The 50,312-nt window shown below is 43.7% G+C and carries 39 protein-coding genes and 1 tRNA gene; 15 read left to right on the top strand and 25 right to left on the bottom strand.

Annotation, left to right across the window (positions count from 1 at the left end):
* Positions 1-186 (top strand): hypothetical protein (locus HAT2_RS03940; RefSeq protein ID WP_220253891.1); only part of this gene is annotated, 186 nt, incomplete at its 5' end.
* 41 nt (positions 187-227) lie between these two features.
* Here HAT2_RS03940 and HAT2_RS03555 read toward each other — a convergent pair.
* A complete protein-coding gene (locus HAT2_RS03555) occupies positions 228-803 on the bottom strand; it encodes an RsmD family RNA methyltransferase (RefSeq protein WP_181860369.1) in 576 nt (191 codons plus the stop codon).
* Between the two features lie 206 nt (positions 804-1,009).
* Here HAT2_RS03555 and HAT2_RS03560 point away from each other — a divergent pair, with 206 nt between their 5' ends.
* Genes HAT2_RS03560 through HAT2_RS03570 form a run of 3 tightly spaced genes read left to right on the top strand, consistent with a single transcriptional unit; the run spans position 1,010 to position 3,725 of the window.
* The gene (locus HAT2_RS03560; protein ID WP_114544635.1) at positions 1,010-1,831 is read left to right on the top strand and encodes a hypothetical protein; all 822 of its coding nucleotides are present in this window, start codon (positions 1,010-1,012) and stop codon (positions 1,829-1,831) included.
* The gene (locus HAT2_RS03565; RefSeq protein ID WP_181860370.1) at positions 1,831-2,958 is read left to right on the top strand and encodes a cysteine desulfurase family protein; all 1,128 of its coding nucleotides are present in this window, start codon (positions 1,831-1,833) and stop codon (positions 2,956-2,958) included. Before HAT2_RS03560 ends, HAT2_RS03565 begins: the two co-directional genes overlap by 1 nt.
* Positions 2,952-3,725 carry a NifU family protein gene (locus tag HAT2_RS03570; protein ID WP_114544637.1) on the top strand — a complete coding sequence of 258 codons (774 nt, stop codon included), beginning with the start codon at positions 2,952-2,954 and terminating at the stop codon, positions 3,723-3,725. Before HAT2_RS03565 ends, HAT2_RS03570 begins: the two co-directional genes overlap by 7 nt.
* Here HAT2_RS03570 and HAT2_RS03575 read toward each other — a convergent pair.
* Together HAT2_RS03575 and HAT2_RS03580 are read right to left on the bottom strand one after the other, a co-directional pair.
* Entirely contained in the window at positions 3,650-4,237 is a 588-nt protein-coding gene (locus tag HAT2_RS03575) for a histidine phosphatase family protein (RefSeq protein WP_181860371.1), read from the bottom strand. The two genes, HAT2_RS03570 and HAT2_RS03575, sit on opposite strands and share 76 nt — an antisense overlap.
* Positions 4,230-4,862 (bottom strand): 2,3-bisphosphoglycerate-dependent phosphoglycerate mutase, encoded by a 633-nt coding sequence (locus HAT2_RS03580; protein ID WP_220253892.1) that lies wholly within the window; start codon positions 4,860-4,862, stop codon positions 4,230-4,232. The genes HAT2_RS03575 and HAT2_RS03580 overlap by 8 nt, the downstream gene beginning before the upstream one ends.
* 297 nt (positions 4,863-5,159) lie before the next feature.
* Between HAT2_RS03580 and HAT2_RS03585 the strand changes: the two genes are divergently transcribed.
* Complete coding sequence (locus tag HAT2_RS03585; RefSeq protein ID WP_181860372.1) at positions 5,160-6,506, top strand: inorganic phosphate transporter; 1,347 nt, start codon at positions 5,160-5,162, stop codon at positions 6,504-6,506.
* An 8-nt stretch (positions 6,507-6,514) separates the two neighbouring features.
* Here the strand turns inward: HAT2_RS03585 and groL are convergent, their stop codons facing one another.
* Together groL and HAT2_RS03595 are read right to left on the bottom strand one after the other, a co-directional pair.
* Positions 6,515-8,137, bottom strand: coding sequence for a chaperonin GroEL (groL, locus tag HAT2_RS03590; RefSeq protein ID WP_420885377.1), 1,623 nt, complete (start codon positions 8,135-8,137; stop codon positions 6,515-6,517).
* A 23-nt stretch (positions 8,138-8,160) separates the two neighbouring features.
* Complete coding sequence (locus HAT2_RS03595) at positions 8,161-8,448, bottom strand: co-chaperone GroES (RefSeq protein WP_114544642.1); 288 nt, start codon at positions 8,446-8,448, stop codon at positions 8,161-8,163.
* Between the two features lie 212 nt (positions 8,449-8,660).
* On the opposite strand from HAT2_RS03595, the gene HAT2_RS03600 reads away from it, so the two are divergent.
* A complete protein-coding gene (locus HAT2_RS03600; protein WP_147267526.1) occupies positions 8,661-10,550 on the top strand; it encodes an ATP-dependent helicase in 1,890 nt (629 codons plus the stop codon).
* Here HAT2_RS03600 and HAT2_RS03605 read toward each other — a convergent pair.
* Positions 10,522-11,307: a hypothetical protein gene (locus tag HAT2_RS03605; RefSeq protein WP_114544644.1), complete on the bottom strand. Its 786-nt coding sequence runs from the start codon at positions 11,305-11,307 to the stop codon at positions 10,522-10,524. The genes HAT2_RS03600 and HAT2_RS03605 overlap by 29 nt on opposite strands.
* 149 nt (positions 11,308-11,456) lie before the next feature.
* Here HAT2_RS03605 and rpsT point away from each other — a divergent pair, with 149 nt between their 5' ends.
* On the top strand, positions 11,457-11,756 hold the full coding sequence (gene rpsT, locus HAT2_RS03610) for a 30S ribosomal protein S20 (RefSeq protein WP_114544645.1): 300 nt from the start codon (positions 11,457-11,459) through the stop codon (positions 11,754-11,756).
* Positions 11,757-11,785: 29 nt separating this feature from the next.
* Positions 11,786-13,246 carry a CocE/NonD family hydrolase gene (locus HAT2_RS03615; protein WP_147267527.1) on the top strand — a complete coding sequence of 487 codons (1,461 nt, stop codon included), beginning with the start codon at positions 11,786-11,788 and terminating at the stop codon, positions 13,244-13,246.
* Here the strand turns inward: HAT2_RS03615 and HAT2_RS03620 are convergent.
* Genes HAT2_RS03620 through HAT2_RS03630 form a run of 3 tightly spaced genes read right to left on the bottom strand, consistent with a single transcriptional unit; the run spans position 13,213 to position 21,110 of the window.
* Positions 13,213-14,922, bottom strand: a complete 1,710-nt coding sequence (locus tag HAT2_RS03620) for an ATP-dependent DNA helicase (protein WP_114544647.1) — start codon at positions 14,920-14,922, stop codon at positions 13,213-13,215. The two genes, HAT2_RS03615 and HAT2_RS03620, sit on opposite strands and share 34 nt — an antisense overlap.
* Positions 14,912-18,235, bottom strand: coding sequence for a UvrD-helicase domain-containing protein (locus tag HAT2_RS03625; protein ID WP_114544648.1), 3,324 nt, complete (start codon positions 18,233-18,235; stop codon positions 14,912-14,914). The genes HAT2_RS03620 and HAT2_RS03625 overlap by 11 nt, the downstream gene beginning before the upstream one ends.
* Positions 18,138-21,110, bottom strand: a complete 2,973-nt coding sequence (locus HAT2_RS03630) for an exodeoxyribonuclease V subunit gamma (RefSeq protein ID WP_181860373.1) — start codon at positions 21,108-21,110, stop codon at positions 18,138-18,140. Before HAT2_RS03630 ends, HAT2_RS03625 begins: the two co-directional genes overlap by 98 nt.
* Before the next feature lie 278 nt (positions 21,111-21,388).
* Here HAT2_RS03630 and HAT2_RS03635 point away from each other — a divergent pair, with 278 nt between their 5' ends.
* Together HAT2_RS03635 and HAT2_RS03640 are read left to right on the top strand one after the other, a co-directional pair.
* The gene (locus HAT2_RS03635; RefSeq protein ID WP_114544650.1) at positions 21,389-22,606 is read left to right on the top strand and encodes an MFS transporter; all 1,218 of its coding nucleotides are present in this window, start codon (positions 21,389-21,391) and stop codon (positions 22,604-22,606) included.
* Positions 22,607-22,728: 122 nt separating this feature from the next.
* Positions 22,729-23,781, top strand: coding sequence for a hypothetical protein (locus HAT2_RS03640; protein WP_114544651.1), 1,053 nt, complete (start codon positions 22,729-22,731; stop codon positions 23,779-23,781).
* 139 nt (positions 23,782-23,920) lie between these two features.
* Here HAT2_RS03640 and HAT2_RS03645 read toward each other — a convergent pair whose 3' ends face one another.
* Both HAT2_RS03645 and HAT2_RS03650 read right to left on the bottom strand, forming a co-directional pair.
* Positions 23,921-25,264 (bottom strand): hypothetical protein, encoded by a 1,344-nt coding sequence (locus HAT2_RS03645; protein WP_114544652.1) that lies wholly within the window; start codon positions 25,262-25,264, stop codon positions 23,921-23,923.
* 9 nt (positions 25,265-25,273) lie between these two features.
* Positions 25,274-28,012 (bottom strand): hypothetical protein, encoded by a 2,739-nt coding sequence (locus HAT2_RS03650; RefSeq protein ID WP_114544653.1) that lies wholly within the window; start codon positions 28,010-28,012, stop codon positions 25,274-25,276.
* 351 nt (positions 28,013-28,363) lie between these two features.
* On the opposite strand from HAT2_RS03650, the gene HAT2_RS03655 reads away from it, so the two are divergent.
* Positions 28,364-29,095 (top strand): uracil-DNA glycosylase, encoded by a 732-nt coding sequence (locus HAT2_RS03655; protein WP_114544654.1) that lies wholly within the window; start codon positions 28,364-28,366, stop codon positions 29,093-29,095.
* Between the two features lie 209 nt (positions 29,096-29,304).
* Here HAT2_RS03655 and HAT2_RS03660 read toward each other — a convergent pair whose 3' ends face one another.
* From HAT2_RS03660 to HAT2_RS03680, 5 genes are read right to left on the bottom strand one after another with little or no spacing between them, the layout of a single operon-like run.
* Entirely contained in the window at positions 29,305-29,610 is a 306-nt protein-coding gene (locus tag HAT2_RS03660) for a hypothetical protein (protein ID WP_114544655.1), read from the bottom strand.
* Between the two features lie 24 nt (positions 29,611-29,634).
* Complete coding sequence (recA, locus tag HAT2_RS03665; RefSeq protein ID WP_114544656.1) at positions 29,635-30,666, bottom strand: recombinase RecA; 1,032 nt, start codon at positions 30,664-30,666, stop codon at positions 29,635-29,637.
* A gap of 43 nt (positions 30,667-30,709) precedes the next feature.
* Complete coding sequence (locus HAT2_RS03670) at positions 30,710-32,023, bottom strand: toxin-antitoxin system YwqK family antitoxin (protein ID WP_114544657.1); 1,314 nt, start codon at positions 32,021-32,023, stop codon at positions 30,710-30,712.
* Positions 32,020-32,508, bottom strand: a complete 489-nt coding sequence (locus HAT2_RS03675) for a hypothetical protein (protein WP_114544658.1) — start codon at positions 32,506-32,508, stop codon at positions 32,020-32,022. The genes HAT2_RS03670 and HAT2_RS03675 overlap by 4 nt, the downstream gene beginning before the upstream one ends.
* Positions 32,505-33,998, bottom strand: a complete 1,494-nt coding sequence (locus HAT2_RS03680) for a hypothetical protein (protein WP_114544659.1) — start codon at positions 33,996-33,998, stop codon at positions 32,505-32,507. Before HAT2_RS03680 ends, HAT2_RS03675 begins: the two co-directional genes overlap by 4 nt.
* Before the next feature lie 85 nt (positions 33,999-34,083).
* Here HAT2_RS03680 and HAT2_RS03685 point away from each other — a divergent pair.
* Positions 34,084-34,157, top strand: a tRNA-Pro gene (locus HAT2_RS03685).
* Here HAT2_RS03685 and HAT2_RS03690 read toward each other — a convergent pair.
* Genes HAT2_RS03690 through HAT2_RS03710 form a run of 5 tightly spaced genes read right to left on the bottom strand, consistent with a single transcriptional unit; the run spans position 34,149 to position 40,317 of the window.
* Positions 34,149-34,961, bottom strand: coding sequence for a CT583 family protein (locus HAT2_RS03690; RefSeq protein ID WP_114544660.1), 813 nt, complete (start codon positions 34,959-34,961; stop codon positions 34,149-34,151). The two genes, HAT2_RS03685 and HAT2_RS03690, sit on opposite strands and share 9 nt — an antisense overlap.
* Complete coding sequence (locus HAT2_RS03695; protein ID WP_114544661.1) at positions 34,949-35,734, bottom strand: ParA family protein; 786 nt, start codon at positions 35,732-35,734, stop codon at positions 34,949-34,951. Before HAT2_RS03695 ends, HAT2_RS03690 begins: the two co-directional genes overlap by 13 nt.
* Positions 35,735-35,743: 9 nt before the next feature.
* Positions 35,744-37,630, bottom strand: a complete 1,887-nt coding sequence (gene thrS, locus HAT2_RS03700; protein WP_114544662.1) for a threonine--tRNA ligase — start codon at positions 37,628-37,630, stop codon at positions 35,744-35,746.
* 11 nt (positions 37,631-37,641) lie between these two features.
* On the bottom strand, positions 37,642-38,136 hold the full coding sequence (locus HAT2_RS03705; RefSeq protein WP_114544663.1) for an NYN domain-containing protein: 495 nt from the start codon (positions 38,134-38,136) through the stop codon (positions 37,642-37,644).
* 12 nt (positions 38,137-38,148) lie between these two features.
* Positions 38,149-40,317, bottom strand: coding sequence for a GreA/GreB family elongation factor (locus HAT2_RS03710; protein WP_114544664.1), 2,169 nt, complete (start codon positions 40,315-40,317; stop codon positions 38,149-38,151).
* Between the two features lie 177 nt (positions 40,318-40,494).
* Here HAT2_RS03710 and HAT2_RS03715 point away from each other — a divergent pair, with 177 nt between their 5' ends.
* Positions 40,495-40,884 carry a hypothetical protein gene (locus HAT2_RS03715; RefSeq protein WP_147267531.1) on the top strand — a complete coding sequence of 130 codons (390 nt, stop codon included), beginning with the start codon at positions 40,495-40,497 and terminating at the stop codon, positions 40,882-40,884.
* On the opposite strand, the gene HAT2_RS03720 is transcribed toward HAT2_RS03715, so the two are convergent.
* Positions 40,881-42,938 carry a hypothetical protein gene (locus HAT2_RS03720; protein WP_114544666.1) on the bottom strand — a complete coding sequence of 686 codons (2,058 nt, stop codon included), beginning with the start codon at positions 42,936-42,938 and terminating at the stop codon, positions 40,881-40,883. The two genes, HAT2_RS03715 and HAT2_RS03720, sit on opposite strands and share 4 nt — an antisense overlap.
* 33 nt (positions 42,939-42,971) lie before the next feature.
* Here HAT2_RS03720 and HAT2_RS03725 point away from each other — a divergent pair, with 33 nt between their 5' ends.
* Positions 42,972-44,294, top strand: a complete 1,323-nt coding sequence (locus HAT2_RS03725) for a hypothetical protein (RefSeq protein ID WP_181860374.1) — start codon at positions 42,972-42,974, stop codon at positions 44,292-44,294.
* A gap of 160 nt (positions 44,295-44,454) precedes the next feature.
* The gene (locus HAT2_RS03730) at positions 44,455-45,750 is read left to right on the top strand and encodes a hypothetical protein (RefSeq protein WP_114544668.1); all 1,296 of its coding nucleotides are present in this window, start codon (positions 44,455-44,457) and stop codon (positions 45,748-45,750) included.
* Here HAT2_RS03730 and HAT2_RS04020 read toward each other — a convergent pair.
* From HAT2_RS04020 to HAT2_RS03745, 3 genes are read right to left on the bottom strand one after another with little or no spacing between them, the layout of a single operon-like run.
* Complete coding sequence (locus HAT2_RS04020) at positions 45,721-47,214, bottom strand: GspE/PulE family protein (protein ID WP_114544669.1); 1,494 nt, start codon at positions 47,212-47,214, stop codon at positions 45,721-45,723. The genes HAT2_RS03730 and HAT2_RS04020 overlap by 30 nt on opposite strands.
* Positions 47,215-49,578 carry a type II secretion system protein GspD gene (locus HAT2_RS03740; protein WP_114544670.1) on the bottom strand — a complete coding sequence of 788 codons (2,364 nt, stop codon included), beginning with the start codon at positions 49,576-49,578 and terminating at the stop codon, positions 47,215-47,217.
* A gap of 58 nt (positions 49,579-49,636) precedes the next feature.
* Positions 49,637-49,972, bottom strand: a complete 336-nt coding sequence (locus HAT2_RS03745; protein ID WP_114544671.1) for a hypothetical protein — start codon at positions 49,970-49,972, stop codon at positions 49,637-49,639.
* Positions 49,973-50,312: the final 340 nt, after the last annotated feature.

Raw genomic sequence — 50,312 nt, forward strand, 5'->3', positions numbered from 1 at the left:
ATTGAATTCTACGCCTCCAAAATTCTTATCTCTTTAAGGAGATTGGAGCTATCGTGTCTCTACCTCATACAAATTGCTGAAGAACACGGACTAAAAGGCAATAAGATAAAGGATTTGCTCAGACAAGCCTTAAAAGAAACCCCATTTGAGACTGAAGACGTCTTGACTGCCTTATTAGGGGAATAGTCATAACCGGTTTCCTTTAACAGATTTTCCTCCTAAACCGATCAGATGGGTTCACCCCCCTCTGATCGGTTTTTTTGTATTGAGAAAAAAGAAAGAACCGTCTTCCCGTAAAGGCGTCTCTTGTAAGTGCCCTTCCACTCCGAAAAAGGGATAGACGAACGCAAAGCGTGCTCTAAAACAAAACATCCTCCAGGAAGAAGCAAACGAGTCATCCCCTGAAACAGATCTTTAGACTTAAACCACCTCTCGACATAATCGTAAGGAGGATCTGCAAAAATCCAGTTAAACTGCTTACGTCCTACTAATCTTTTCATTGCTGTCTCTACAGCTACAGGAAAAATAAAAAAATTCATTTCAAATGCTAATTTCTTCTTGTTTGTAGCCATGATCTTACGTGAATTTGGACAGCGATCCACTGCAATCACTTGCTCTGCTCCACGACTCAAGGCCTCAAGACCCAAAACTCCAGAACCAGCGAACAGATCGAGGACGGAATCTCCTGCAACACAAGGCAAAATCTCAAATAAAGCCTGACGAACAAGAGATGAAGTCGGTCGTCCACAAGCAGCTTGAATCTGCTTTCCTTTCCACTTTCCACCTGTCAACTTTAAAACCAAAATATCCCTCTCTGTTTATCGAGGCTTCGAGACAAATAAAGATTTTGAAATAATTTGTATAAAAGCAAAAGGGTTTATGCAAAAATGTTGTTGTTTTTCTTCTCGTTCTCTAAAGGGAGCCGGAAAGATTGTGTATGGGGTTGTGCTAAATCAGAGGAAAGCAAGACACTCCTCCTCGATCGCATCCCCACTAGGGAGAATTTCGGATGTTGCTTTTTCATTTTAAGACTCTTGGGTCTACGCATCGTTGGTTGCAGCAACACTTTTTTGAAATCGTTGACGGTGCCTCTAATACGTCCATTCCTTGTGCAGGAGTGACAGCTGACAAACAAACTGAGGCAATGGAGGGGGTAGAGTGGCTCTCTTTCCCAGGGAATCTTTGCTGTTCTTTACTCATCCCTATTTCAGAGCACATCTCAAGAAAAGACTGGGGTTTATTCTCTTTAATCGGAGCAAGTAGCCTCTGTACAACCCTCAAAGGGTTAACAGGGCTTGAAACGACTGCAGAAGAGATTTGGACGAGTTGGCCTGGCAGCGTGAAGAGCAAAAAGGGGAAGTTGGGGGCTCTTTTAGTAGATACCATGGAAAATCCTTTAGAAAATCGTTGGTTTGCACTCCTCAGCTTTTCTGTTAACCTCAACCATTCCTTGGCTACTGGTTGTTCAAAGGAAACCATTAGTGAGACATGCATTCTAGAGAAGTTGAACGAGAGACATATTTCTACAGAAAAGTGTTTTCTTGCTCTCTATAAGCAAATTTCGAAAGACTTCAAGCTGCTGTTCTCTGGGAAAGTAACCCCTCTCTTGAGCTCTATTAGAAAATGGGTCAACCAAGAGCCATGTATTCGCTTCAAATACGAAGATGAATTTTTCTCTGGAAAGCTCTTGGACATTTTAGATGATGGTTCTGGGGTTGTAGAGCTATCTGATGGCAAACAAGCTATTTTCCACGCTGGAAGTGTGAGTAAACTCGAATGCTTGAACCTATCAAAAGAAGAGTCCATTGTAGAACATTACTCAAGAGCGTAATGTCTTATTTCGATCATCATCTCGCAACATTTGTCTCTTCTGCTGTGATACAAGAAATGCGCAAGATATGGGCCTTTGAATATGCCTCTCCTTTATCTGCTCATTCCAAGGGACAAGCCCTTATCCGAGAGATGGAAAATGCATGTCAGCGCATTTATGCTTTTTGCGGAGCCAATCCCAGGGATTGGTCTCTTTTTGTTTTCCCTTCTCATGCAGAAGCGATCCAGCAAGCTTTCTGGTCCGTTTATTTTGAAATCTCTCGTTATTCAGGGCGCAACCATTTCCTTGTCTCTCGCTTTGGAGAACCATCTGCACAATGTTTTGCTCATAAATTACACGACTTAGGTGCTCATGTCACGCCACTCACTCCGTCTGCCGAAACCGGAGTGGTTGACCCTGCTGCGTTACAGGAGCATTACACTATTAAGACATCTCTCCTGTCTGTAAGTTGGGCACATGGCATAACAGGGTTAATTCAACCTCTTGAATCGCTTGCTCAATTTTGCAAAGAGAAGGGGATCCTGTTCCATGTAGACGGCTCTTACATCGCTGGAAAAATTCCTCTTCAACTACAAGAACGTGATATCGATTTCTTTTCTCTAAACGGCGAGCAGATCCATGGTCCTAAAAGTGGGCTTCTCTTGGTTCGCAAACCTCTTCGACTTGATCCTCTTGTCCTGCACCAAAAAAACGACATGCCTTCTGATGCTGCCCTGTTAATCGGCATGGGAGAAGCAGCTCATGAAGCCTCTTCACATCGTCTAGAATGGAGCACAGAAGTGGCTCGCTTGAGAACTCGATTTGAGAAACAACTCGAAAGTCACTTGTGTAAGACACTCTTAACAGAACGTAAACGACTCCCTAACTGTTCCGTTGTCCTTTTTCCTCATGTACATAGTGAACTGCTGGCCTATGAACTTAACCAGCGCGGTATTTTTATCTCTCCTTCCCCCTTATTATCTGACTTTTTGAAAACACAACGACTGCTTATCCAGGAGCCTCCAGGAACTGTTTACTCGACGCTTTCCTTCTCTTTTGCATATAACCAAACACGTTCAGAAATAGATGAGAGTTGCTCCATTCTTAATCAAGTCGTCGCCCAACTACGCTGTCTTGCTTCATGCTAGAACGTTCTATTTGGTCTCTCTACTCTAAAACCGCGAGACAAATGATCCGAGAAAAGCGACATGCCAATGTTATGCTTCAAGAATCGTCTGATACACTTCTTGTTCTTGGCCAAGGAGGCTCCCTATTACAAGGTTCTTTTGTTAACTTATCCTTTCTTTTCTCAAAAAAAAATGGACAAGTTGAGGCATGCTCTTATTCTCTTTTTGGTAATGAGCGTTTAGTTCTTCTTTGTGAAAGTGGCTGTTCTTTTTGCGTCCAAAAAACATATCGCCAGCTTGAAACATTGACGGGGGAAAATCTTCTATACCACTTGCAAAAGGTTTTGGGACCACTTACAGCAACAGCTTTAAGTGGATATATTAATATCTTTTTAGACGGACTCGTCCAAGCGTGCGAATGTTGTTCTCATTTGCCCTGTCAGGTCGTAACCCCTTGCTCTTCACTCTCTCCACCAGAACGGTATATAGAAGATTGGGATCAGCTACCTCAAGAAGACCGTCTACATATTTTGGAAGACATTCTAGAAACACAGATTAGGCCTTTCTTAAAACTGGATTCAGGCAACATTCGAATCATTTCTTTAGACACACCCTTCCATCTTCGCATTGCTTATGAAGGCTCCTGTGTCGGTTGTCTGGCAGCGTACGGATCGACTCTTGGCACTATTCAAACAATTCTAAAAAAAGGCATTCACCCTTCTTTAGGCGTGAGTGTCGAAGAGACCAAAGAGCCCTTCCAACTCCATCCTGAATCTTCTCGGGCATAGGAATAACAACTCAGAACAGGTAAATCCCAACCATGACAAGCATCTGTCTCTCCTAAAAGCCTTTCATGCAGGATTTGAAGAACGAATGGCTCCGCAACCAGAAGCGTGCCCTCTTCTCCCTCTATACTCGGAAGAATATCCTTTTCTAAAAGATGTAAACTGTCCTTTTTCAAAAGCTCTTGCTCACTATTCCTTTCTAGAGTTAAGGCCGCTTCAGGGTAAATCCAGAGACAGCGTGATAAGGATGCAGCAAGATTAGGTTGATACCAATCCGAATATTCTGACTCTCTGTGTGAAAACAATACACAAGCATCAGGCTGTCCCTGAGCAAGGATTTGAGATGTATGTAGGGCCCGAATGGAACGCGAAGAAAAAATTCTCCCTAAACGAAAACGAGACAAGTTTTGTCCCAGCTCCCAAACAGAGACACGCTCTTCTTCGTTAAGGGGAAGATCATAAGCCATGGCGTCACCTTCTGATTCCCCATAACGTACCAAAAATAGATTACCCACGTGAGATCCTCCCCTCTGAAGAGTAGTCATAGAACCTCGGAATACCTGTCCCTAACTCCAGATGATTGACAGCGTCTTCCTTAATTTGTTCCAAATGAATGATGAGGGAACGCAGAGAATTAGCATGTGCGACAACCAAAACATTCCACCCTAAAACAAGACATGGAACAACATATTTTTCAAAAAAAGGAATCACCCTCAAAGAAGTATCAAAAAGGCTCTCCCCACCAGGAGGCTGATCGTATAATCCTCTCCTCCAGCAATGAACTTGATGCTCACCATAACGTTTCATGACATCCTTCTTGACTAATCCTTGTAAATCTCCATAAAACCTCTCATTAAGAGATTCATGACAGAAGATGTCGAGATGACCCTTCTGAGGTGTGCGAGAAGAAAGAGAATGATGGACGGAAAGAGTTGGACGATCTCGACGTTTTGAACAAACAAAGAGGGCTGTCATCACAGCACGAAACAAAACCGAGGTAAAAACAAGATCTATTCTATCCTCAGCTAAATCGTCTCCAGCCTGAAACGCCTCTTGCATGCCTTTCTCTGTTAGGGGGACATCAACCCAACCCGTAAATCTACCACTCTCATTCCAGGCGGATTGACCATGCCTTAACAAGATTAATCTCCCCATAAACCTAGTCTCTGAATAAAACTTTGTGCACTTCTCTGCCAGGAAATGCTCTCCTGACACACTACGTTACAGAACCAGAGTAAGACAAAAAAGGGAATCTCTCTTTAAAAGTAGAAGAAAGATTTACCAGGAAAAATATCTATGCATTACATGCGATAAAATACCCATCCACGATGCTCACAAAGGGCATCCAAAATAGGGAAACGAATCTGAATCAAAAAATTAATGGAGCAGTCCGCTGTGATCTTTTTGTTTTTTTTCTCTCTCTGTATTGGTTTTTACATGGCTTGGAACATAGGTGCTAGTGACGTGGCCAATGCTATGGGGACGTCCGTTGGATCAGGAGCTCTCTCTCTTCGTCAAGCCGTTCTCCTTGCAGCTTTCTTTGAATTTCTAGGAGCCTCTCTGTGTGGAAACGAAGTTATTTATACATTGCACCAAAACATCATTGATCTTTCTGCTTTTCAATCTCAAGCAGCTCTGATTGCAATTGGAATGAATGCTTCTCTGCTCGCAGCAGGCATCTGGTTACAAACAGCCTCCTACTTTGGATGGCCTGTTTCCACAACACATACCATCGTTGGAGCTATGGCAGGATTTGGCTTTCTTCTCCAAGGCACAAAAATCATTCAGTGGAAAACTCTTTTGGCAATCAGCTCGACTTGGATCCTCTCTCCTCTAGTCGGGGCATTCTTGTCTTTTCTCCTTTTCTATTTTTTGCGTACCTATGTGCTCAGTGCAGAACACCCCCTGAAACAAGCTAAAAAATGGATTCCACGGCTCTTCGCTCTCTTTGTCTTATGCATTTATCTGATCTTCAGCTTACGTTATCCTATCTCTCTCGCCTCCATGATAGGAGGATCTGGAGGAGCAGCCTGCTTAGCCTACATCGGTTGTCTCTTTTTTTTGAAAAGGCAAAGTCACTTTTCCAGTCATGAAAAGGATCACAACAAAGAACTGTGTGAACAAATCAACCTACACCTTGAAAATGCACTTGCCTCTCTACAACTGGCCAAAGAAATAGCTCCCTCTAGACAATGGATCCACGCCCTACATCCGAAAATAGAAGCGCTAGAACGAATCAGAAAAGAATTGAAAAAGGAAAAGCCCCTAGAAGAACACGCCTTAGTCGAGAAAGCCTTTTCCTATATGCAAATTGCTTCGGCTTCCCTTATGGCTTTCTCCCACGGAGCAAATGATGTCGCTAATGCCGCTGGTCCACTTCTGATCAGCCTCCGTGTTATGGAGGGACATACCAACCGCTCACTCTCCGTTAAGTGGGTACTTATCTGGTGTGCGACTGGTATCGTTTTCGGATTGGCTCTTTGGGGATGGAGGGTGATTCATACTGTAGGGAAGAAGATTACAGAACTCACACCAAGCAGGGGATTCTCTGCCGAATTTGGATGCGCTCTAACCGTTATGCTCGCCTCTCAACTCAGGATGCCTATCTCAACAACACACACCCTCATTGGCAGCCTCCTTGGCATAGGCCTGGCTAGAGGATCAGGAAACCTAAACCTGAAAACCCTGAAAGGAATCTTCTTGTCTTGGTCCATCACAGTTCCGGCTGGGACAATCCTTTGCTGGATTATCTTCTACGCTATTAAGCCTTTCTTTCTTGGATAAGAAAAAATCTAGTAGGCTGTTTCTTCCATTTCCTCCTCTTCCTCCTCTTCCGAATCAGTCACAACACAACCACTCGTTAACATGAGACTCGCGACGGAGACAGCCTTGCTTAAAGAAACAACAACGACAGCAACAGGATCAATAACAGCTAGCTCAAACAGATCGCCAAAAGAACCTGTCAATCCATTATAACCCCAGTTAGGATTCGAATTCTCGTAGATCTTTCCTGCAATCAACGAACCATTCTCACCACAATTAGAAGCAATTTGTGTAGCAGGGGCAAAGCAAGCCTGTCGAATAATGCGCACACCTACAGCTATTTCCGGAGAAACCTCCTTTTCAAGCTTCTCTAGAACAGGCACAGCACGCAAAAGGGCAACACCACCTCCAGGAACAACCCCGTCTGTCAGAGCCGCCCGTGTAGCATGTAAGGCATCCTCAATGCGATCCTTACGCTCACGCGCTTCCGCTTCAGTAGCAGCTCCTACATAAATAACAGCTACACCATCCTGCATTTTGGACAGACGCTCAGCTAACGCCTCACGCTCATAAGCAGCATCCGTCTTTGACAAAAGAAGACGAATTTGCTCACACCTCTCCTCGATCTGAGCTTTATCTCCACGACCCTCCACAACAACTGTTTCTTCTTTTGAGACGCGAATCTTTCCAGCTCGACCTAGAACAGAAAGGTCCGCATTCTCCAGAGAAAGCCCAGACTCAGAAGAAATCAACTGAGCACCTGTCAAAATAGCCAGATCCTCTAGCTTCTGCTTTCTACGGTCCCCAAAGTCGGGTGCCTTAACGGCACACAGAGGCATACCTCCCTTGATTTTATTGAGCACAAGCATAGCTATAGCTTCTGACTCAATCTCTTCTGCAACAATTAGGAGAGGTCGACTGCCTTTCTCTTCTGAAAAACGCTCTAAAAACTTTACCAGCCCTGTCACACCTGAAATCTTCTTCTCTACAAGAAGAAGAAAGGCATCTCCAAACTCACAAATCGACTTTTCTAGATCCGTAACAAAATAAGGTGAGACGTACCCCTTAGAAAATTGCATGCCCTTGACAACTTCTAACTTCGTCTCAATGGACTTGCTCTCCCCAATCGAGATGACACCTTCTTTTCCAACTTCTTGAATGGCTTCCGCAATAATCGACCCAATTTCAGAATCATTGTTGGAAGAAATCGTGGCTACTTGCGCAATTCGCTCGCTCGTCTCTACTTTAGAGCCCATCTCACGTACAACGCGACAAACACGCTCAGTAGCCAATTCTAACCCCATCCTCAAAGAAGAAACATCTGCTCCAGAAACTACAGCCTTCATACCTAAACGCAAAATCTCATTGCCCAGAACAACGGCTGTAGTTGTACCGTCCCCGGCCAAATCGGCTGTTTGAGATGCAATTTCTTTCAGTAACTGAGCACCCACATTCTGTAAAGAATCCTTTAGCACGATCTCTTTCGCTACAGAAACACCATCTTTCGTAGTAACGACAGACTGTCCTCGCCCCAGCATGACAGTCCTGCCTTTAGGACCCAAGGTAACGGAAACAATCTTTGCTAAAGTTTGAGCACCCTCAGCTATCGACTGACGCGCTTCGTCTCCCAACGTCACGATCTTCTTTTCCACCATAACCTAAACCCCAAGTCCTATTAAGAAGGCAGAATGCCCAAAATGTCTTTCAAAGAAACAACAAGAAAGTCTTCCCCTTCAAACTGAATCTCCGAACCAGAATAGGAAGAAAATAAGACGCGGTCGCCCTCCTTAAGCTCGACAGGAGAAGGGGACCCAGAAGAAAGGTCTTCCTCTCCACAACGAACCACGACACCTTCACAAGGTTTCTCTTTCACTGTTTCAGGTATAAGAATACCTTTTTTAGACTGAGCTGAAGCACTTCGCTTGATTAAGACACGGTTCCCCAAAGGCTTAAGCTTGGCCATAAGCTCCTCACATTCCTGGTACGACTTTGATTAGAAAATAAAACAACTCTCCGAGAGAAGAGGGATAGCATTGTATCTTCGTTGACCAATTTCGTCAAGAAAGCCACCCTCTGTTTTTGGCAAAGAGGACTGAAGACTGCTAACTTCTCAACCTAAATGAAGAAAAAATTTTATCCTCATTAAAGCCATCTCATGATCCGAGGAATTTGATCGTGCACTTTAACAAACAGCAGCAAGAAATTTTGCTTCACACAGAAGGCCCCCTTCTTGTTCTTGCCGGAGCAGGAACAGGCAAAACAACTGTTTTGACCTCTCGACTAGACCAACTAGTGAATCACCACTGCATTGCTCCAGAGCAAATCTTGACTTTGACCTTCACGAATCAAGCCGCAAGAGAGATGCGTTTCCGCATACGCAAAAAAGGAGTAGAAGGGAGTTGGATTGGGACTTTCCATCGCCTTGGTCACGACATTTTGCGACGCTGTCTTCCAGCTAGAAATATTCCTCAAACGACTTCCTTTTCTATATACGATGAAGAAGATCGTCGCAAGGTGCTCCGTTCCCTCTTAGAACGAGAACAGAGTTCACTTTCATGTTCTTTTTTAGAACAATTTTTAAAAGAGCGGAAAAACAATGGCCTTTCCAACGAGGCATGGGATCTACAAGAAGAAAAAAATCGCCTCTATCTCCTCTATGAGGAGCAGTTACGACAAGCTAATGCCCTAGACCTTGATGACTTGCTTCTTAAGCCCTTGGAGTTATTTCAAGCACACCCAGATATTCTCCACCAATACCGCTCACAATGGTTATATCTTCTTGTCGATGAGTATCAAGACACCAATGTAGCCCAAGCTGAAATGCTCTTTCTCCTTGGACAACCCCACTACAACATCTGTTTCGTTGGTGATCCAGATCAGGCTATCTATTCTTGGAGAGGCGCAACTATTCGCAACATCCTCAACCTACCCAAGGTCTTGAGAAACACACGCATCCTTCCATTGGAACAAAACTACAGAAGTACAAACATAATCCTAAAAGCCGCGAATCAACTGATCTCTCATAATCAAAATCGGTTGCATAAAACCCTTTGGAGCCAATTGGGAGAAGGGGTTCCCCCCATAGAATACATAGCACCCTCTGACCTAGAAGAAGCTGCACAAGTTGTTCAATCTATTCTAGAGATGAAAGAGGAAGGACTCTCTTTTGGACAAATAGCAGTTCTCTATCGTACTCACGCAATTTCCAAATCAATCGAGGATGCTTTACTGCGAAAAGGTATCCCTTACACAATATTCGGAGGGCCTTCCTTTTACCAAAGAAAGGAGACCAAAGACGCCTTAGCTTTTTTGCAGATCTTGCACTCACCCCAAAACTCTTGTGCTGCAGAGCGTCTTCTCGATCTTCTCCCGGGCGTGGGAAAAAAATGCAAAGGACGTTTAATGATCCATTTGAGAGAAACAGGGAATTTTTTAAGAGCCCTAGAGAAGGGGATTGCACCATGTTTTAAAGCAACTCAACAACAACGAAATAGTCTCACAACTCTTTCTCGTTTTCTCTCCAAACTCTCTCCGAATACTTTGCCTCTTTCTCTCCTCATCCAAGACATTATCCAGTCAGACCTTCTTCATAACTCCCTGAAAGAACCAATTGAAGAAAGACGACAACAATTAGACGAATTCTTTCTGCGAACCGTAAATTGGGAAACACAGGTCCCCCAACTTTCCATAGAAGAATTCTTGTCGACCATAGCCCTCAGTTCAGAAAAGAAAGAGAAAGGGGAAGCACACGAACGCGTTCAACTCATGACCATTCACTATGCTAAAGGCCTTGAGTTTGAGGCCGTCTTTCTTGTTGGACTCGAGGAAGGTGTGTTTCCTATAGGGGAAGAATCTTTAGAGGAAGAAAGGCGTCTTTGCTATGTCGGTATGACACGAGCCAAACGTTATCTTGTTTTGACACATGCCCAAAAACGTATCCTCTGGGGCAGCCTCCGTTTTCAAAGACCAAGCCGATTTTTAGAAGAGATAACGGATGAATTCTTAGATCGTACCTTTCTTCGACCTCACCATCCGTTTAAACCCTTTCCACGCCATCAATCTTGATCTTAAACAATCTACTTCTCGGCTCATCTCGAGCCAAAAGGTCTGTTTCCAAACAAAAACTTCCTTCAGCTAGCAACAAGACCTCTTCTTCGGATAACCGGAAAAACATCCAACGAGCTAACTCTTCAGGGAATTCTTCACGCAATTTACTCCAAGCTTTACGGTACTGCAGCTGTAGCAAGTAATGCCTTACTAGAGCCGAGAACCATCCTCCCCCTACGAGGGCATAAGTGATCTTGACAGAAGAAAAAGATCCAATAAGTAGCAATCCAGCAGGAAGAAACCAAGACAGAACCCACAGAAGAGGGATCCAAGTTTTTTGAGAAAAGAAAGGTCCCCAAAACCTCCTCAAGGAAGAGGAGGAAAGGGCATAAGCTAAGTGCTCATCAAAGCAACCCTCTTGAAAAGAAGAACGTGCTGCGTGAGACAGCTCATGCGCCAAAATCTCATCAAATGAACAAAAAAAGGCTGCACCTGGATTCACCGTAACGGTAATAAAACCTTCCTCGGATACAGCACAAGAAGCCGCATGCCAAGGCCAAAAACCGGATGTATTTTCTTTTACCTCCACCCAAGAGGGAGAAATACCCCAATGCCATTCCAAAACTTCTAGCACAGCAGTATGGGTCGTCTGATTAGGGACGCTTTTGGAAAGAAGGCGTGCCCTCTCTTCCCATTCCCTCCAAGATTCTCCTGGACCAGGAATAATTCCTTTACAATCCATTTCAACTAATAAACTTTCTCTTGCCTTACTCATAAGTCAGCCTTGGCAGGTTTCTGCGAATATGACTAAATTTATCCAGAAGGGACACGATTAGCAATCTCCGTTTCCAAAAGGGAGACCTTGACGATATAAGCTTTCTCAAAACAAAATGGAGGGGGGTCGGTTACTCTTAGGGAGACAACATGCAAAGGGAAGAAGGAAAGAAAGTCAAAAAGCAGACTTCTGCAGAGAAGAGAATCGTGCAGGCAGAAAAGAAAAGACAGTGTAATCGTGCTGCCAAGTCCCGCATCCATACATCTGTTCGTGCTTTGCTTTCCTTTATTCAAAAAAATGAGGAAAGCTTGGCCTCAGAGGGTCTAAGCCGTGTGTTCAGTCTTTTGGATAAGGGACTAAAAACTGGTCTTCTCAAGAAGAATCGTGTTAGCCGCGTCAAGTCAAAGCTCTCAAAAAAGACGCACTCGCTTAAAGCGTGTGGGGTCTGAGGCAAAGTAGGGGCTTTGCCTTTCTCTTTTTGAGTAGTTTTTCCCTTCAAGCCAACCCTCTTTTTAAAAGAACTCTTGACTTTCCCTCCCTTTCTGAGAGTTGCTCTTCTTTTTGCCTTCTCTTACCTATGCGAGATGGTCATGAGTCAGAGGTTGTCTTCTTTACACCTAGTTGCGTGGACCCGCCTTGGCCTTGCATTCTCGTTCGATCCCCTTACAAATTAGAGTCCAACTTCCTAGAAGAAGTTCTCCCCTTAACAAAAGAAGGGTATGGTGTTGTCTTTCAGAGAACGCGCCGGAGCTGGTGTGGCCTCTTGAGTTTGTTTACGAGCTCGCAGAAAATCACCGAAGACACATTTGACATATGTGCTTGGCTTGTTGCTAGTCCTTATTGTAATGGATCCATCGGCATGTGGGGTTTATCCGCCTCAGCTATTATCCAGTCCCTCGTAGGCGGACAAGAGATACCCGGATTGAAAAGTCTCTACATGGTCAGCACCACGTGTCGCTTTATTAGGGATGTTCTTTTTTCAGGAGACGTTGTCCGTAAAGACATCGTCCGCAACCGCATCGGTCTTTTGCTGCAAAGTTTTATGGGACTCTGCTCCTTTCAAGAAGAATCTCCTTTCTTTCGCATGGTCGAACCAAAGAGATACGTGACACCTCAACAGAGGCCTACACTTTACTGCACAGGTTGGTACGATTTTTTCTCCAAAGGGACCATTGACACCTTCTTGGAGCACCATCAAGCGAATCCCTCCAAAAGTATTCTGATCATTGGGCCTTGGTCTCACATTCCTATGACAGATTCGCCCTTCTTCTTTCAAAACGAAAACAATCTACCTTTCGACTGTTCTCCCAAAAAGTGGTTCGATCACCATCTTAAAGGTGAAAAGTGGACAGAAGACATCTCTTCTCTCTACTACGTCCTCCATCCCCAAGAAGGCCATTGGAAAAAAATGCAAACTTGGCCGATCCCTAGCCAAAACACGACATTATCCCTCTCCCAAGAGCCCGAGACATGGCTCATAGTAGAACATGACCCATCTCAACCTGTCCCAGCAACCAAAGACTGGACTCTTCAAAACCACGCTGCCTCAATAGGACAAGAAGTATGCCAACACCCTTTCGTACAAAAACATCTTCTCAACTTTGAACCACAAAGTGAGACTATCATCACAGGGACACCAAGGTTACAACTCTCTTTCATCAAAACAGAACAGACTTCTTTCATTGTTCGGTTATGCCACATCTCCTCTCAAGGAGAATGGCGACCACTCTCTCAAGGAGCAAAGAAGTTAGAAGCGAAAAAGCTAAAATACGTCTTCGATTGTTCACCAACCAGCTTTCTTTTAAAGCCTGGTGAAAGGCTAGGATTGCTTTTCTCGTCTTCCTCCGATCCTTCTCTCCAACACTCTGAAGTGCCTACTTCTGTCACTCTCAATCTTGAAAAGAGTCAAATCATCCTCCCTATAGAACAATCGCCTTGATCAAAGACTCGCATTAACCCAGATTCACTCCTCAATAGGCTTTTAGAAAGAGCTAGATCTAATTCCGAACGATGGGCCCACAAGGTGATGCCTTTCTTGGCCCTTGTTAAGGCAGTGTAAAGAAGCTGTCGGTTGAGCAAACGAGAACTTGCTTTTGGAAGAATGACTACAACATGATCAAACTCACTTCCTTGAGACTTATGAACAGAAATACACCAACCGTAACTAAGGTCATAAGAAGACATCTCTTTCTTTAAAAAGTCACCTGACTCTTCTCGATAAAGAAAAGTTACTCTCCTTTTGGTGAGGGGATCGAGAGCTTCTTGCACATGTACTTGAATCAGTCCCTGATCTCCGTTACAAAGACCTTCAGAAGGGAAATTTTTGGTGACAAAAACAGGCATATAAAATGTGTCTATACCCCTCTGACGAGCCTGACGGCACATCCAGAGCGTGATTGAGAGATTAGCACGTTCACTTCCTGATTCACCAACACGAATAGGTACTAAAACTTTCAATGTATCCATTAAAATAAAAGCCTGCTCTTCAGACGCCCATAACCATTTCTTCAACTCCTCTCCAAAAAGAGAACAGATCTCTTCAAACCAATCCGAGACAACAGGTTGTTCAATCCAACGAAGAGAAGGGTCTTCTTGAAGAAGAGCAAAGCACAATTCCCGATCTCCGGTAAGAACATGCTGAGTTAAAGCTCCCAACCCCTCTGTCTCCATTCGAACAGAAGTTTCCAGTTGCGTCACCAGCTGATACCTCTTGCCCCATTCGACAAGCAAAGAAAAAGCTCCGTCCATCTCAATAGAAGGCAGCTGATTCATGTCCCCCATGAAAAGAACACGTGCACCTGTTGGAATGGCTTGCAAAAGTTCTGCAAAAAGAAGGGCATCAATCATGGAACACTCATCCACTAAGATGAAATCATAAGGAATTGGGTTCATGCGTGAACGAAGAGGTGATGAATGAGATAACCCTAAAGCTCGATGAATCGTTCCAAAAAAGCACGTCTCGGTAGAGGAGAACCTCTTTTTCAGGTTAGCCACAGCTTTACCTGTAGGAGCAAGAACAGCTACACGAAAACCAGAGGAGAGAGCCAACTGAATGACAGCAACAGCTGTAAAGCTTTTCCCTGTTCCAGGACCACCTAAAAGGAAATGCACTGCTTGTCTTTGCACGGATTCAAAACAGACTTGTTGTTCCGGATTCAAGACAGCAGGGCAGGGAACCTTAGCCCAAGACAAGAAACAAGGGGCCTGGCTCAAACGCGTTATTTGATGCAAAAGCGTATCTAAAACGCCCATAAACCGAGGCAGAAGGAAATAATCCCCCACACGATAGAGCAAAATGGGAGAGAAAGGAGACCAAAAAGAGCCTAACCAAGATGGAGAAGCCTCTCTTCCCTTCCGAATCCATGCTTCTAAACGCTCCAGGAATGCCTCATCTTGTTCCAAGAGCTCCTCCTCGACAAGATCATAAATGGAGGGATAAACAGATTGGCCCGTGATACGGACACAAAAGTGTCCTGCTCGGGCTGCCTTAAAAACAAAAGCTAAAAGGGGATGGCCATCGTCTCCTTGAGAGTCCCACGACTTTGCAAGATGTATCGTCTTCTTGTCTAAGTATGAGCAAAGAACCATCCAAGGTTTTTCAGGATTATCTAGCATGAAAAAAAAGGCCCCGCTCTGCTCTAAGAAAGAAAAGAATGGAACCTCCGAATGTCAAGGAACTCCCCTCCAAACGTCTTGTCACCGCGGAGGCATAAAGACCAATTTGCTCCAAATAACCGTGTTCTTCACAACAACGCATCAAATGCTCTTCTGAGTAACAAGACGGTTCTGATCCTAACCAATTCGACTTCCAATCAAGAAGAAAGACTTGCTGATCCTTCTGGATCAAAAGATCAATAACTCCCTTCCATAGATCCCCGTGTCTTCGCATACCGCTGAAACAAAAAGGAAACTCCGTCACACACTGATGCGCTGGAATCTCCTCTAGAGAGACATCTAAACAGGGAAGCTTTCGAGTTAGAGTACCCTTCAAAAGAAAAAGAAGATTTTCTTGCTCTTCCTCTTTCATAGGACAAGGCGCTCGAGTCCCCATCATCTCCTTCCAGTAGGATAGGCAAAAATGACGATCTATCACAAGACGAGATAACAACTCGTGTAAAAAAGTCCCTATTTGAGAACCCCTTGGAAGATCCATCCAGTTTGACCAAGACGAAGAAAGAGGAGCTGTAATACTTTTCGTGAATAGAATTTTACTATGGGCCTGTGAGCACAGTTGGTAAAATCTGGACGGTTTCCAAACAACGGCTTTCTCTTTTTGAGGCAAAAGAAGTTGTTCTTTCAGAGGTTCCCTTTCCGAATGGGCCAAGGGTTGGGCCAGCAAGTTTTTCTCTTTCAGAAAATGTTGAAATTCTTCAAAGAATCCCTCTGCAATGACCTGGTAAAGGGCTTTGTAATCGCGACCAGAGGCAGAAAAAGAGGCTGCAAAGAGTTCAATAGGAGCCGCTGAACCACGCTTAGGACTAGTTTTCATTTTTTTAGCAGAAGGAAGGGGCACAAAAAGGTGCTCTTTAGCCCGAGTCAAAGCGACGTAAAGTAAACGCAGCTTTTCGGCATCACACTCATCTAAATAACTTTCTAACTCTTTAGAAGGCAAGGAAGCACCTAAAACAGTTGAAATGTCTCCTTCTTCTAGTTGTACCCACCTTGCATCTAAGCTAGTCCGAGAAGAAGAACGATCCGCTAAGCCCAAAGCGAAAACACAGTCAAATTCGAGTCCTTTAGAAGCGTGAATTGTGAGTAACTGAACAGCAGGAGCGAGGTAATTTTGAGGTAAAATCTCTCCCAACACATGCTGGCCTGACATGAGCCTAAGCAACCAATCTAAAATACTAGCAGGGCTCCTCTTCTCCTTTTCAAAAAGAGAAGAGATCAGCTGTCTCCAAATTAACCTTTCTCGTAGGGAAGTCTCCTCCTGAAACGCTTCTCCGAGAGTCCTGTTTTTCCAATGGACTTGAGTCAAAGCTGCAAATAGAGCGGGCAAACCTTCATCTCTATAGACCTGAAAGAGGTAATGTAAAATGCATTTGACATCTAACCAAATTTGGCTCTGATGCAAAAGGTTCCAATCAAAACCAAAAAAGGGTGTTAGTAAAAGACGGGGCAAGCAATGGACCGTTTGATCCCAAACAGATGTTAAAATAGCCCACATCCAACAAGCAACCGTCTTCATTTCCTCAGGAAAGATTCTTGGAACATGGACGGGAATTCCTTCCATTTCCTTTAAAAACTCTTTAGCCATCGTATGTCGAGAAACAAGAACAGCAATTTGACTAGGGCAAAATCCATGCTGAATAAGATGATAAATACGTAAGGCTGTCTCTCGAAAAAGAGAAGACCAAGATCCGTCCCATGACAAAAAATGCACCCGTTGCTCAGAAACCTGATCGAGATGATGCGCAGAAACGGAAACAGGATGAATAGATTGCTTCGTTTTAGGTAAGAACATCCAGTCTTTAGATGAGGAGAAGAGTAAATTGAGAGTCTCAATCAAAGAAGACTGTGATCTAAAATTTTTTTCTAAAGTGTAACTCTGAGATAAAGAAGTAGACGCCTTAAAATAGGTATAAACATCACTTCTACGAAAAGAGTAGATGGATTGTTTCGGATCTCCAACTAACACGAGCCTTACAGGAGATGGGGGAGAAAAAAGCAAATCAAAAATCTTCCACTGTAATGGGTCTGTATCTTGAAACTCATCGATGATGACATAAGAAAACTTCTCACGACACTCCTTTAAGAAGGCCTCCTGCTTCCCTAGTTTCTCTAGAAGCATAGTCAAAAGGACATCAGGTTGAGCACCCTTGTAAGCTTGGACAGATTGCCACCAAGGGGAAGCAGACAGGTGAGCAACAAGTTTAGAAATAAACAAGTGACCCTTGGCTAAATAGCGCAACTCTCTTCTAAACTCTTTTTTCAAAAGATCAGCCCAAGAGAGATCTAAAGGCCCTCGAAATCGTTTTAAAAGAAGATCAGAACCAATCAAGGATAATCCTGACCCAATAGCATGAAGGGAAAGAAGGTCAATCTTTCTAGAAGAAAGAGCCTGAAGACAAGAGTTTAAAATATTTTTTTTAAGAGATTTTTCAGTAGAAAATCCTCGAAAAGGAAATTGTGCCTTTAGGCACTCTTCCCAAATCAGAGAGGGAGAAAGTCCAAATTTTAAGAAACGATAACGTAAAGAAACAAGAGTCTGTTCCCAAGAGAGGTCCCGATGACGAATGGGATAGACGTTTTCTTGACCCAAAAGATCTTGATACAGAGAGAAGGAAGAGAAAGACCATCGTTGCTCGACTAGATAGTCCCATTCCTCGTAACGAAGAGGAAAAGACTCTGTGCCTAAAGTCGCATGTAAATAACGAGCAAGGTAGATAGGTCCTATTTGCTGCAGCCACACTGAACTGTTCACAAGAGCAGGTAATTGAAAAACATGATCTTGTTGTAGAAGAAACTGGCAGAAACCGTGAATGGTAAAAATGGGAAGCCGATCTACTCCTTCTAGGCCCATTTTCAAAAAACGTTTAACCTTATGAAAAGAGTTTGCTTCTAAATAGGGCTGAAAATAATCTGGAAATTGTTCTCGGTCTTCTTTTTGAGATGAACATAACGCACAAAAAGAGGTAAGGGCCTTCCGAATCCTGGTCACCAACTGTCGTGCGGCCTTGCGTGTGAAGGTCATCATCAGAATATTTTCGGGCTGCATCCCTTCTAAAAGAGCGCGAATGAAGAGATGTTCGATAGAAAACGTCTTCCCCGTTCCAGCAGAAGCTTCAATAACAAACGATCCAGACGACTCAAAGTCCCTAGAAAGGACATTAAACGCCTGCGTCAAGACCACCCCCAAACAGTTGGAAGAAGAGTTCTTTGACCTTCTTCTCAAAAGGGAGAACCAGAGAAGCCCATCCTTTTTCAAAAAGCCTCTCCTTCTCCTGGACAGAAAGAGAATCCTCCAGCCTCTTTAGCAACCAACTATGCGGAGTCGTTCCTGACGCACTTTTATTCCACCTATGTTCCTGCTTCGAATGACTCAAAAAAGGCCAAGGAAGAAGACAGGTTGAGCCTTGTAGACAAATTTGGAACAGCATATGTAACAATTGCTCAGCATCTTCTTGAAGAAAAGAAAGAGATAGACCCGATTCTAAACGTATTTTCCCTTCAAAGCCAAAAGCAGGAGGAAGTAACCGAAAAGCAAGAATGTCTGGAAGATAAGGAAGAAAAGAACGCACAGAGACAGACAAAGCTTGAGGCAGGAGCATGCCCTCTTCATCTACAGACAAATCGGATGAAAAAAAGCCAGTTATCCATTTCTTCCCTATCTGGAGAGCAGGAAAGAGATAACGATGTGAATCAACTTTTTCAGGCCTTAAGCAAGCTAAACAGCAAGAAATCTGATATGCCTCCTGTCTAACCTGACTTAACATGACTCGCTCCTCAAAAGTCGCGAAAGAAGAAGGCCAAGTCGAATAAATCCAATCTTGGGCTGCCTTTTGGTCTTGTTCTCTTAACACTTTACGAAAAAAAAACTGCTTAGAACAGAGTCCTAAAGGATCACAGACCTTTAAGGACTTTTCCCGAAGCAGGCGTCTCAAGAAAAAAGAAGCTGGTTGTTGCAGGAAGGTACGACACTCTTGCAAAGTAAGAGTCGTGGTAAAGGGGATAAGACGCAACCACTCTGTAGCTTCCTCTTTCGAAGAAGAATGAAGAAAAGGTTTGTCTCGAACAGCGTGTAATTGGTGTAGAGCATCAGGATAAGGTCTTGCTGTTGTCTCTAAGCCCTCTTTTTCTAGAAAAGCCAGTAATTCCTCTACCACCGGTGAAGCATGGATATCCTCTCGAGTTTGACTCTCGTGAGAAGGGGAATAGAGTAGAATTAGACGGTCTTGTGCTGCACAAATAGCTTCTAAAAAAGCGTAACGCTCTACAAGGGCAGAGCTAGGATGATACTCTCTTAAAGCTCCGCCGCACATCCATTCCTCTCGATCTGATCTTGGGAAAGACGATTCATCTAATCCCATCACCATGATAAGTCGATAAGGAAGAGCCTTCATCACAAGCAAAGGAGCAAAAGTCACAACGTCTACTGCTTCAGAGCCTTCCCAGCCTTCGAATAGAGAACAGCTCTCTTTATAAAGCTTTTCCCAAAAGAGCTCGGGATCAACGAGGGACGTAATCGACTCCCATAACCTTTTCTTTTCCAGGATCCAATGCTTCCAAGACAAACAATCCTTCTCTTCTTCTTCCAAAAGAGGAAAAAGTTCAAGAGCCCTTAAGAGTAAATCAATCCAAAAAATTGGAGCTGCTTTTTCCCGATAAAGAAAAGGAGAGAGAAGAGACGCACCTTCTTCTAGCCAGCTCAAACAAGCCTGAAAACAGGAACAGGTTTGTACAAAGTCTCGGACAGGCAAACAAGGGGTCGCTACGGAAGGAAACGAAGGAGGAAATTTTGTCATGTGAGGATGCTGAGGAAAGGAGAGTAGAGAGAGCAAGAGTCCAAAGGTAACCTCTTGCCAAGTCTTTCCTTGTTTCGACCCTTGTATTTGATGCAAACAAATTGCTTGATGTCGAGCGTCATACCCCCAGAAGTAGGGTTGCTGTTCAAAAAGGGCAACAAAATTTCTCCAAACTGTCCGATCAAACTGAAAACGTTCCCCCCAATGATGTTCGGAAAGAAGCTCTAAAACATCTTCTTTACCCCATTCACTCAACATAAATCTCATCCAACAAGAGAAACAGCTGAACCAATGAGAGGAATCTACCCGTGTGGACCAAAGGCGAAAGCCTACATCAACAAGAGAACGATCTGAAAAAACAGAAGTAATCCAAGCCTTAAACCGATGCATTTCTGGGGCAAGAACGAGGATGTCCTCTGGAGCAAACCCCTCGAGAAGAGCACGCCTGATTTCATCTTGTACAAGGAGGACTTGTTCTGAAAGATCAGGAGCACAATGAACTTTTAAACTTCCATCAACAACTAGACCCGTTTGTTCTCTTATGTTTTTTTGAATAGGACAAAGCAAAAGCCCTTCCTTAAGATGATCCAAAAGAGACGGTTCTCGCACACCCCAGACGACCTCCTCAGAAAAAATACTCTGACAGAAATAAGATTGTCTGGCTTTATGAGGATAAACCCCTTTGATGAGAGCACCGTAGTCCTCAAGAGAGTGTAGGAAAGATTTGGCAAATGTCCCGTAGGAGGCAAGAAGCGGATGGGGCTCTTCTAGCACCTGCTCTACCTTTTCAAGGTCATGGTCTGACAGTTCCTTTTGAAGCAGCCCACGGATAAGGAGATGCTTTCTAGGGCGTGATGCCCCTTCTCCCCAAAAAGAAGACGAAGGGGAAAAAGCATAGAGCGTAATTTCGATAGAGTGAGAGAGCCATTGAAGAATTTCAAGCTGAAAAGGAGAGAGCCAGTCCACACCGAAGAAATCGATGCAAGGGCCTAAAGCTTCTTTGGCTACAGAGGCTTGCGGATCGTCTTTTTGCCATTTTTTCAAATGGTCCCATCTTGTCTTTCCCTCTAAGAAAAGTTTTTTCCAAAGTGCAAGTTGGTGCTTTTTTAACGAAGTTTGGCGTTGAACCGGATCCATCTCTCCAGCGTGCCTGAAAAACTGTTCCAGTTTGGAATAAAAATCGGCGCGACCAACCATTGAAGAAGGAGAAGCAGCAGAATCCGTCAAAGCTTCTACAAGATGCCAAAAAAGTTCTTCACCAAAAGAAGATGAAGCATAGGAAAGATAGAGCTTCGGAAAGAGCGCGAGTAAACAGTAATGGTCTAAACCCCAAGACATACCATGCTGGCGAGCTAGACAATGGTCCAACCACATTGAACAAGCTCTCCCTGAGGAAAAAACGACCTGTTTCGCAAGACAGGGCCGTTGTTTGGACCTTTCAAAAAATAGACTCGATAAGGCGTGACAATCATGGCTGAGAAAGCAGGTCCAATAGGGAGACATAGGAAGAATATCTCTGATATGAATTACCCCTGTTCTGTAGAATACGCCATTCATCCAGATAAAGAGTACAGGTTCGTCCAATCTGCTTTACGGGTGTGCGGGAGTGGTTTGTAATGGGGAAGCATGACACTGTTCAGGAAAGAAAAAATATTTGGGCCTTGGCAACGTGTCAGTTTCTTTCCGCGTTCAACGAAGACGTTATCCGCATGTTTGTCGCCCTCTTCCTTTTAAATCATGCCGAAGGGAAGAATGTTTGTCGTGCCAGTTCTTTTTCTTACCTTGCCTATTGCTTACCCCATTTTCTACTTTTCGGAACAGCTGGTGCTTTGGCCGACCGGTTTGATCGAACACGTGTCTTCGTCCTTTCCAAGTACGCTGCCCTATTCGCGTCTTTCCTCACGACCCTCTCTTTCTATGTGAATCGTCCACCATTCGCCTTGGCTGCACTTTTTCTTTTCTTCTGTCATGTAGCGATTCTTAATCCCTCTAAATACAGCCTTATCCCAGAGTTAGTCCCGGGCAAACAAATCACAAGAGTAAATTCTTTTTTTTCTATTGTAAATATCGTTGCTGGAATAGTAGGGCAGCCGCTTGCGGCTCTTTTAATTCAAACAACAAACAAATCATTCACGACTTGCTCTTGTTTATGCTGTCTGGCCGCACTTTTTGAGATCCTTCTTAGCTCGCAACTATCCAAAAGAGCTTCTACCTCTTGGCAAACTTCTGAGTTAACTCTCGATCCAATAAAAAATTCTATATATGTCTTGGATACCGTGAGGAAGTCTAAGCAACTCAGACCGGTTGTACTTCTCTACTCTTTTCTTTACTTTTCCACCGGAGTCTTGAAGATTAACATTATCCCCTATGGCATGATCGAAATGGGAATGAAGGAGACAGAAGGCGCCTTCCTCCTAATTTTTTCCGGTCTAGGCTTCATTATTGGGTCGATTGTCTCAGGTTCCATCACAAAAAAAGGAAGGCACTTGCGCGTCATTTATTTTGTGACAAAATTGACCGGCCCACTCTTTTTCCTTTTTTATCTTTTACACTCTCCCCAAACAGTCATTCCTCTCTTGGCTCTCTTTGGACTTCTGACCGGGATGGTGTTTGTATCTATAAATAGTTTCATTCATTTAGAAGCTCCCCCAAGCTTGATAGGAAAAATTTATGCCGCAACGAGTTTTTCGGGGGTTTTTGGATCACTCTTTGCTTCAGGATTTACCCTTATTTTTAGTCATGCACCCAGAGATGTTTTTGGATTTCTATCTCCATTCATGGTCTTATTTGCATTTCTATTTAGTAAAAAGTTATCCCAATCCATAAGGTGTTGAGTGTCTCAACCTCTTTTTGTGCTGAGAGTGGCGTAAGGATCTGTTTTTAGTCACTTGCGAAAAAAGCCATCATCCCATAAACAAGGGGGGTATGCTCTGAGCTTTCTCTCATTGTGCATTGATTGGACACGATTCATCCAATTGGAATGCCTATTGGGCGACTGTATGAGAAAAATTCTTTTCCATTTTTGGAGGTTCCTGTGAAAAAAAAAATGCTATCTCTTCAAGGGCTGACAGCTGTCCTTCTTTTTTCGTCTGTCAGTGCTTTGGCAGCAAACCCTATGTTAGAGGAAAGAGATCTATCTGAGACCTCAGACTACGGTGTCATGGTTGGTGGTTTCCTTGAGGGATCCCGGCAGAAGGACTTCAAGGCTCCTTCAAGCACCTCGGCTGGGAATTTCGACTCAATTTGCCGCAATTCTGCTGTTGCCTCAATCGGCTTTTCTGCTTTTGGAAGAGTTTGCCTGGGTGTTGAAGTAGGAACAAACCAAGCAGACGGTATCTTAACACACACAGTTGGAGCTATGCGCAACGAGTTGGCATTCGAAGGAAAGCCCTCTCTTGTTTGGGGTGGTAAGCTGGGTGTGATGTTCTACTCAGAGAATTGCCTTAAGGCAAGCGGTCAATTGGCTTACCGTCAATCCAGTATGCAGATCCGTTCCTTGAAAGGGGGAGTGGCCCGCAGGAAGTTCTTGCTTGTACCAAGCTTAGACACAAGCGGAAACAAGAAGGGTCTCATGGTTGTGCCAGAAGACCAAGTTTCTAGCTACTCGATTCCTACCACTGTAGTAGTTGACGACGCTGTTTTGGCTCACATGCCCCACATCATCTACGACCCACAAGCTACCTTCGAATACTCTCAGTATGAGCTAGCCGTTCGATTTGCTTACGGACAACAAAACATGATGTACGCTGGAGCAAAGGTTTTGTTCGGCACAAGCACTTTCTCTTCTGAGCTTATGAACATCACCAACTACGCTGGTCAAATGATCGAAGCTCCAGTTTTGGATGCATACCTAGGAACTTCTGGCATCAAGAAGATCGAGGGGACTCGTTCTTCCTACATTGCTCCATTGGTTGGTTTCATTGTGGCAGACAAGTGTGCACAGATCGATGTTTGCGCAACGCTTCTTGCTCAACAGGACGTTACTGTTAAGGCCTCTGTCTCTTTCTAGGTGGTGACCCTAGAAGGGGCCATAAACCTCAGGATCACCTCCTCAGCGGCTTATCGCTAGAGGAGCTGTGAAAAGGATCTTTCAGGTCTTCTTCACAGCTCCGGCTCAAGCCGGAGAGGGGGTTTTCTTTTGTGTATTTTTAGAAGGCGTAGCCAAATCCTAGAGCTGTTCTTGTTGAAACAGGATAGTTCCCAATAACGGGCATACCACAAGAAGCCTCGAAGACCATCCTCAAATGGTCAGAAACGGCGTAAGAGAGAGAAACCTTTGGTCCCATTACATTAGCACGGCTAAAGAATGGATCTCCTGTCCGAGCCACTCCCAAATCAGAACGCATTGAATTGCGTAGCCTTGATCCAAGAGCTAAATCTGTCTCCTTAACTGAAAAGGGCTCTACGTAACAAACCTGAGCATCAAACTCAATATCCCCAGCTTTCTTGGTTTCTCCTAGGTGAAGGCCTAGAAAGAAAGCCTTGTTGTAAGGTCGTCTTGGGTCGTACTTCCTGTAACGATGATTAAGAGCAATACCAGCGTACATGGCATAGTCCCCGTACATGCCTCCCTTTCTGCGCAACCCAAGAACATATTGAGAGTTCAAATAAGCAAAAGAGTAGTTCCTAGGTTCGAGAGCAACAAGATCCAAGTCTTCCCCAGCACTAGCCTGACGAATCACCTCGAAAGGGGAAACAATCTTCTCCCTAGATGTGAAAGAACCATAAAAACGGTCCCAGTTTACTACACTCGCTTCGACAAAGAGACCACCCTTCAAATTACCAATTCGTACTACTCCCAACTGACCAATATGCCCCTTCTCAGAGTCTGTCATGAAAACACCTCCACCCAAAGTGAGATCCAAAGTGCTCTTCATGAAATCAAACCGAGTCCAAAGCCCATCAAAATAAGAACCGTATTGGACCTTAGAAAAAGCTAAATCTCCCATGCCCTGCCGTCCTACCTCGACACAACATTGCTTTTCTGAATCAGGAGAAGACCAAATCTGCAACCCAATATAAGCTCGATCTGTTTGAAAAGTAGTCTGAGGACGACCAGCTTGGAAGGCCATTGAAAAAGAAATCTCTCCATAGGAAACAGCGTCACGATAACGTAATTGAATAGCACTAGAAAGAGGACAGAAAAAAGTCGTGCCGGGTCGAAAGAGAGAATTCCAATTAGGATTTGTCAAAACATGCCTTGGAATAACCGTCGTGTCTACATTAGCATCGTAAGGTGTCACCAAAAAAGTCGAAACAACACCAGATAAATCGAGCCTTTTCTTTCCATCCTTTTCAAAGAAAAAACGATCAATATCGTCAGCAAACTCGACGATATCACTCTCAATATCGAGCAAATCATCCTCGAATTGATCTCGACCAAAAAGCAAACTTCCAGCGGATAATAACGCAGTAACAGTAAAACATTTTCTTAAAAAACGACCTAACCATATCTGACCGATTTCAAATGATCTATTTTTCCATTCTTTCACAAAAAAACCTCACCATCTTTCTTGATCCGAAGTGTTCAAAAAACTCTCAGAAGGCCCCCGAAGAAAGATTTTCCACTCCATAGAAGGAGAGTCACCACCAAAAAAGGCTAGCTCGTCTCGAGTAGGAAAACCTTCGTAAGGCAGCCCCCGCACATTCCACACCTCTAACCGATCGAGCCCAGGATTAAATACAAAGGCCAAATCGTAACCGAAAACTAAAGAATCGGCAAATCGAACAGGCGGAAGAGGTAAAAAGTGCACATCTACACAAACTTGTAATAAATCCTCAAAAAAATGAATAGGGAAGGAGTTCTTATGATTTTCTGAACAAATGTATTGGACGAGAGTACTCCAAACTATATCATGGAAAAGAATCTCTTCCTCTTTTAGGGAAGCAGTAAAGCCATCAACAGAGAAATGCAATCCCCTTCTCTGAAACCACTCCAAGTCGACAATCTTTTCCAAATATCGTCTCACTTCTTCCAGGGAGAAAATGGGGAGCTTTTTGAAAAAAAAAGCGTCAAATCTTCTGAGAATATCTTTGCGATAGTGCGACTTGCCTAGGACATTAGCTAACCTCTTCCGCATCTCAGAGGGAAAGACTGCCTCTCTTGAGACAACGCGCTCTGCCAGAATCGTCTTTAAAAGCTTCTTCTGATCAAGAAAAGAATCCATCATCTTCCTTTGTACAGAAGGAGAGATCTTAGCACAATACTTCTCTCGTAACGGTAAAAGAAAAAAATCTCTAATCCAAGTGTAAGGATAAATTTCTGCTAGCACGCCTCGAAAGAAATACTTAGACCCGGGACGGAAGAGTAAAATAGATCGTGGAGAAGAAAGAATAAGTGACTCATTTTGATTTCGAGAGCAAGACTCGAAAAAAGAAGTACAGCTTCTCTCCACACCATCCATGAGAAAAACCCAAAAATCATCTACCTCTTCGCAAAAGGAAGTGGTGTGCACCTGCTGAAAAGATTCACGAGGAAAAACCAAGCGACAACCTTCCTCAAAAGAAACTTTAAAGGAAAACTCCCAAGGAGAATGGAGAATGGAATCATTCAGAGAAAATTGGGAAAAAGTGGTAAACCTCCTCGAACATTCCGCTATTAATCCCTTATCGCGATAACCCCTAGTCGCCAGGTCTGTTACATCACGGTCATCTAACGGGTCTAGCCCTTGGACAGATAGAGAGGCCTCTTTTTGGCAAAAGAGGAGATATTCTGACACAATATCCCAAAAGAGACTCCAATCTGACACGGTCTGAGGACAACCACGTAAATGGCCTTTCAAGCGAAAATGCATATGAGGAAAAAGGGAGTGCTGAACAAACTCCTCTCCCTCCACTCTCTCGAGAAAAAAGAACCTCGTTAACTGCTTTGAACATACTTCTTCGAAAACTTGTCCAAAAGATTCTACTTGACGCCTCCTAGAAAGGAGCTGATCCCTTTGTTTGGCATAACATTCCTTTTCCCAAGATAAAGAGGCTAGTTCTGCCTTCATCCATTGTGCAGCTCGATCGTTCACCTGTGCAGACCTTGAATAGATTTCATGACAATGTTCTTCGAGCAAGCCCATTTTTCTACACAAATCTGCTTCTTCTTCTGTAAGCTGATCCAACCGATCCTTAGTCCACTTTTTAAACGGATCTAAAAGGCTGAGTCCACTTTTGCCTTCAAGACCCAATCCAGAAGCCAAGTAGTGATAACACACCTCTTTTTCCCTCGTAATAAGAGAGATGAGTGTATCCTTCCAAACACAAAGAAGATCAGATTGACACAACCTCCTGAAAAGAGAACAAGAGAGCTTCTCATGATCTAAGACAAGGCGGGCATCCCAAAAAAGCTTCTCTGAATTAAAGTCCATAACAAACTCTTTCGGCACAAGACCTTGTGGCCAAGAGGGTAAACCTCGCACCATCTCGTCGGAAAGGCCATACATCTTAACCAAAACATGCCGGATGATCTCATCAACGGAACAACGCTTTTCATGGGCCCACTCAAAAACATGTTTCTCAAAGCAATCTCGAATAGCTAACGGATCATGCTCCCTAAAAACTCCAGACATAGAAAGTGCGACAGCTAAAGGAGTTAGACAACTCATTTGATGTGTGTAACGCACATGACGATGCAAAATAGAAGAAAGATGCTCCAAACTAGCTTCACGCTCAAAAATTTCTCCTGTGACCGCGCGCTGTAAAGAACCATTTTCAACTAACTGTTTCAAATCCAACAAGAAGAGGACTGGACACTGCTCATGTAAATGTCTAAGAGGGACAGAAAAAGGCCCAGAAATAATTCCTGGACCTAAGTACGACATCCAAGAAACAAGAACTGCAAAACGGACTTGATAAAGGGAGGGAGAGGGTAAATATTCTGACAAGTTATTGGAGTCGAAACAAGTGTCTAAAACAATTCTAGAAATAATTGGGTTAGCACAAGAAGGGCCAATAGAGTAAAAAACTTTTAAAAACTCAGGAACGCATAACCAACGCAAAACCCGAACAATTTGACTATTCATTTTCATCCATTGTTCCGAACCAGACCAAGGACAAGAAAGATTTTTTTCTAAAAAATCTAAAGCTTTTTGACACTTTTTTAAATTAATTTCTCCACGAGCAGACAGAAGCTCAAATGCCAAAAGACGACAGCAGAATAAGTTCTGACTCAAGCAGCTGTACAACAGCACATCCCGGTCATGCGTTTCCTGTAAGCGGAATGAAGTGAGAGCATCTCCCCAAAAGACTTCCATGCCCACCAACCTAAGTTAAGTCGGCCCTCCAGCTTAACAGAGATACCAACTATTTCACGAATCTCAATTGTTCATAACTCGGGCCAAATTGTTCATAACTCGACTTCTCTGTTCATAACTCGGGCCAAATTGTTCATAACTCGGACCCCTCTGTTCATAACTTAGCGGAGTTATGAACAAGCTATGAACAGGTTATGAACAATGAAAAAAGGCCATTTTCCCAGGAAAACGGCAAAGTTATGAACATTTTCAACTCATAGAAGAAGAAGATATACTTTATAAGTATATTCCTCTGTATTAGTGTAAGATTAGTCAACGAGCCCCCTTATCGTAATCAGGAGAGATCCGATTTTGCTTCGTGTTGACAGAAGTTGGAGCCCTCTTTTTGAGGCCTTGAAGAGCAAGGCTTATTTCAGGCCTATCTTTTCCTTTCTCAGGGAAGAGCAACGAAAAGGCCATGTGATTTACCCCCATCCTCGAAATATCTTTCGGGCATTTCAAGAGACGACCTTGGAGCAAGTCCGTGTTGTCATCCTCGGTCAAGACCCTTATCACGGTCCTGGACAAGCAGACGGTCTTTGCTTCAGCGTACCGGAAGGTGTCCCCTTGCCCCCTTCTTTGCGCAATATCTTCAAAGAACTCGCCTCCGATTTAGGCTGTTTAGAGCCCCATTCGGGTTCATTGGAGCTTTGGGCCAGTCAAGGCGTTTTACTCCTCAACAGCCTGCTTTCTGTGCGTTCTGGACAGCCTCTCTCACACAAAGGCATCGGCTGGGAGCTCTTTCTTCAAGACGTCTTGGATTTTCTCTGGAACAGGGAGCAACCCTTGGCCTTCATTTTGTGGGGACGTTCAGCTGCTCAGCTGATGACCAGACAAGAGCAGAGGGAGGCTCCAGCCTCAAGGCTTCTCATCAAGTCAGCTCATCCTTCGCCCCTTTCTGCCCATTACGGCTTTTGGGGGAGTCGGCCCTTTTCCCAAGTGAATCGTTTTCTACTGAAACAAGGGCTTAAGCCCATCGAATGGGAAAGAGTTTCTGATTCGCATTCAAGACGGCCTCAAGAAGGTCGATTAAATGGCGTATAACGAGCTTGTAGACAATGCGCGTAGGTTTTTACATCTGAAACAAAAATAGACCCGTGAAGGGCTTTATTTGCAGTTTTTGGAAAGTCAGAGAAAGACAGCAAGGCTAAGATTCAGAACCTAAGCTAAAGCTAATCAGAGATAAGGGGACTCAAAGTTATTTAGAGTCCCTCTCTGAAAAAAATTAACATTCTTTCAATAAAAAAGTTGTCTTAGTTTGAAGGAGGTCCTTGAAGGACAGCGAGAGCAGAACGTAGCTGTTGAATCTGGTTCTGGAGAGATTCAATATTTTTTTTTGAAGAAGAGAGGAGGAAGTCAAGCTTTTCTAATTCATCTTCAGACAAGGACTCCCTTTCCTTCATCTTCTCTTCAGACCATCTTAAAACATGTTTCTGAGACTCCAGAATCTCGAGGCATGATTTAATACCTTCGTTGATTGTCTCTTGACGATCTCGGTCAAGATCTGCACTCGTTTTCATCATCGGTGTGTCTTTTTGAGATTCCTGAAAGTCCGACATAACCATTTCTCTCCCGAATTAAAACTAATTTTGACCTGTAAGAACTGCCTGGTCACACTTCCCGGTTATCTTTGCAATAACTAAACGTTCAATTTCTGTCAGAAGAGAATCGTTTTTCCTTAGTTCATCTCGTGACTGCTCCTTTCCTTGACCTAACTTATTTCCATTGTAGCTAAGCCAAGATCCCTTCTTCTCCACAATACCCAAACTAATAGCCATTTCTAAAACAGAACCAGCAGTAGAAATCCCTTCATTGAACAAAATATCAAACTCGGCAATCCGGAAAGGGGGGGCCATTTTATTTTTTGTAATCTTTGCTTTAACCCGTATGCCATATTCAAGATTGTCTGACCCTTTAAGGGAGGCCATTTTACGCACATCAACCCGAACGGAGCTATAAAACTTTAAGGCTCGGCCTCCTGTTGTGGTTTCCGGACTGCCAAAGAAAATGCCAATCTTCTCCCTGATCTGGTTAATGAAGAGGGCACATGTGTTAGAACGAGCTAGAGCAGAAGTCAGTTTGCGTAAGGCTTGAGACATCATACGAGCCTGCAAGCCCATAAAAGAGTCTCCAACTTCTCCTTCCAATTCGCTCTTAGGAACAAGAGCGGCAACGGAATCGATGATCAAAATATCAATAGCATTGGACCGAACCAAAATCTCTGCGATATTTAAGGCTTCTTCACCAGAATCTGGCTGAGAAATCATCAAGCTTTCAATGTCGACGCCAATCTGCTTAGCATACAAAGGGTCAAGAGCATGCTCGACGTCGATATAGACAGCTAGCCCACCTGCTTTCTGGGCATTGGCTACAGCATGTAAAGCAAGAGTCGATTTTCCAGAGGATTCAGGTCCATAAACCTCTACAATCCTGCCCCTAGGAAATCCTCCTATTCCTAAAGCCGTATCAAGAGAGAGAGAGCCTGTCCGAATGACTTGAAAAGAGCGACTTTCTCCGTGCTCTCCCAAGCTCATAATGGCGCCTTCACCTACCTGCTTTTTAATCTGTAAAATGGCTAATTCGAGTGCTCTTTTTTTCGCTTCCTGATCAGACATAACTCGTGAGGTTCCCCCTTTCCATACAGCCCAATAGGGCAAGTCAGGGATTGTTCACGTTGTCGCTTTCTTCTTCAAGGATAGGATGCCCATTCTTATAATACGTCTTTCGTTGTAAGGCTCCATTCTCATCAAAAAGAATGGCTAAGCCCTCTCCCTCCTCTATAGAAGAAACAAGGGCCATGTCTTTCATGCGGAAATAACGGCCTTTTCTCAAAAAACCCTTTTCATATTCTTCAATTAAAGAGACGGCCCCGTTAGGATAATAACAAGTAAACGTTCCATCCTTCTCACCATCCAAAATTGTACCAGAGGAGAGAAGTTGACCATTTTCATACCAACTTTCGACCTCACCACGTATTTCGTCTTGATACCATTGAATCCTAGCTTGTCTTAAAGGGGGGTTGGGTTGATCTCCTACCTGAGGTGTGAAAAAATGTTCATCTTCCCCATGCAACAAACCATCTTGATACGTGGCAAGCCGACTAAGGTGACCTTTTGAATTAAAAAAATAGATTTTCCCTTTTTGAGAGCCATCTATAAACTCTTGTTTTTCAACAACGTTGTCTTTTTCAAAAACAAAGCGCCATCCCGACCCATTTAAAACAGATCCAATTTGAACACCTTCAACATTGAAGTAAGAGCCTTTCACAAGTAAACCTTGTTCAAAGAGTTCTTCACTCAAGATTTTTCCCGTTGAAGAATAGATGCAACTGTTTCCATGAAGAAGATCATGTTCGTATTCTATCTCCTCCAACAGGAGGGCTTCAGGAGAATAAACCTTCTTTTTGCCGTGCAGAAGATTTTGATTGAAGGAAAGAATCTGTTGTACATTTCCGTCTGGGTAATAGGTAAAAGCCTCTCCTTCTCTCTTGCCTTTAACATAGGGGATACTGGCTTCTAAATGGCCTTTGGTATCCCAAGATTGGCAAATACCGTCAAATTCCCACGACTCCTGAGTTTCAAGACGTAAATCAGGAATACCTCCCAGAACACGACACTCCAAGTGAAGCACACCATTAGGATGCCACTCCCTGTATTGTCCCTGAGCTCTGCCATTCTTAACCTCAAGATATTGGAAAATGGTTCCAGTAGGGTGATAACTGGTCAAGATAGAAAAGAGGTTACCCTTTTTAGTTCTTCTGTAATGACGGGCTACTTGTTTGTACTCATGCGCTTCTAAAGGGTCTCTGGCTTCAAAGCTAAGTAAGCGTTTGGGGTCCGAAATAGTCTGAGAAATACCTTGATAATCTACGACTTGTACACTGCGCAAGAGGGGTTTTTTCTGATGAAAACAACATCCTGAACAAAAGAACCAAATGAAAGGCAGACAATAAGAAAAAAACCGAGAGGTCAAGCCAACTCCTTAACAAGGAATTTTAATGTGTCGAGTCTAGTTGTTACTCCGTCATGGAGCTCGTTATCGAGAACAAAGGACAGAATAAAAAGACGAGGGGTGCCGTTCCCTTGTGGTGTCATGTACTCCAACAAAAGTTGTAAGTGAGCATAAGTCAGCGTAATAGGCTCTCTAAGAGTATAGAGAGCATAAGAAGATGATCCAAACAGCTCTTCTGCATCTTCTTTTTTAAAGAGTTCAATAACACTCTTCTGTCCTGATTCATCAAGTAAAGGGAGAAGATAACGACGTACCCAGTCAGGATCAAAGTCAACTCCCGAGCGGAGATGAGTCGTCTGATAAGCGAGATTTCTTAATGCATGAGAACACGCTTTGGAGAGGAGAACTGCTTGCTGAAAATCGTGAAAGAATTTGAAACAAGTACCACAGGAAAGCAGTAGAACTAAAGAAAAAAGGACGGGGAAAACAGAACGATCTTTGATCATAGGACATCATCCGCTTGATTCATGAGGAGACAGTCACAACTTCCATCAAGCTGATTCATGTCCCAGGCTATACTGGAGAAATACTTTGCAGGAAAATTGGCGACAACTTGCTTTCGAAAAAGCTCAAGGTCTCTTTCAGATTTTCCAACGAAAGAAAAAGAAAAAACAGGTCGAGAACGGTCCTCCACAGAATAGGAAAACTTAGTAAGACGCACAAAGGGTTTCTGTTTAAAATCGTTTTGAGGATAAGTCTCCAAACAAATCCAAGCCGCTAGACGTTCAAGAGAAGGATAGGAAAAAAAATTGGTCTCAAAATGGTACTCTTCTCCTTTTCGAATGAGGGAAAAGACGTTCTGATAAGCCTCTTGGAGAGAGGAGGGTGGTCTGTCCAACTCTTCAATGGCATGCATCTCCATTTTATCCTGTAAAGTCTTATAGAGATGCATTGCGTTCGTGCGCTGTTTTGACGTGACAAAGAAAGCTAGTGCAAGAATGGTGCAAGAGAAGCACAAAAACATAGAGAGAACAGTTCTCATCCAGTTTTTATCAAGCCGATTCAGGCTATCCGGATCTACTTTAGAAAGAAGATTCACGGAGGAAGACGAAAGTTCAGGATCTTGGACCGCAGATAATCCTAAAAAGAAATAGTCGTAAATAGACCGATTTAACTGTTCAACTTTCCAAAAATTAGAGAGAACGAAGTTATCCCTCTTTTCTAAAATAATGAGGGAAACTCTATCTTGATCTAATTCTCCAGCCAATTTTTCAAAATGTTTAATCAAAGTCTGAAGATCACCTTGATCGTCTTTCATTGCCTTTACAGCAAGAAGCTTCCCTTGATGGGCTAAAAAAGAAATGGAGTATTTATCCATTCTATGGAGAAAAACAAATGTCTCCTCTGGTCTTTCCTGTTGTAGAGCTTGAAAGAGAAGAAGAGATTGAGGATAAAAAAGATCCAGTTTATGGCCACATAAGTCAGAACACGAAATGAGGAATTCTTCTAATTGTGCATGGGAACAGATATGAATGGTCGCCCAGCTGCCTGAAACATCTCTTTTCTGAATCAGGTAACCAATGTGCATTTCTGCTAAGGGCATTGGAAGATATTGTTCTAACTTGAAGGGGAGTACCTGGTGAATGGCAAAGCGCTGGATAAGTTCAAGGTGTAATCCCCGAACAATGACCATCTGATCCGGTCCACCACCAATCAAGGAGAGGTCGAACTCTTCCTCTAACCAACTTAACCAAGTTTTAAGGCCCTTTTCAGCCAGAGGACCCATGAGCTGTTTGTTTGGCTCAATGATATGTAATTTTCCTCTTTCAAAAGAAAAGAGAAGGCGACTTTTCTCACTAAGACACAAAAGATCGACTTTCTCTCCCATGGGAAGAATCAAAACGGAGGCCTTTTTCTTTGTTTTAAAAGAAGCAACTAAACTCTTACCCAATTCAAGAACAAGTTGCTTCGTGGTAGCGCCTACTTCTTTGAGCATGTTTGTCTCTCCTTAATCCGACTTCGAGCCCTTTGAGGTCTTCTGTTTTCTTCTGAGTGCACGTGTGTTATCCTAAGGGTCTTCTCTGGGTGTGGCGTAGCTTGGTAGCGCGCTTGCATGGGGTGCAAGAGGTCGGTGGTTCAAATCCACTCACCCAGATTTCTTTTTCATTTTGTTTGAATCGCCTTCTTCTAGAGTGGATTGGGGCTTGGAATGAATCGATTCGACAAGCTGCTTTTCGATGTTTTGAATAAGTTGCAAAGCTCTGTAAAGATCTTCTTTCTTCATCTGAGCCAGCCTCTTCTTTATACGTAAATCGACTTCTTTGAGCAGCCGTACGACTGGATTCGTCCCCTTTCTCTTGTCTTCTTGTCCCAAAGGAAAAAGTTCACGAACCACATCAAGAAATTCTTTTTTGGAGTAGTGGTGAATGTTTTGTAAAATTTTAATTTTTTCTTCCATCTTACCTTGGCGGCTCGCTAAACAATAGATAGTCTGCTTTGGAGCTCTTTCAATGAGATCGCGGTGCTCTTTAGGAACGGATTGAAAAAATTCGTAATACTGTAACAAATTATAAGGCGTTTGCCGATTACCATAGGCGCGCAAGAGCCACTGTGTGAATGTACCCTCTTGATATTTCTTCATGATGCTTTGAGCCTTTTTAATGCGCTCTCCATGGAGAAGGATGGCCTGGCTAGAAATGGCTTTAACTTCTTGAATGATTTGGGAAAGAGCTTGAGCATCCAACTCAATGGCATCGTCTGCAACGGGCTTGTCTTGTGACTGAGTAAGAAATTCTTTAAACTCCAGGATCATTTGAACGGAAGGTGGCTCTACCTGGAAAATTCCATTGAAACTGCTCATATGGCCCTGAGCTGCCTGATCAGCTAGAACTTCCATTTTTTTCTGACTACCCTTCTTTCGAGTTAGTCTTTGAAGAAGGTGATCCTTTAGTTTGGACATCTTGTACAACCCTCCAACTTGTCAATGAGTTCAGCCGTTAAATCGGCGAAATCTTTAGAAGCTCGACTCTTGGGGTCCGTTAAAAAAACAGGTTTTCCTTGAATACAAGCTTCCCCAATTGCGGCATCCTTCCGGATTTTTGTTTCGAGCAACTTATTGGGAAAGTGTCTCTCAATAATTTCGAGAAAGGGACCGTTGTTTTTACCCCTGGGATTCCAAAAAGAGAGACTGACACCGGCAATGGAAAGAGCGTGTCGCTTACCAACGGTTGTTAGGAAGGTAGAAAGTCGTTCTAACCCTTTGATCGAATAAAATTCGGGAGTAGCACACACAAGAGCATAATTGGCCGCGATCAAAGCCGATTCTGTTAGCCAGCAAAGCGAGGGGGGAGTATCGATCAAAATCCAATCATAACTCACTTCTTGAAGGAGTTGTTTAAGTCGTTCATGCGAATAGCGATCCGTCGCCAAAGCTCCTGTCAGTTCAATTCTTTCTAGCCAGGAATCTGCGGGAATAATGGATAGACCAGAAATTTCAGTAGGTAGAATCACCTCATGTATATCCCGTTCACAACGAAGGACGGTTGCTAAACTGTCAACTTCATCTGCATCAAAACCAAGTCCACTTGTTAAATTGGCTTGTGCATCAAAGTCAATAACCAATACTTTTTTGCGGAATAAAGAGGCCAATCCAGCTCCAAGATGGAGCACAGTCGAAGTCTTGGCTGTTCCCCCCTTAAAGCTCGTAATCGCTAGGATTCGTTTTTGCTGCATGATCACCTACTAGGAAGGGTGAATAGCTTTAGTCTCAATTTCATGGCGCAACCGATTGATGAAATCTTCGACAGAGTAGACAGAAGTCTTTTTCTTGACATCCCGAACAGCCAGATTATTTCCTTCGATTTCTCTTTCTCCGATTAAGATGAGATAACAAAACTTACTTATTTCGGCTTTCCGAATCCTTTTGGGCAACGTCTCATCTTCAGAAAAAACTTCTGTTCGAAATCCTTCCTTGACCAATTTCTCTTGTATTTCAAGACAGCGATCGACATGCTTAGAGCTAATGGGTAGAAGACAAATCTGGTTGGGATTAATCCAAAGGGGGAAGCGTCCTGCAAAGTGCTCGATCAAAATGCCTAGGAATCGCTCAATGGAACCATAAATGGCTCGGTGAAGGATGACAGGGATATGTCGTGTACCATCTTGTCCTACGTACTCCAAACCAAAGTTTTTACCTTGAAAAAGATCAAGTTGGATGGTGGCACATTGCCACGTTCTTCCTAAGGCGTCTCGAATGTGAACATCAATTTTTGGTCCGTAAAAGGCTCCATCTCCTGGGTTGACTGTGAAAGATTCACCCTCTAAAGCTTGTTCGAGGGCTCGCGTTGAAGTATCCCATTCCTCTGAGGATCCCAAGACATGTTCTCCATCTGGTTTCGTCGAAAGCTCAAAATGGTAAGAAAGATCGAAAGGGGAATAAACTGTTCGAATCAGATTGAGAAGGTTGGACACTTCCTGTGACACCATTTCGAGAGAAAGGAAGATATGAGCGTCGTCCTGATGAAAACCTCTTACCCGCATAAGACCAGAAAGCGCTCCAGAGGCTTCATAACGATGTACATGACCAACCTCAAAGACTCGAAAAGGCAACTGTTTGTAACTACGTAAGTGGGAAGCAAAAAAAAGAATAGCTCCAGGGCAACTCATTGGCTTGATGGCAAAAGTTCTCGAGTCAATCTGGGTGAGATACATGTTTTGCTTATAATTTGCCCAATGGCCTGAACGTTTCCAGAGAGTTTGGTCCAAAAGAAGAGGGGTTCGAATCTGCTGGTAGTGGAAGTGACTCTGGCAATCTTGTAGATGAGCTACTAGACGGTCCCACATCCACATGCCTTTGGGAAGAATAAAAGGGATCCCAGGAGCTTCCTCTCTTAACAAAAAAAGCTGTAACTGAGCACCCAGGACTTTGTGGTCCCGTTTCTTGCGCTCTTCCCATTCTTCCAAGCATCTGTTCAAGCTCTCTGTGTCTGGAAAAGAAATTCCGTAAATACGGGTCAACATCGTGTTTGATGCATCTCCTCTCCAATACGCACCAGAAACCTTGTGGAAGTGGATGTCACCAATCCAACCAAGATGGGGGAGGTGAGGTCCACGACATAGATCGACAAACTCGCCCTGCTGATAAAAGGTAACCAGGGCTTCTCTAGGTAGAGAAGAGAGAATATCTAATTTGTATGGGTTCGAGGAGATCAATTGTTGTGCTTCTTCAGGAGTAGAACAAGCTTGACGGATACATTGAAAACTTTCTTTGCAAATTTTCTTTGCCTCTTTTTCGAGAAGGGGCAGATCTTTATCAGAAATCTCCAGATTGCCAAAATCGTAAAAAAAGCCCTCTTCAATGGCAGGCCCAATTGCAGGTTTGGCCTTTGGCCAGAGGCGAAGAACGGCTTGAGCCAGAACATGGGCCGATGTGTGCCAGAAGAGTTTTTTACCTAGAGGATGCGAGAAGTCGAGGAAGAGGACTTCATCACCAGGGTGGACGACTATGTTCCAATCGACAGGTTCGCCATTAACTAAGGCTCCAAAAACATGTGAGATCCCTTTCTCTCGTACCAATTGGTCTAATTGGATCTCATGCTCAATGATATAGGGAGAAGTCATCTTACACATAAACGGACACCCTACCCTTGGTCCAAATCGCTTTCACGCATCTTCTGAAGTCTTTTTGTAAAAACATTGATATAATACTCTTGAGAGAGAGGATCACATGTTAACGGTTTTTTCTTCTCTTTCTTTCTCTTTTTCGAAAGGATCCATGTTTCAAAATCATCTGGATGGCAAATTTTGGCTCCTAGTTTCCTAGCTGCATGAATCAGATCTCCGTCAGAAGAGACGAGCGTGGAAGGGGTTGTCCTACGGAAAGAAAGAATCTCCAGCAGATGTTCGTCGGCACTCTGCCTACTTTCCGTATAGATGATTTTAATCTGTTCAAACTGAATATGGATGAGTTGGTCGTTTTCGGGGCCTCCATCAAAGACGACAACACTTTCTCCCTTTAGCTCAGAAAGCAACCCTTTGATTTTCTCTAAGAAGCGCTGATGCGCTTTTCGAAAAAGTTCCTGTTTAAAGCTCGTGCTTGCAAAGAACCAGTTATGCCCATCGATGAGATATCGCATATGGACCTTTTATCAGATTAACGCCTTTGCTAAACCAATGGATTCCAAAGTGAAATATTGTCCATTCAACTCGATGCTCTCACCTACTCTTTTCCCTATGAGTTGTTGGGCAATTTTTGACTGATGCGAAATCACTTGTTGGTCAGCATCAGCATCCCAAGGACCAAGAATAGAGTAAGAAACAGCCGGACCTTGACCGTCTTTTGAAGATAGGTGAACCTGACAACCGACTTGAACACTTTCTTTGGACACACCTTCCGGAGAAAGAATTTTAGCACGCTTGACTTGATCAAGAAGAAAACGCACTTCACTTTGAAGTTGTCCACGTCTCTCAAGAGCGAATTTAAATTCGGAGTTTTCTCTTAAATCTCCTAAGGCTCGAGCGTCTTCTATTTCATTTGCAGATTTAAGTATTTCCGAATACAGCCTATTGATTTTTTGTTTGACTGATTCCAGTCCCGCTTCCGTTGTCCAGATCGTCTCCTCTTGGCTAGAAGCGGGTTGAGCAAACCTTTTAAATTCCTTCATTTCAGGTTGGACAACTTCCGCCAAGGATTGAATGATGTGTAAGTCGTGAGAAGAGAATGTGTGACACTTACTAACAAGAAGAAGAAATTCTTTTAAAAATTCTAACGAAGTTTGATCAATAACTTTTCGAGTGATCAAGTAACGATTGCTTGTTAAAACAGAGTGGATTTTGCGTGTAATTGCACGATGGGTAGAAAGGTTCTCAATTTGATGTAGTAAAACCAGAACAGCTTCTAAGAGGGAACACAGTTTACCTTTGTCTAAGAAAGACAAAGGTTCGTTTACGGCTTTTTGAAAAAACCAAACCAGCGCTTCAGGGAAACTTTGCGGTTGGGCGATCATATTGTGCACACACTCTAATAAAGTGCTGACTTGTCCAGAAGAAACTAGCTGCTTAAGGAGAAACTCTCTATGGCTATTAAGTGGAAAGTTGAGAAAAAGCGTTGCAAAAAGAGAAGGCCATGACTTGTGATAGGCTACGATTGCCAAAAGGAAACGCTTTCGAAAAGAGGTGATTGACATATCTGAGAAAAAAGCAAGAACATCCTCCGTTTCTAGAACAGCTCTTTTCATTTCATCTTCGTAAGAGGAACTATTTAAGTCAGATAAGAGCATTTTAAGCTCAAATAGAGTAGCGACTTTTATCCCCGAATGACTTAGACATGTTTCCAAATGCTTAATCAAGTTTTCCCTTACAAGAGGCTGCTCCAAACGGTCAGGAAAGTCCCGAACGAAAGAGTAGATGCTCATCAAGACAGTCAGAGGTTCTTCTCCCTGAACCTCCTCTTCGAGTAACTCCTCTCGCGACTTAGCTTTTTTACGGATCCTGAAATAGCCGTGAGAACCTGTGGGGCATTCAATACGATCTTCTTTCTTTAATTTACTTCGAGTCGACTGCCACCAAGAACTCCAAATATTCTGGGGAATAATGAGCTCGCATAACTCGTCTTTGATGCCTAGGGCTGTTTTCGGACCTAAGTCTTTAAGAAGAAGGTAAATGGCCTCAACGGGGTTTTCTCTTGCTTCTTTTTCAAAAGCATCGGCGTTCCCAAAGCGACGCGCAAGAAAATGACTTTTTTCAATGGGAATTAAGGTTCGGAAGGCATTTCGAAAGGTGATGTGTTTGACTCCAGAAACATTCTCAAACTCAATGGAAGCCTGTTCACAAATAGGAGAAGTATCGAGAATTTCCCCCACACCCCAACCAGCTTTGTGGTAGACAAAGTGACCGACACGAAGGTGCCGCAAAAGCTCAAAGTTTCTCAAAGCTCCACGAAAATCCTTCATGGGTTTGAGGGATACAATGGCCAAGTTAGCTTCGAAATCCTTCTCTGAACCATAGCGCTCAGAAAGAATCTTTATAGCCAAATCCCCAAACAATTCGCTGTTACTAGTCTGAAGATCAAAAATTAGGTTAATAATTTCCTTTTCGTCTTTTTCTCCACTTTTTTTTATTTGCTCCCATAGAGGAATAGCTGTTTCAACATATTGACCAAACTCCTGCTCCAGGGGGGATCGATGAATAGCGGAAAGGATCTGTCTTAATTCTTCCGCTTCAATTACGTCACAACAGCAATACTCTTCCCATAGCTGCATGAGCTGCCAGATGTTATTGTCTTTGATCCTGGAGCGAAATTCTTCGAGGTAGTTCATGTTAACTTCCGTTCAATTCCTCTGGGTGCAGAGACAAGTATTGTAGCAAGTTCAGTGTAATTCTAAAAGAATTCCATGAAACATCCTTTCCCTGGCTCGAGGGCATCTTCTCTTAAAGAGATCCTTTTGCTAAATGGTTTTATTGAGAGGGTTTTATATTTGAGCAAGGAAGGGTGGATGCTGAGTGAATCAAATGGGAAAAACAAGGGAAGAAAAGAGGTCTCTTGTCCCGCAAAGAGATGCGTTGCGGAGACCCAAAAGACCCTTTTCTTATGGCAAGAATTCTGTAAAGAGCTCTCAAAAGCACGGAAAAGGGCAGCTGAACTTTGCCTCAAGTATGGGATGACTATGGAAGAGTTTGGGCTTTACATTGATAACCCTTCTAACTTTTCCCCAGAGGAATGGCAAAAAATAGAAAGACATCGTCAACGGACAGCGGCCTGCTTTGCAGAAATTCGAGGTTATCAAAATCGGTTGCGGGATGCTTTAATCACCGAAAAACCAAAAGAAAAACTGAAGAAAGTCAAGCGATTCTTTGGTCGCCGTGAAGGCTGGGTTCAAGGCTAGATATTGCAAAGGGCTTTCATTTCTCTTTCCACTTGGCCCGCATACCAAGCGGGCTCACTGATAATGAAACTTCTTAGGAGAGATCGCTGAGCACACATGAAAAGAGCTTTAGGATTTCGATAGAGCTCTTGAACTATCTCAACATAGTGCGAGGGGCTTTTTGCAATAGTTTGAGAGTCTGTCCATTGCTGCGCTGCAATCTGTCTCGCATGCCATGGGGAGGGAACGTCGAGTGTGACGATAGGACAAAATTGCATAACAAAAGGTACAACATCCTCTTGGGGACCAATAGGAAAGGGCTGAAAGTATAAATTCGTTCGCATCAGTAAATTTCTTTTTTCTTCAAGACTTCTGGGGATAAGCACACGATTTCCCCATTTTTTCCAATTGAAAAAGTGGCGCAGAGTCTCTCCAGAGGGTTGCCCGAAAATGGCAAGGTGCATTTTCGGACATGTTTCCAATACTTCCTCTAAAACATCTCGGAAGTCAGGAGAACAAGACAGACGGGGATTGTGTATCAGAGTAGCAGCAAGAAAATTGAAACGGCTTGGCGAGGAAAAATTCTGAAAAAACTTCACCGTATCCCATTGCTTCTCCTCCTGCTTAGGGGGAGGTGTCAAAAAACGTTGTTTTCCTTTGTTACTTCCAAAATGGGTAATGATTCGGTCGAAGGGGAGATCATCGTGAGCGTCAACGGTATCTGTGATCAACATCTTTTTTACTCCCTCTATCTGATGGGCGAGGGCTAGGTGGATGGGATTCATTCCATGAAAGACCAACAGATCAGGTGAAGCTTTTAAGGTCCGATCAATAATGTTTTCGATCGACTCATCTAAGCTCATTCGAATGTCGGCTGGAGCGTAACTAATCTGGTTTTGTTTTAAAAAGTGAAGTGTCTTCCGCGCTCGTAGAGAGGAAAAGGATGGGTTTCGGTTGAGCCATTTGGAGAGCTGTGTAGACAACTCAAGAGAGATCACAACAGGTGTATAGCTTTTTTTATCTCGAAACTCGAGAAGATGTATCAAATTTTTGGAGGAAAAGTCTTCCAACTGTTCCACAATGTGAAAAATTCTAGGGATCTCTTTCTCAGGAAAAGAGCTAGGCTGCTTCTTGTCTTTTTTGTTCCACAGGACCTTACAGAAGGTAAAAGGGTGAAAGATGCGCTGTTCTTGTTTGTAGGTTAAATTTGCCTGTTCATACATGGCAAAAGAGGAGTGCAAATTTTGAGGAATGAGCATCATTAAGTTTCTTTGTAAAGCATGGATCCTTTTTTGCAGAGAAGTGACTGCCTTTTGTAAGGAACATTCGAAAACGTCTTTCTGGCACATCTCCCATAAAGAAGGTTCCTGTTGCCACCAGAAACTTTTCTGCTTTGGTGTCACAAGCCCTAAAGGTTTTTGGGGGTCGAGAAGGAGCTTTTGCTCTTCAAGTTGAAAAAGAAGAGGACGATCTAAGACAAGCACGTAGAGTTCTTGATTTAACCATTTCGAGAGCCAAGACTGGGAGGAGGAGAGAGCGTGTAAAAGGGTCGTCAGACGAGGGAAGACCAAAATAGGCTGAGAAAGACCTTCTAGATGTTCAAGGTGAGGTAAGGTCCATTCATCAATCCAAACGAGATGCATGGAGGCGTTTTCTGGTCCCATGTAAGACCAGTCCAAGAAAGAGCCTACTGGACTAAGGGGTGGAGCAGCAGGTGTTTGGGACAGCTTAAGGAAAGACCGTACGTGTATAAGTCCATTATCAAGTGGCTGGTCCAAGGCTGTTATGGGGGATAAAATCCACTCTTTAACAATTTGTGAAAAGGAGGTTGTTTCAGAACCTATTTCTTCTAGGTGTGTGATCAGTTTGCGTAGATTCTGCAAACAGGTGTCTTCGTCCTGAAAGAGAAGAGCAACACAAGACATCCAGATTAATTCAGTGACTGTGGAAGAAAAAACAGGGAAATCTCGGATCTCTTGCACCGTTTTCAGGATTGAAGTAAGTATTTTTGGCAGTTCCTCGATAGGAGATTCAAGAACCTGAATGGAAAGGTCTTCTAGTGGAGAGAGACTCATATTGAATAAACTCGAATTGAGAAGGTTTGGAACGTGTCCATCTATATTGATCGAGGGATACACCCCCCTCTTTTAACTTCTTCTCCTGAAGTGATACAAGCATCTTTTCCTCCTTCTGTCTCTCTGGATGTCTCTTCTTTTCGTCCTAGAGGATTTGTTTCAATGGTCAAAGAGGGCGAGAAAGTCCGTGTTGGGTCTCCTATTTTACGTCACGTCTCCTTAGAAGGGCTTTATCTTGTTTCTCCTGTAGCTGGTCATGTACACCGTCTTGCTTGCTCCCGTGGTTGTCGTCCAGATTCTGTTGAAATTTTTCTTGCTGAGAAACAGGAGGCTTTGATTTTTCCTCCACTTTTGGAAATAAGCGATCCATCTGTTCTGGTTAGGGAAATGGGGAGCCGTGGGCTTTTGACTTGTGTACGTTCTATGCCTTGTGATGTTTTGCCCAATCCTTCCCAACGACCTAGAGCTATTTTTGTAAAAACCCTTGAGAGTGCTCCTGGTTGTTTTTCTCCTTTTGCTTGGTTGAAACTTTACTGGAATGACTTTGTCCTGGGACTGAGACTTTTGCAACGCATTTGTCCTCACGATCTTCATGTAATTTCAGATATGGTGGCTTCTATTCCTAAGCAAAGTCAGTTAGAAGGCATCCACTACCATCAAGCAAAAGGTCCACATCCTGTAGGCAATGGGGCTGTACATGTTCACTTCCTTGACCGGATCACCTCTCTTGAGGAGGTCGTTTGGTTGCTTTCTGCGCGAGATGTTGTTGCTATTGGAAAACACGGCTCAGAGGGCCTCTATTGGCCAGAATCTTTTTTCTCCATTTTTCATTCGGAAAAACCCGTGGAAGGAGTGGTCATTCAGAGTATCCTTGGGGCACCAGTACAAACCGTTTTAGCTCCATTTCAGGACCGTCATTGTTTAGTGGGTCACCAGTTCATTTCTGGTCATGTTTTTGGAGGAGCTCGTATTGGCCAAAGTGGTTTCATGAGATTGCAAGATCATTGTCTCACTCTCATTGGGAAGCGTGCCTGTTCTAATCTGCATGTCCCATCATTGCCCTTTTCTCGGAAAATGCAGTTTCTTTACTGTCCAAATCCCAGTAATGTAGCTGCAGTTTTTCCTTTTGATCATGCTTTTTATGAGTGTGTTTTTCCTATGGATCTTCCCTTAGTTCATCTTTTGAGAGCATGTTGGGCCAGTGATCTTGAAGAGGCAAAACGTTGCGGGTTGCTTGAAATCTCTTTAGAGGAAGCTGCCTTGCTTTCTGCTGTTTGTCCAGCTCGCTTTGACTTTGTGTCCTTAATTGAGAAGGCGCTTCAAGTTTGTTACAATGACCATTCATTCAGTAGATGAAGTCTTGGCAACAAGGATGCTGTGGTTTTAATATCGGTTAAGTGGTCCTTCTTTATCCTTGGATGGACGCTGTTATTTCCTTGGCATTGCTGTTCAAGGTGAAGGAGGAAAGTCTTTGGGCTGGAGATCGTCTTGGGCTGCATGGAGCGAGAAGATAACGATGGCGGTTTTCGTCCATTGTCGTTTCATTCGGGCCCTTTGTCGTCTACTCTGTTTTTTTTCACTGTGCGTTTGCGCTTTGTCCTTATGGGGGCCTTCTAGGTTCTTTGGAGGACCAGAGGATCTTTGGAAGGAAGACCAGGCAGAGTCTGAGAATGGATTGCCTTCTAGAGAAGTTTCTCTCTCTGTTCTTCCCTCTTTGGGCCTTGGACAAGCTGGTTCTGGCTGGGTTGAGGTCCCTGATTTAAGGGGGCAGTTCTCTTTTGTTTCTCTTGATTCGCGACCAGATTTACCTCAGGAGAAGACGGATGAGTTTTACATTTATTTGACCAAGTCAAAAAAAGTGATTAAAGCCTTTATGGACGTCGACTATTCTTTTTTAATGCAAGGCTCTGCTCTTCTCCCTGCCAAGGAATTTGGTCCTGATACCATTAAGGTTCGATTTACCCGAGAAAAGGGTGAAATTTGGGTTCGGTTTTCCTTCATGAGCCAAAATAATGCTTTTGCTGAGCTCGAGAAGGACGATTTATTTTTCCCCCTCTCTTTGGTGAGAGTTCAGGACAAGGAGGCAAGTGGTTTTGACGTACAGTATCTGTCATCTATTGGGTTTCAATGGGCTGGAAAAGATACTCTCTTAGAACAGAGCACAGGGGCTGTTCAGCAATATATTGGTCTTTTTCGAGGGAAGGGTGTGCCTGAGAAGTCGTTGCATCTTGAAGTGGGGGATTGCCTCTTCAAGGAAGAGGAGGAATGGGTTGTAGCACCTCCAGGAGAAAGGACAAGAGGCCGGATCATTTTTCAATTGGAGGAGGTCACGGACAGTCGTTTACTTTTTTCTGTATGGGACCTACAGGGCCGTGTCAAAAGGGGCCTGTATCTTCCTAGGGTTCAGGAAGGGCTTGATTTGGCTGTTGTTCGTGAATTACGTCTGTCTGCTGTACGCTCAGCAGAGCACGTTATTTTGCAGTTGAAACAGCAACGGCTCTCCGTACATTTAGGGGACTACCTCGTTATTCAATACCTTTCTCCAGATAGATCTTCTTTCAGGGTGGTGCAACAAGATGAGCTCGGAGAGCTTGGTCATTACGTTTGGATCAAATGGATTGGTCGCATAGAGGGAAAATGGCAGGTAGAGGTGCATGTCTATTCTGAGTTGCGATCAAAGTTTGTTTCTTGTTTGATCTCAGAGAACAGCTTCAGTTACAAGAATGTCGGACACGATCCTAAGCAATCTGTTTCCCGCGCCTACTATCTTGAGGGGGAGAATTTACGTTTTGCTGCTTTTCGAGACGCGTAAGACTTCAGAAAGGGTAGTCCAACCTTCTCGCACAAGATCAAGTCCATGTTCATAGAGGGGCCGATAGCCTCCTCTCAGGGCTATCTCTTTCAGGGACGTGCTGTCCACTTGTTCAGTGATACCTCTACATACTTCGGGTGAAGACAACATCCATTCGTAAAGGCCGATTCGTCCTTTGTACCCAGACTGGAAACAGTGAGAGCACTCTTGCGGTGAGAAGATCTTTTCTGGGATATTGGGGGCCAGAAGTCTGCATTCTTCTTCCGTTGGTTTTCTGCCCAACTTGCAGTCACATAATTTGCGTACTAGCCTTTGTCCAATCACTCCAACAAGGGAGGAGGAGATTAAATACGGTTCAATTCCCATGTCTCGAAGACGGATGACAGCAGAGGGAGCATCGTTTGTGTGGAGAGTAGACAAGACAAGATGGCCTGTTAAGGCAGCTTGAACAGCAATAATAGCTGTCTCAACGTCACGAATTTCACCAACCATAATGATATCCGGATCTTGCCGGAGAATCTGTCTTAGGCCCCTCGCAAAAGTGAAGTCTATCTTAGGTACGACTTGGATTTGAGCCACTCCTTGGACCTTGTACTCGACGGGGTCCTCAATCGTCATGATATTGACTTTGGGAGAGACAAGGTCAGAAATAGCACTATAAAGAGTGGTCGTTTTTCCACTCCCTGTTGGTCCAGTTACAAGAATAATGCCTTCAGGCGTTGCAAGTTTGTCCCGAAAAAGCTCCAGTATGTGTGGTGGCATACCAATTCGATCGAGACCAAGGTTGATGTTTTGTCGGTCTAAAATACGCATGACAATGCGTTCCCCATGGATAACGGGAGTCGTGCTGATGCGGAAATCGATTTCACGACCTCCGTAAATCATTTTGACTCGTCCATCTTGGGGAAGGCGCCGTTCAGCAATGTCTAGCTTCGCTAAAACTTTGATTCTTGTAATAAGTTGGGATTGAAATTCTGTCGCAGGTTGATGTCTTGTATGTAATAACCCATCAATGCGATACCGAATCTGCAAATGGTCCTCTAGAGGATCAAAATGAATGTCCGATGCACCTTGTTGAATAGCTTCTTTTAAGATTTCATTGAGAAGAGCAACAATAGGGCTGCTCTCCTTGTTTTCAAGCAGGTCTAAGGGAACTTCTTCAGGATCAAAGGGTTCCTGTTCCTCAATGTGCGCAATCAACTCTGATGTGCGACTCTTTTGACCTTCATAGACAGCGTTGATCTTTTCGGAAAGTAACTGGGGATCAAATCCTTCAGCGCGGATGGATACACCCAAAAGCCAAGATGCCTCTTCGATCGCGTCTAGATTATTGGGGTCTGCTACGAGGGCTAAAACCGCTTCGCCTTGCCTCTTGAAGGGCAAGATCAAGTTCTTTTTTGCAAAAGAATAAGGAAGAGCACGAATGAGCTCTTCATCTAGTCCCTCAGGAAATTCCTTTTTCATTTATCGACCGAATAAGAGCCTGAGGCTTTGAGGCAGCCTAGCTCGTAAACCCTCTGTTCTTCTTCCTTGCCTCTTAAGTGGAAGAGGTAAAAGGTCCCCAGGGCGCTTTCTTAAAGCTTGAATTTGGGCCGTGTACATCTCTCCACTTGGAGAGTCAATAATTTGAGGACGAATGAGAACAAATGTCTCTGTGGAACGATCAGACATGGCGTTATAACCGAAAAAAGTACGGAAAAGGGGCAGCTCTCCTAAGACAGGCAGTCCACTTCTCCTATCTTCGATGTCCTTCTGTCTTAATCCCCCTACAATGACACTTTCTTGGTCTTTAATGCGGCATAAATTTTTAATATTACGTGTGTGAATTTCGGGACGACCCTCTACACCACCGCGTTGTGACTCGAATGTGAGATCACAATCCATCGTAATATAGCGTTCGTTTTCTTCCTCATGTATGACCGGTTTCACTCGAATTTTGATTCCGTATTGAGCACGGACATAGGAGTCCTTTAAGACCGTGGAATTACCAGAAGGAACAGCCGTTTGTCCTACATTGATCGAAGTCTCCTCGACCAAATTAATTACTGCAGACGTCCCATTCATGGTCAACAGAGATGGGTTAGCATGGATTTGGATGTCTTCTTGTCCTACGAGGAAATTGAAGGCGAGATCAAAAGGAGGTATGCCCCAAAGCTCAGAGGAAGATTTGAGAAAGAATTGTAAAATACCAAACTCATGACGAAGAGAAGTCGAGGAGGAACTCGGGAAACGCATGCCCCACGTGTCTGCTGTCGTTGCCTCGGGACCAAGAGAGAGAAGACTAATGCCAGACTCGCCCCTTTCTGTCAGGGTTTTCTCAAATAAGATAAAATCAATACGAACCATTTTTTCAGGCACGTCAAGCTTCTTGATTAATTCCCGAATATGGCTCGAAAGATACGTCTCAATGGCCAAAAACAATGTGTTCGTCTTCATATCCACTACCACATTGTAATCGCCCCAAGTTGAACCTCTTTGATCCTCTGAAAGGTTGGCGAGTCCTCCAGGAACAACTAGGGGGGCTACTCCGGTTTCCTCTTCCTGAGCTTGGGCTGCTTCGTTCAACTGATCGGCGAGGTCGTCTTCATGAACAAGTGGAGTGGCTGTAGTTAAAATTTTACAGATTTTGGCAAGTACCTTCCCTAGCTCTACAGGATCTGTATGTTTGACAACATAGCGAATGATTTCTCTCTTTGCGGGTCCAGCCAGTCCTTTTTCGATTTTTTGCATGATTTGAGCGGCACGCTCCACCTCTTCTTTAGATCCAACCAAAAAAAGCCCACCTGGTGACATCAAGGGCACAACTTGAAGTCCGATCCCTTCTAATTCACTTGTCTGATTGGAAAAAGAAAGTGAATGTCCCCAAGAGAGGGGGTTGCCTAAGGCACTTCTGAGGATTGCCTCCATGTCTTGTGCTGCAATTTTCGTCAAAGGGACAACCCGGAACTCCCTTTTACTTCCTTGCTCGAGTAGAAAATAGGCAATTTGTAATCCTTTTTGGACATCGCTTGCTCGCCCAATTAGGGCAATGCTTGTCCGAAACGGCTTCACTTGTACGAGCACAGAGCTGAGCATCTTCTCTAAACTTAGACCTGTTGCCTTAGTATCGATTCCTTTCGTATCCAAAAGGAAACAGACTACTTCACTGTCTCGTATCAGGAGGAGATCTTCTTCTTTAGAGAGAATTTTGCTAAATCGAAGAGGGCCTTGACTAACGTGAAAGAGTTGTTTGCAATAAGCATTTACCCTCTGTACACCTATCCCTTGCTCTGCCAAAACCCATTCGAGCATGCCTTCCCAACTCTCTTTTGGAACGGAAACATTGCCAATAAGGCCTATACGTGTCGCTCCAATATCGGGTGGCACAATGTAAACAGTGTCTTGAGAACCGAAGTCAGTGACTAGTTGCGCAACCGTGGCATCTGGCATGTGCCACATTGCTTCGCTTTCAGAAGGGATATTGATGTTGCGCAGAGATCTCCATTCCTCTTCCAGTTTGGAAATATTTCCTTTACGTCTTTTTGCTTCCTGATATAACTCAGAAAAATCTTCTTCTGGAGCACGACTGTCCACCAGATCTCGTGCTCGCTCACTTAGGAGATCTAAGGCCTTTTTTTCTGAAGCCAGCTCTTCTTGGATTCTTCTCAAATTTGCTGCTTCCAGATCTGTAAGTCCAATTGGAAGACTCTTCCCCTTCGCAAGGAGACTTGAAAAGCCGGAAGTCAAGGAAAAGGCCGCCAGGGCCAAAAGGGTGAAGATCTTCTGCCAGAAAGAGCTGACTTGCATGAGTCCCCCTCGAACGTCGTTTTGAAGAAGAGATCCCAACATAAGACCTCGCCTCAGAATATCGAAAGGATAATATTGCGAACAGCCAACAGCTTTAAAGTTAATCTAAATCAAGGGCCCTAAGAGTCGCTTTCTTCTGTTCCCATTTTCCAGGCATTTCCAAAATCTTCCCCCTTATGGTTTTGTCGGGAGATGAGATCGGTTTCTTTCCTTCAATCCAGAATTCGCCCTGGAGGAAAGAGTGTATCTTGTTCTCCGCTCTTTGGGCAGATCGTAAAGCCTCATCCCTAATGATGGGTATCTCATTCCAAAAGAGCTCTTGGAAGGCTTCCTCATCTTGAAGACGCGGAGGCCATTCGTTAGCGTGCAGGCCTGGTAAGAGAGAAGCAAGAGAGAGCATGAACAATCTTCTAAGGGAAAGGGATACGTGTCGCATAGATCAAGTCCTCCATCTGCGAGCAAGGGTAGTGCCAACAATCACCCCATATGTATTAGGTGGCCGAAACACCAGAAAAACTAGTATTGAAAATAGACTGTGCCCTGTCAAGATAGGGAGGTTGGGTCGATTAATCCAAAGTTTCCTGGGAGAGCACAAAATATGGCGTTGTTCCGCTATGAAGCATTTCGTCCTTCTGGGGAGCTGTACAAGGGGACTGTACAGGCTCCAGATCTGGAAGCAGCAAAGAGTAAGCTCAATGAAAAAAAGATTCTTTTCAGTCAACTTGTCTCTATTGACTCTTCCGCTTCTTTTCTGAAGGTTTCTCAAAAAGATGTTT

Origin of the sequence: Candidatus Similichlamydia laticola, from assembly GCF_003339615.1 — a bacterium.
Classification (GTDB): Bacteria; Chlamydiota; Chlamydiia; order Chlamydiales; family Parilichlamydiaceae; genus Similichlamydia; species Similichlamydia laticola.

Coding starts and splice junctions, on each gene's coding strand:
- HAT2_RS03560 (WP_114544635.1), top strand. CDS start 1,010: ATGTTGCTTTTTCATTTTAAGACTCTTGGGTCTACGCATCGTTGGTTG.
- HAT2_RS03565 (WP_181860370.1), top strand. CDS start 1,831: ATGTCTTATTTCGATCATCATCTCGCAACATTTGTCTCTTCTGCTGTG.
- HAT2_RS03570 (WP_114544637.1), top strand. CDS start 2,952: ATGCTAGAACGTTCTATTTGGTCTCTCTACTCTAAAACCGCGAGACAA.
- HAT2_RS03585 (WP_181860372.1), top strand. CDS start 5,160: ATGGCTTGGAACATAGGTGCTAGTGACGTGGCCAATGCTATGGGGACG.
- HAT2_RS03595 (WP_114544642.1), bottom strand. CDS start 8,448: ATGGCCAAGCTTAAGCCTTTGGGGAACCGTGTCTTAATCAAGCGAAGT.
- HAT2_RS03605 (WP_114544644.1), bottom strand. CDS start 11,307: ATGAGTAAGGCAAGAGAAAGTTTATTAGTTGAAATGGATTGTAAAGGA.
- rpsT (WP_114544645.1), top strand. CDS start 11,457: ATGCAAAGGGAAGAAGGAAAGAAAGTCAAAAAGCAGACTTCTGCAGAG.
- HAT2_RS03620 (WP_114544647.1), bottom strand. CDS start 14,922: ATGCTAGATAATCCTGAAAAACCTTGGATGGTTCTTTGCTCATACTTA.
- HAT2_RS03630 (WP_181860373.1), bottom strand. CDS start 21,110: ATGTCTTGGGGTTTAGACCATTACTGTTTACTCGCGCTCTTTCCGAAG.
- HAT2_RS03635 (WP_114544650.1), top strand. CDS start 21,389: ATGGGGAAGCATGACACTGTTCAGGAAAGAAAAAATATTTGGGCCTTG.
- HAT2_RS03650 (WP_114544653.1), bottom strand. CDS start 28,012: ATGGAAGTCTTTTGGGGAGATGCTCTCACTTCATTCCGCTTACAGGAA.
- HAT2_RS03660 (WP_114544655.1), bottom strand. CDS start 29,610: ATGTCGGACTTTCAGGAATCTCAAAAAGACACACCGATGATGAAAACG.
- recA (WP_114544656.1), bottom strand. CDS start 30,666: ATGTCTGATCAGGAAGCGAAAAAAAGAGCACTCGAATTAGCCATTTTA.
- HAT2_RS03675 (WP_114544658.1), bottom strand. CDS start 32,508: ATGATCAAAGATCGTTCTGTTTTCCCCGTCCTTTTTTCTTTAGTTCTA.
- HAT2_RS03680 (WP_114544659.1), bottom strand. CDS start 33,998: ATGCTCAAAGAAGTAGGCGCTACCACGAAGCAACTTGTTCTTGAATTG.
- HAT2_RS03690 (WP_114544660.1), bottom strand. CDS start 34,961: ATGTCCAAACTAAAGGATCACCTTCTTCAAAGACTAACTCGAAAGAAG.
- HAT2_RS03695 (WP_114544661.1), bottom strand. CDS start 35,734: ATGCAGCAAAAACGAATCCTAGCGATTACGAGCTTTAAGGGGGGAACA.
- thrS (WP_114544662.1), bottom strand. CDS start 37,630: ATGTGTAAGATGACTTCTCCCTATATCATTGAGCATGAGATCCAATTA.
- HAT2_RS03705 (WP_114544663.1), bottom strand. CDS start 38,136: ATGCGATATCTCATCGATGGGCATAACTGGTTCTTTGCAAGCACGAGC.
- HAT2_RS03710 (WP_114544664.1), bottom strand. CDS start 40,317: ATGAACTACCTCGAAGAATTTCGCTCCAGGATCAAAGACAATAACATC.
- HAT2_RS03715 (WP_147267531.1), top strand. CDS start 40,495: ATGCTGAGTGAATCAAATGGGAAAAACAAGGGAAGAAAAGAGGTCTCT.
- HAT2_RS03720 (WP_114544666.1), bottom strand. CDS start 42,938: ATGAGTCTCTCTCCACTAGAAGACCTTTCCATTCAGGTTCTTGAATCT.
- HAT2_RS03730 (WP_114544668.1), top strand. CDS start 44,455: ATGGCGGTTTTCGTCCATTGTCGTTTCATTCGGGCCCTTTGTCGTCTA.
- HAT2_RS04020 (WP_114544669.1), bottom strand. CDS start 47,214: ATGAAAAAGGAATTTCCTGAGGGACTAGATGAAGAGCTCATTCGTGCT.
- HAT2_RS03740 (WP_114544670.1), bottom strand. CDS start 49,578: ATGTTGGGATCTCTTCTTCAAAACGACGTTCGAGGGGGACTCATGCAA.
- HAT2_RS03745 (WP_114544671.1), bottom strand. CDS start 49,972: ATGCGACACGTATCCCTTTCCCTTAGAAGATTGTTCATGCTCTCTCTT.